Source organism: Bacillus sp. UNC437CL72CviS29, from assembly GCF_000482345.1.
Lineage (GTDB): Bacteria > Bacillota > Bacilli > Bacillales > Bacillaceae_G > Bacillus_A > Bacillus_A arachidis.
On record NZ_AXVB01000010.1, the window covers coordinates 1 to 57,671 of the forward strand.

General features: G+C 34.8%; 42 protein-coding genes, 3 pseudogenes, 2 riboswitches and 1 other annotated feature (1 of these 48 running past the window's edge). Of the genes and pseudogenes, 11 read left to right on the top strand and 34 right to left on the bottom strand.

Features of this window, described 5'->3' with window-relative positions:
- A pseudogene (locus M014_RS29155) lies at positions 1 to 128 on the top strand (IS110 family transposase); the annotation flags it as partial.
- 134 nt (positions 129 to 262) lie between these two features.
- Here the strand turns inward: M014_RS29155 and M014_RS0110490 are convergent.
- Together M014_RS0110490 and M014_RS29160 are read right to left on the bottom strand one after the other, a co-directional pair.
- Positions 263 to 1,657, bottom strand: coding sequence for an IS4 family transposase (locus tag M014_RS0110490; RefSeq protein ID WP_155924327.1), 1,395 nt, complete (start codon positions 1,655 to 1,657; stop codon positions 263 to 265).
- Positions 1,658 to 1,713: 56 nt separating this feature from the next.
- Complete coding sequence (locus M014_RS29160; RefSeq protein ID WP_155924328.1) at positions 1,714 to 1,890, bottom strand: hypothetical protein; 177 nt, start codon at positions 1,888 to 1,890, stop codon at positions 1,714 to 1,716.
- Between the two features lie 130 nt (positions 1,891 to 2,020).
- On the opposite strand from M014_RS29160, the pseudogene M014_RS30455 reads away from it, so the two are divergent.
- Positions 2,021 to 2,137, top strand: a pseudogene (locus M014_RS30455) (protein kinase); the annotation flags it as partial.
- Positions 2,138 to 2,360: 223 nt separating this feature from the next.
- Here M014_RS30455 and M014_RS0110500 read toward each other — a convergent pair.
- The 7 genes from M014_RS0110500 to M014_RS0110530 all read right to left on the bottom strand — a co-directional run bounded on the left by M014_RS0110500 (position 2,361) and on the right by M014_RS0110530 (position 11,357).
- Complete coding sequence (locus tag M014_RS0110500) at positions 2,361 to 3,179, bottom strand: SDR family NAD(P)-dependent oxidoreductase (RefSeq protein ID WP_026591687.1); 819 nt, start codon at positions 3,177 to 3,179, stop codon at positions 2,361 to 2,363.
- 284 nt (positions 3,180 to 3,463) lie between these two features.
- Entirely contained in the window at positions 3,464 to 3,967 is a 504-nt protein-coding gene (locus tag M014_RS0110505; protein ID WP_026591688.1) for a GNAT family N-acetyltransferase, read from the bottom strand.
- 637 nt (positions 3,968 to 4,604) lie between these two features.
- On the bottom strand, positions 4,605 to 5,459 hold the full coding sequence (locus M014_RS0110510) for an alpha/beta fold hydrolase (protein ID WP_026591689.1): 855 nt from the start codon (positions 5,457 to 5,459) through the stop codon (positions 4,605 to 4,607).
- A 348-nt stretch (positions 5,460 to 5,807) separates the two neighbouring features.
- Positions 5,808 to 6,548: an alpha/beta fold hydrolase gene (locus tag M014_RS0110515; protein ID WP_026591690.1), complete on the bottom strand. Its 741-nt coding sequence runs from the start codon at positions 6,546 to 6,548 to the stop codon at positions 5,808 to 5,810.
- A gap of 571 nt (positions 6,549 to 7,119) precedes the next feature.
- Entirely contained in the window at positions 7,120 to 8,322 is a 1,203-nt protein-coding gene (locus tag M014_RS0110520; protein WP_026591691.1) for an ankyrin repeat domain-containing protein, read from the bottom strand.
- Positions 8,323 to 9,162: 840 nt separating this feature from the next.
- Positions 9,163 to 10,446: an MFS transporter gene (locus M014_RS0110525; protein ID WP_026591692.1), complete on the bottom strand. Its 1,284-nt coding sequence runs from the start codon at positions 10,444 to 10,446 to the stop codon at positions 9,163 to 9,165.
- Between the two features lie 344 nt (positions 10,447 to 10,790).
- Complete coding sequence (locus tag M014_RS0110530; protein ID WP_026591693.1) at positions 10,791 to 11,357, bottom strand: undecaprenyl-diphosphatase; 567 nt, start codon at positions 11,355 to 11,357, stop codon at positions 10,791 to 10,793.
- A 459-nt stretch (positions 11,358 to 11,816) separates the two neighbouring features.
- Between M014_RS0110530 and M014_RS26785 the strand changes: the two genes are divergently transcribed.
- Positions 11,817 to 12,197 carry a DUF3221 domain-containing protein gene (locus M014_RS26785; protein ID WP_051588571.1) on the top strand — a complete coding sequence of 127 codons (381 nt, stop codon included), beginning with the start codon at positions 11,817 to 11,819 and terminating at the stop codon, positions 12,195 to 12,197.
- Positions 12,198 to 12,343: 146 nt separating this feature from the next.
- Here M014_RS26785 and M014_RS0110540 read toward each other — a convergent pair whose 3' ends face one another.
- Positions 12,344 to 12,940 carry a DedA family protein gene (locus M014_RS0110540; protein WP_026591694.1) on the bottom strand — a complete coding sequence of 199 codons (597 nt, stop codon included), beginning with the start codon at positions 12,938 to 12,940 and terminating at the stop codon, positions 12,344 to 12,346.
- Positions 12,941 to 13,421: 481 nt separating this feature from the next.
- On the opposite strand from M014_RS0110540, the gene M014_RS0110545 reads away from it, so the two are divergent.
- Positions 13,422 to 13,823 (top strand): SMI1/KNR4 family protein, encoded by a 402-nt coding sequence (locus M014_RS0110545; protein ID WP_026591695.1) that lies wholly within the window; start codon positions 13,422 to 13,424, stop codon positions 13,821 to 13,823.
- Positions 13,824 to 14,204: 381 nt separating this feature from the next.
- Positions 14,205 to 14,666 carry a hypothetical protein gene (locus M014_RS0110550; protein WP_026591696.1) on the top strand — a complete coding sequence of 154 codons (462 nt, stop codon included), beginning with the start codon at positions 14,205 to 14,207 and terminating at the stop codon, positions 14,664 to 14,666.
- A gap of 44 nt (positions 14,667 to 14,710) precedes the next feature.
- Here the strand turns inward: M014_RS0110550 and M014_RS0110555 are convergent, their stop codons facing one another.
- Positions 14,711 to 15,973, bottom strand: a complete 1,263-nt coding sequence (locus M014_RS0110555; protein ID WP_026591697.1) for an MFS transporter — start codon at positions 15,971 to 15,973, stop codon at positions 14,711 to 14,713.
- A gap of 415 nt (positions 15,974 to 16,388) precedes the next feature.
- Positions 16,389 to 16,575: riboswitch (Lysine riboswitch) on the top strand.
- Between the two features lie 229 nt (positions 16,576 to 16,804).
- On the opposite strand from M014_RS0110555, the gene M014_RS0110565 reads away from it, so the two are divergent.
- The 3 genes from M014_RS0110565 (at position 16,805) to M014_RS0110575 (ending at position 19,988) form a co-directional block, all read left to right on the top strand.
- Positions 16,805 to 18,034 carry an aspartate kinase gene (locus M014_RS0110565; RefSeq protein WP_026591698.1) on the top strand — a complete coding sequence of 410 codons (1,230 nt, stop codon included), beginning with the start codon at positions 16,805 to 16,807 and terminating at the stop codon, positions 18,032 to 18,034.
- Between the two features lie 146 nt (positions 18,035 to 18,180).
- Positions 18,181 to 18,900, top strand: coding sequence for a response regulator transcription factor (locus M014_RS0110570; RefSeq protein WP_026591699.1), 720 nt, complete (start codon positions 18,181 to 18,183; stop codon positions 18,898 to 18,900).
- The gene (locus tag M014_RS0110575) at positions 18,897 to 19,988 is read left to right on the top strand and encodes a sensor histidine kinase (RefSeq protein WP_026591700.1); all 1,092 of its coding nucleotides are present in this window, start codon (positions 18,897 to 18,899) and stop codon (positions 19,986 to 19,988) included. The genes M014_RS0110570 and M014_RS0110575 overlap by 4 nt, the downstream gene beginning before the upstream one ends.
- Before the next feature lie 121 nt (positions 19,989 to 20,109).
- Here the strand turns inward: M014_RS0110575 and cyoE are convergent, their stop codons facing one another.
- The 5 genes and pseudogenes from cyoE to M014_RS0110600 form a co-directional block, all read right to left on the bottom strand.
- A complete protein-coding gene (gene cyoE, locus M014_RS0110580; protein WP_026591701.1) occupies positions 20,110 to 21,027 on the bottom strand; it encodes a heme o synthase in 918 nt (305 codons plus the stop codon).
- 273 nt (positions 21,028 to 21,300) lie between these two features.
- Positions 21,301 to 22,106 (bottom strand): annotated as a pseudogene (locus tag M014_RS30460) (DUF4097 family beta strand repeat-containing protein).
- A gap of 21 nt (positions 22,107 to 22,127) precedes the next feature.
- The gene (locus M014_RS0110590) at positions 22,128 to 23,648 is read right to left on the bottom strand and encodes a hypothetical protein (RefSeq protein WP_051588573.1); all 1,521 of its coding nucleotides are present in this window, start codon (positions 23,646 to 23,648) and stop codon (positions 22,128 to 22,130) included.
- A 37-nt stretch (positions 23,649 to 23,685) separates the two neighbouring features.
- Positions 23,686 to 24,576, bottom strand: coding sequence for an ABC transporter ATP-binding protein (locus M014_RS0110595; protein WP_026591703.1), 891 nt, complete (start codon positions 24,574 to 24,576; stop codon positions 23,686 to 23,688).
- A gap of 418 nt (positions 24,577 to 24,994) precedes the next feature.
- Complete coding sequence (locus M014_RS0110600; protein WP_026591704.1) at positions 24,995 to 27,010, bottom strand: class I SAM-dependent methyltransferase; 2,016 nt, start codon at positions 27,008 to 27,010, stop codon at positions 24,995 to 24,997.
- 525 nt (positions 27,011 to 27,535) lie between these two features.
- On the opposite strand from M014_RS0110600, the gene M014_RS0110605 reads away from it, so the two are divergent.
- Positions 27,536 to 28,669, top strand: a complete 1,134-nt coding sequence (locus M014_RS0110605; RefSeq protein WP_026591705.1) for an aminotransferase class V-fold PLP-dependent enzyme — start codon at positions 27,536 to 27,538, stop codon at positions 28,667 to 28,669.
- Positions 28,670 to 28,945: 276 nt separating this feature from the next.
- Here the strand turns inward: M014_RS0110605 and asnA are convergent, their stop codons facing one another.
- Positions 28,946 to 29,929, bottom strand: coding sequence for an aspartate--ammonia ligase (gene asnA / locus M014_RS0110610; RefSeq protein ID WP_026591706.1), 984 nt, complete (start codon positions 29,927 to 29,929; stop codon positions 28,946 to 28,948).
- A gap of 70 nt (positions 29,930 to 29,999) precedes the next feature.
- Positions 30,000 to 30,260: a binding site (T-box leader), on the bottom strand.
- A gap of 492 nt (positions 30,261 to 30,752) precedes the next feature.
- On the opposite strand from asnA, the gene M014_RS28220 reads away from it, so the two are divergent.
- Entirely contained in the window at positions 30,753 to 30,887 is a 135-nt protein-coding gene (locus M014_RS28220) for a DUF3934 family protein (protein ID WP_017152329.1), read from the top strand.
- Positions 30,888 to 31,187: 300 nt separating this feature from the next.
- On the opposite strand, the gene M014_RS0110620 is transcribed toward M014_RS28220, so the two are convergent.
- The 7 genes from M014_RS0110620 to M014_RS0110650 form a co-directional block, all read right to left on the bottom strand.
- Positions 31,188 to 34,403, bottom strand: coding sequence for a DEAD/DEAH box helicase (locus M014_RS0110620; RefSeq protein WP_026591707.1), 3,216 nt, complete (start codon positions 34,401 to 34,403; stop codon positions 31,188 to 31,190).
- Between the two features lie 159 nt (positions 34,404 to 34,562).
- Complete coding sequence (locus tag M014_RS0110625; RefSeq protein WP_026591708.1) at positions 34,563 to 36,236, bottom strand: ribonuclease J; 1,674 nt, start codon at positions 36,234 to 36,236, stop codon at positions 34,563 to 34,565.
- A 361-nt stretch (positions 36,237 to 36,597) separates the two neighbouring features.
- Positions 36,598 to 37,530, bottom strand: a complete 933-nt coding sequence (locus M014_RS0110630; RefSeq protein ID WP_026591709.1) for a response regulator — start codon at positions 37,528 to 37,530, stop codon at positions 36,598 to 36,600.
- Between the two features lie 4 nt (positions 37,531 to 37,534).
- The gene (locus M014_RS0110635) at positions 37,535 to 38,845 is read right to left on the bottom strand and encodes an ATP-binding protein (protein WP_090692201.1); all 1,311 of its coding nucleotides are present in this window, start codon (positions 38,843 to 38,845) and stop codon (positions 37,535 to 37,537) included.
- A 74-nt stretch (positions 38,846 to 38,919) separates the two neighbouring features.
- Positions 38,920 to 40,632 (bottom strand): oxaloacetate-decarboxylating malate dehydrogenase, encoded by a 1,713-nt coding sequence (malS, locus tag M014_RS0110640; protein WP_026591711.1) that lies wholly within the window; start codon positions 40,630 to 40,632, stop codon positions 38,920 to 38,922.
- A gap of 117 nt (positions 40,633 to 40,749) precedes the next feature.
- Positions 40,750 to 42,192, bottom strand: a complete 1,443-nt coding sequence (gene aspA, locus M014_RS0110645) for an aspartate ammonia-lyase (protein WP_098301724.1) — start codon at positions 42,190 to 42,192, stop codon at positions 40,750 to 40,752.
- A gap of 21 nt (positions 42,193 to 42,213) precedes the next feature.
- Positions 42,214 to 43,485: a cation:dicarboxylate symporter family transporter gene (locus M014_RS0110650; RefSeq protein ID WP_026591713.1), complete on the bottom strand. Its 1,272-nt coding sequence runs from the start codon at positions 43,483 to 43,485 to the stop codon at positions 42,214 to 42,216.
- A gap of 510 nt (positions 43,486 to 43,995) precedes the next feature.
- Here M014_RS0110650 and pyrH point away from each other — a divergent pair.
- Complete coding sequence (gene pyrH / locus M014_RS0110655; protein WP_026591714.1) at positions 43,996 to 44,739, top strand: UMP kinase; 744 nt, start codon at positions 43,996 to 43,998, stop codon at positions 44,737 to 44,739.
- Positions 44,740 to 44,998: 259 nt separating this feature from the next.
- On the opposite strand, the gene M014_RS0110660 is transcribed toward pyrH, so the two are convergent.
- The 10 genes from M014_RS0110660 to M014_RS0110705 all read right to left on the bottom strand — a co-directional run.
- Positions 44,999 to 46,210: a phospholipase D-like domain-containing protein gene (locus tag M014_RS0110660; protein ID WP_026591715.1), complete on the bottom strand. Its 1,212-nt coding sequence runs from the start codon at positions 46,208 to 46,210 to the stop codon at positions 44,999 to 45,001.
- A 110-nt stretch (positions 46,211 to 46,320) separates the two neighbouring features.
- Positions 46,321 to 47,466 carry an ABC transporter permease gene (locus tag M014_RS0110665; RefSeq protein WP_026591716.1) on the bottom strand — a complete coding sequence of 382 codons (1,146 nt, stop codon included), beginning with the start codon at positions 47,464 to 47,466 and terminating at the stop codon, positions 46,321 to 46,323.
- Position 47,467: 1 nt separating this feature from the next.
- Complete coding sequence (locus tag M014_RS0110670; RefSeq protein ID WP_026591717.1) at positions 47,468 to 48,577, bottom strand: ABC transporter permease; 1,110 nt, start codon at positions 48,575 to 48,577, stop codon at positions 47,468 to 47,470.
- Between the two features lie 32 nt (positions 48,578 to 48,609).
- Positions 48,610 to 49,548 (bottom strand): ABC transporter ATP-binding protein, encoded by a 939-nt coding sequence (locus tag M014_RS0110675; protein ID WP_026591718.1) that lies wholly within the window; start codon positions 49,546 to 49,548, stop codon positions 48,610 to 48,612.
- A 134-nt stretch (positions 49,549 to 49,682) separates the two neighbouring features.
- Complete coding sequence (locus M014_RS0110680; protein WP_026591719.1) at positions 49,683 to 50,786, bottom strand: sensor histidine kinase; 1,104 nt, start codon at positions 50,784 to 50,786, stop codon at positions 49,683 to 49,685.
- Between the two features lie 4 nt (positions 50,787 to 50,790).
- Positions 50,791 to 51,429, bottom strand: a complete 639-nt coding sequence (locus tag M014_RS0110685) for a response regulator transcription factor (protein ID WP_026591720.1) — start codon at positions 51,427 to 51,429, stop codon at positions 50,791 to 50,793.
- A 181-nt stretch (positions 51,430 to 51,610) separates the two neighbouring features.
- Positions 51,611 to 52,858, bottom strand: coding sequence for a DUF445 domain-containing protein (locus M014_RS0110690; protein ID WP_026591721.1), 1,248 nt, complete (start codon positions 52,856 to 52,858; stop codon positions 51,611 to 51,613).
- Positions 52,859 to 53,036: 178 nt separating this feature from the next.
- Complete coding sequence (locus M014_RS0110695) at positions 53,037 to 54,392, bottom strand: D-serine ammonia-lyase (RefSeq protein WP_026591722.1); 1,356 nt, start codon at positions 54,390 to 54,392, stop codon at positions 53,037 to 53,039.
- Positions 54,393 to 54,965: 573 nt separating this feature from the next.
- The gene (kdpA, locus tag M014_RS0110700) at positions 54,966 to 56,633 is read right to left on the bottom strand and encodes a potassium-transporting ATPase subunit KdpA (protein WP_026591723.1); all 1,668 of its coding nucleotides are present in this window, start codon (positions 56,631 to 56,633) and stop codon (positions 54,966 to 54,968) included.
- Positions 56,634 to 56,741: 108 nt separating this feature from the next.
- Positions 56,742 to 56,884: riboswitch (cyclic di-AMP (ydaO/yuaA leader) on the bottom strand.
- 146 nt (positions 56,885 to 57,030) lie between these two features.
- Positions 57,031 to 57,671 carry the 3' portion of a prolipoprotein diacylglyceryl transferase family protein gene (locus tag M014_RS0110705; RefSeq protein ID WP_026591724.1) on the bottom strand. 43 nt of this gene lie beyond the right edge of the window, so 641 of the gene's 684 nt are visible here — the last part of the coding sequence; its start codon lies beyond the right edge, outside the window; its stop codon occupies positions 57,031 to 57,033.

Sequence of the window (57,671 nt, forward strand, 5' to 3'; positions counted from 1 at the left end):
AATTAAAAACGCAACCTTATAACAAATGTCATAAAGTTGCGTCAATCGCATGTGTAAATAAGTTATTGAAGCTTCTCTTCTACCTTATTACACATAATATACACTATGATTATCGGTTAACCGCCTGAAATCATAGTCTCATTCATCATACTATATTTATTCCCCCTAGTAAAAAAATGAATACATATTAGGGGTATTTAGTTTGCATTAAATTTAATATATGCGATATTCAATTGATTAAAAATCTAAAAATAATGATTGACTAATCGTAAGAAATATCAAAGACTGTCTTTTTCTCATAACGATGAGATTTTCGTCCGTTACGCTGTAGGAGGTTAAACAGACGAAGGAGAACCTTTGATAACTCTTGGGTGTTTTTGTGTAATGCTTGATAAAAAAGTAAAAAATAATCCTTAATTATGTACATCGCTTTATATTCACTTAGCTCTTTCTGTTTCTTACGTAACAGGAGTTCTCGCATTTTAAACATAGTAGAAGAACATAATAGAATACTAATGAGTTGCCCATAAAGGTGACATTCTAATCGCTCTTGTTTAATAGATTTACAACGATGAATTTGAAACCAAGATTTCCATATTTTAAATAACAGCTCAATTTGCCAACGTAGTGAATATAAATCATAGATTTTCTCTTTTGGTACCCATTCCGTAGGAATGTTTGTCATATATACCGTAATACCTTGTAAAAGCTTCGTACGCTCTGTATATGTAATTCCTTTTTTCTTTTCGCGAATAGCTCGGTCACGTAGGCGTTTCTGTTTTTGCTCCTCGGTACACCTATAAACTACAATACGAGTAGGCAGTTTGTCTTTACTCCCTACATATACATCATGTAATTCATACACTTGGCCAGGTTGTAATTGTTTCATGATGTCTTCCAAATGAATCTGTATATATACCGGTCTCAATTGAGCGGGTTTTGTTTTAAATACCACTGTTTCGAATTCTTTTCTATATATTTTAGTTGGTAACTTAAGACGTGATAAATAATATCCTTGCTTATCCTGAATAGACTTAAAGTCTTGTAAACGAAAATATCCTAAATCACGAATATATAGTTCATTCTTTTGTGCCATGTCTGTTCGAGTCGCACTATATGCCTGATCACTTCGTTTTCCTGGTTCAATTTCCACATCAGAAAATTTTCCACTCAACAAATCATACTCTAGTTGAATTTTCACACCAGCTTTATGACTACATCCTCCGGCACCAGGATAAGTAGTTGCAAATCGATCTGGAACTTGGAAGGTTGTAGAATCAAGAACGAGAATCCGCTCAAAATAAGCAGAAAGAGAATGAGAAATCTTAGATACTCCTCCAATTTTAGCTTGTAGAAGTGTAGTAAATACAGTTCGAAAGAAGGCTACAGAAGCCGAATTAAATCGTCGATTAAGTCCCTCCGGACTTAATAAAATTCCTGTTGAAGTTTCTAATTGACTACAAAGTTGAGTAAGAGAGGTAGTAGCGATTTGTTGATTTAACCATACACACAAAGATAAGAAATGGTGCCCGTGGCACTTACGTTTTCGTTTCATCCCGCCTGCTTCTATAGCTAGTTGATTAAGTGTAGCGGGAGACATATATCGATATAACTCTTCAGCAAATAAAGATAACTCTTGTTTTTGGTACATATTCATAAAAAGCACGTCACCCTTTCTCATTAACATAAGGGAATAGTAACGTGCTTTTAGCTTCAAAAATAGTCTAAATCCTTAAGTTGATGGATGTGTGGTGCTACCCCTAGTAATTCTAATTCTTTAATTGTTTCACACCAAACACTTATAAGGCTAACCGCTAAAATATCTTTTTTACATGACTTTTGAGAAGTATATTCTTGCACAAAAAAAGCATAAACCTGCATTTTATGCAAAGTTATGCTTCCTGTTATATTAAAAGGGAAGCTTGCTTTTTTCTTATTCCCCCTTTTCGAGGGGATGGGCAAAAACATCCATTTTGATTAAAATATTGTATTTATAAGAAAATGAAAAGTTAAAAAAACGTACTGGAATAAAGAGGAATTAACCGAAGAACAAGTACGAATAATGAACCTTTATAGAATAAGGATTGAAAATAATCATTCCTTTCTTAACATACAATCACAGTTGTTATTGAAATAAGATATTTTGGTTCATCTTTTTCAAATTGATATGACTTTTTATATACTGTGCAGCTTAATTTCAAATCAACACATGCAAGGATGAAAATAAAGAAAGCGAGTGTAGGGCATGTTTTACTTTGCATAACAGCTACTTATATGTTGAAAAATCAAAATAGATATACATATAAAAAACACGCCTTTCCTCCCTGTATTTCTACAAAAAAGAATAGCGTGTTTTTTTATTAATTCATGCGAGCTTTTCTACTTACTTGACAAACAAATCTCATCAATTTTCTATGAACTGATGGAAACAAAGTAAAAATAATATCCATTGTTCTTCGCATTGACATTGGACAAATAATCGGCTTATTTTTATGAATACCATTGATGGTAATTTTCGCAAGTTGCTGTGGAGACATCATTTTTTGTTTTTTCAATTGTTCTGTCATCACAGATTTATCAATATGAACTGCTTTTGCGGTATCAAAAATAGGAGTATCAACGAATGTCGGACATAATGCACTTACTTTAATCCCATATTCTTCTGCTTCATAATGTAAAGATGTCGTTAAACCTACAACCGCATGTTTCGTTGTAGAATAAGCTGAGGATATAGGAGAGGGACCAAGTCCTGCTGCTGATGCTGTATTCACAATATGGCCAAATCCTTCATCTTTCATAAGATTATACCCAACTTGAGTTCCGTAAATGACTCCCCACAAATTAATATTCATGATTTCTTTCCAGTCTTCAATCGACATATCATAAAATTCGCCATACATAGCAATACCAGCATTATTAAAGAGATAATCTAATCTACCAAACTCTTTATATATATCCGTAATTGTTCGCTCCACACTTTCAAAATGTGTAACATCTAAGTACACATACCTAGAATTGATTCCAGTTTCGTTTAGCTCAGTCTCTACAATTTTTCCTTCTACTTTATTAATATCTGCGATAATGACAAAGACATTACGGGATACTAATTCGCTACAAAGCGCCTGGCCTATCCCCGATGCACCACCCGTTACTATAGAAACTTTCCTACCTTCCCCCATCATAATTCCTCCTTCATGCACCCTACCTTATACAAAATTAATTGCTACTACCTAATGCCTGTTATATAAGAGTCGATCTATAGTCGACGCATATTCGGCTGCAACAATTCTAGCACCTGTGCTATTAAAGTGCACGCCATCCTTTCCTATGAGTCTACAGAAAGAATAGCGTATTTTTTGATTTTAGGGAGTATTTTTTTTTATTAGGTTGATAGCGATGTGGATTCTCCCCTAAACTAATGACCCTTTCTCCTTTTCCATAGTTTCGAATTAGGTCGGGATCTCTAAAAATCGCGTACGTTCCAAACAATCTCACCGCGCTCGTCCCACGTACTGTGATGTCGATTAAATCCTATTTTTTCCAGAACTCGAAGGGACGCAACATTCCAAGCGCCCACAGTCGACCAAAGTCTGTGACGCCTGGTAGCAATCGCAGCGTCCAGCACAACGGATGCTGCCTCGGTCGCATATCCTTTACCATGAACACTGCGGAACAACTCGTATGCGATCTCAGGCTCTTCAAGGGTGGAACGGCCGATAATCAAGCCACAGTACCCGATGAAATCGCCTTCGTCTCGCCTACGGATAGTGAGAAGAGAAATGCCATTTTCAGCCGCTTTCTTGCGCATCTCAATAAGATAGCTACGAACGGAGTCAAGGGTTGGCATGTCCACACCACGTTCGCCAATTAATTTTCTCAACCAGGCTGAATCTGATTCCTCCCACATACTCAGGTCAAGTCGTTCAGTTTTCAGATGGAACGCCATAGGTTTAAATAAAGCTGTCATAGTGGAAACCTCCTAATTATGTCACTGCACTCATAATAGCTTCGCAGCTCATCACCACATCAGGTTGGAAACCTGGTTGATTCGCGAATCTATTTTCCAAATCTCGAGAGAGTTTATAGCTACTGTATACAAAAAATTAGCTTTATTTTATGCATAAGCAATTTCCCTACAAAATAGACCTTTTTATCAAACTCTTTTACTAATTATCAATCTTTATTATAAATTATCAAACTTTATTTTAAATCTACATTGCCGTCAGATTAAGCTCATGCAACATCGATTATAGGAAAGGGTATTTCTTTTTTATAACGCCCCCTAACAAAAAAAATTATACAGTTCACCTCGGGAGGTCAATTCTCTCGTTTTGGGGTATTTGCTTTTCTTAGCTTGATGGTGATGGGGTACCGCCAGCATTTTGGAAAAAAACCACGCTAAGCGAAAAATTAAATAAGGCCATCCATTTGGACAGCCCGTTTACATAATTATCGTTATTGGAAGGAAATATCAATTACTAGGCATTAATATTCTTTAACTGAGTAACAGTTCCAAAACTGATTTTTATATAGAAAAAAGGGGTACAAATTCAATTGTAACCCTTTTTCCAAGTGTTTTTTGTTTTATATGATTCCTATAATGATTACAGGGCTGAAGTATGGTTCGAAATAGCGTTAATTATATCATTCCAATCGTCAAAGTGAATCTCGTGACCCGATCCTTCTAGGGTTAGTAAGAAAGCGTTTGGAATTTCATTAACAAGGGCAAGGCCATGCTCGTATGGAAGCACTGTATCTTCTGTACCATGGATAACCAAAGCAGGTATATTGATTCCTTTTAACTTTCCCTCATAAGAATCATCGCCTTTAAGAAGAGCGTGATTAAACATACTGAGTAGATTATTTGCTCGTTTTATTTCTTTTTCTACTTGCTTATAAGCTCTCTTTTCATCGAATTTATGCTTTGAACCACAGAGTAAAGCTGATCCTGTAACCAAGTAATTTGCAACAGATTCTTCATCCGACCAATTTAGTGTGGCTCCATTAGCGTGATAAGCGAGTATCGTCTCATCCATCGGAGGCAAATTCCGATTGTTGTCATCAGAACCAAAAATACTTGATGCAATCAAAGTTATACTTAGCACTCTCTGAGGATGCTTTAAGGCTACAATTTGAGCGATCATTCCACCCAATGACATTCCAACAATATGTGCCTCGTCAATATGATATGCATCAAGTATCCCAACGGCATCATCAGCCATATCTACCACAGTATAATGGGAACTCCCTGGCTCATAAGTAGTTGACCGTCCGACATCCCTATTATCATAACGAATAACATATCGGCCTGTATCAGCTAATTGTTGACAAAATTCTTCATCCCAATAAACCATTGAACACATGGCTCCCATAATCAGTAGGACTGCTGGATTTGCTGGATTGCCAAAGCTCTCTGTACATATATCAATTCCATTAACTTTATTAATCTTTTTATTCATGATTAACTCCTCATTTCATTCGTATTTAGTTAATAAAAAAAGACACGCTCAAATAAACCTGCACGTTTTGAAAAAAAAGCCAGGCATAATGAATTGTGTTTAAAATTAACGTAAACGAATGAACTTGATAATCATGTTAAACACTCTCCTATAAAAAATGGATAAGGGTTTTACCCTCCTTGTGATTATAACATACTTGAAGAAAAGACGATGTATATGATATTCAAACCTAGTTAACATAACGTCTCATTATCGGGATTCAATGTATTTAGAAGACTATTAAAAATCCTCCAGATTGTTTAACTGGAGGACTTTTGTGTTCACATAATTATTGTTAGTGGAAGTTAATTATATAATCTGAAGGACCTTTTTGACTGCATTTATTACATATTGTGGCTCATCCTTTTGGATATAGTGTCCACTGTTAGGTGCTATAACTAAGGAACTATTTGTTGATAAATTCAATAATTCCTCTTGCATATGCAACCATAAGTTTTGTGCATCAGTAGAATAAAAAGCTTTTTTTCCTGCAGAAAGAATAATAACGTTTGTATCTATAAGTGTTTTTCTGTGTAATCGTACTTCTTCCAGACTCTTCATAAACTGATCGTATGTACCTTCATAAATAAATTGTTTATTATAAGCTTCTTGGAAATCTGAAGGCATGATGGGAAGAAATCGTTCTCTGTAGTCCTCTGGGGTTGAATCTACAAGTATTAGCCCTGCTACCTCGCTTGGATATAAAGATGCGTATAATCGAACATTTACTCCACCAAAGGAATGTCCCACAAAAATATAAGGAGGCGTTAATTGTAATTTTTTTAGTAATGTTCTTAGCTCTTTTACCATTTCAGAACTAATTCTATTGTTGGGACTAGAATCACTCTTTCCTAAACCAGCTCTATCATAGACCAGAACTTTTGTAAGTTCCGCAATTTGTGATACTATTTCATTCCAAGTTTTAGAGTAATCACCATAACCCGCATCCATTACTACGGTTGGAGTTTCTTTATCACTTCCAAATATTTTTGTATATAATTGAAAACCACCTATATCAACAAACTCCTCACGTTCTAAAACCTTTTTCATTCAGATTTAACTCCTTCCATATTCCAAGGTACAACAAGTGAATTATTTAATAAATTGTATCATGGATGGAAAAGGAAAATCAGAAATCTATTTTGAATACCGTATACATGTAAGGTTAACATAGCGTCTCATTATCAGCAGTAACCAAATCCTAGAAAGCCATTCATACCAAGAGTTTGTCAGCCTTCCGTCCCTCCCGCTGTATGCAGAATTTCATACATCCCTTTCACAACAGCATTTAGCAGTTCAAACCGTTTTCGTAGCCTGCATGAAATCCTGCATATCCTTAGCGTATAAAATCCACGTTTTGTTGGCGAAACCTCAAAAAGAAGCGCGAAACGCACTTCTTTTCTTTGTAATCACTACACATCACATTGTCCACATGATTGCGGACAAGATTTCTTATTAAATAATTTATCTCCAATCCTTTTATCTATTCCATTCATTCTCCACTATCTTAAAATACAATCTTTGACATTCACTAAAATCCTTAATGTAAGCACCTAGAATTTCAATATATACATTAACAACTTCACTTAACTCAAAATGTTATTGTCTCTTTCATTCTTTCTTACACATTCAAACTCAACAAGTTGGTTATTTCTTCATGTCCAAGCCGTTTAGCCGTTTCAATAGGTGTTTCTTTTAATTCCTCATTATTTGGCATACTATATAATGTTGCTTTCGCATGCAAGTTAGGCTTATATTTTAGTAATACTCGAACAACTTCAATAAACCCTTGTTTACATGCAATATGTAATGGTGTAATGTGGCTTTGTCCTAAACTATTAATATTCGCTCCATTTTCTAATAACAACGCAACCATCTCTGGCTTATTACGATTACAAGCAAGGCTTAGTGCACTCCTTTTGTATTTATCAACTATCTCCAGGTCAAGTCCTTTATCAATTAAAACCTTTGCTCCTGCCACATTGTCCCCTTCAATTGCGTAGTGCAATGCTGAATATTTCCAACTTGTAACGGCATTTATATTGTTAACACGTTCTAGTATATATTCCATAATCTCTTTATTACCAGAACCGCTAATCAAATGAAGTGGCATTTCCTTTCTGACCATTACTTCATTTACATCTTCACCTTTATGAATAAAATATTTTACTGTTTCCATGTCACCTTTCATACATGCAAGTGCAAAAGGTGTTTGACCATGATATTTAACTTTTACATCTGCACCAGCTTCAACTAATAATTTCACAATTTCCATGTTACCATTTAAACAAGCAATGTGAAGTGGTGTCTTTTTATCAGGTCCTTTCTTATTTAAGATTGTTTGTTTACAATCCTTTAGTTTTTCTTTTACCGCGTTTATGTCATTCCTCATGCAAGCATAGTTTAATGTTTTCTTAAACTTCTCAGCCTTTATAGCCTGTTCTAGTTGGGATTTGCAAAAATCAGAGCTTGGCTCGATATTATAATGGATATATTCAAGCCACAGTAGGGCAGAACTACATTCTAAAATTGGATTTAAATCCTCAAAGTAATCAACTAAATAGGTACTATCTGTGTGAGCAGCTAAAACAAACGCCGTCCATGTTACTTCATCATTATCACGAACTTGTTGAATATAATCCATCACTTCATCAGATGGGAGATCATCTGGATCATGGCGTATTACACCATCAGCTTCATAATGATAATAGTGATACGTTGTGACAATACCATCATAAAATGCAAATAACATCGATTTCTCGGCTACATTTGGCATTTGCTTTAACATAATTTCAACAAGTTTTTCTATATATTTGTTTTTCAATTATTTCTCCTCCAAGAATATCAGCTGATTTATAACTTTTTCCTTGCTTGTATTTCCGAATATGAAATCAAACCGAGCAACTTCTAATTCCTTTGTTGTTTATGGTAAAGTTTATTCTCTAAATCACTTAGATTCCCAATCAAACTGCCATACATCTTGATGCGTATTCATTTTTCTCTATCGTTATTCTATGTCTCTAAAATTCAATCAACTAAATCACACTCTAATGTTATTCCATCATAAAATTTTTTTGTAAGTTGTTTTAGTTCTCTACTCCAAACATTTGGATACTACTTTAATTTAAACTATAACTTTACTTCTGTTGCTCCGCATACTTACAGGAAGATTATAACACAACCCTAAATATTAATTTCTAAATTTACTTACTTTTCAAAGTAAATCACCCCTTATAAAAGTACAACGTATGCACAAAACGAACAAACTGATACAAATAAAAAACAGAAATTGTAATTCTACAAAAAATAGAATTACAATTTCTGTTTATATCAAAATCTTTATTACAAAAGAAACTTTTAAAACAACTCCATACTCCCTATACAGCAATCAACTATATTCATTCCTGAATTCTCATTATGTGCTTAAATCTTTGCAAACACTAAACATTACATTACTAATATGATTGCAGACAAGCCCTCCAATAAAATACAACTTTAATCAGAAGAGGGCTTCATCCCCTACTAAGCTATAAAAAGTAGACTTACTTCTTACAATTTTTTAAGATTCATGTTGTGTAATAACCTCTTTATGTTCTTTTAGTAAATATCTATCCACCTCTTTTTTACCGTCATCACAAACAAATAAACAACACTTTCAAGACTTCTATTTCATTTCATGTTCTCTATTTTTTCGAGACCACATCACAACAGGAATAAGCAACAAGGCTAAAGCTCCTCCAGCTAATGATAATGCTGCATAACTTGAATTTGCTACCACCATGCCTGACATCGCTCCCCCAGAGGCACCTGCCAGCGCAATAAAAACATCTACTTTCCCTTGTGTCTTTGCACGCGTTAAAGGTTCTGTTGCATCAACAATTTGAGCAGTCCCACTTATTAATCCAAGGTTCCATCCTAATCCAAGTAAAGACAAAGCAATAATCAGGAGTATTAAAGAATCGCTCGGTGCAATGGCAGCTACCACACCCGCACTAAGTAGTATAACTCCGGCAGCAATACTCATTGCCATTCGACCAATCTTATCAACAAGGATTCCTGTAACAAGTGACGGAAGGTACATCGCTCCTACGTGAAATCCAATAACAAGACCCACTTCACTTAATCCATGCCCATGGTGCTCCATATGTACAGGAGTCATCGTCATAATGGCAACCATAACAATTTGAGTAAGTATCATAACGAGGGCCCCAACTGTAACACCCCTTTTATTTGCTATCGGTTTGTTAACTCTCGTATGCCCTTTATTTGTATGTTCCTGTTTATATGTTTCTATCATGTTCGCTATTATTAATGGATCTGGACGAAGCATAACGAAAAGTACGAGACCTGCTAATAAAAATGCAGCTGCTGATAATATGAACGGACCAGCAAGTTCAGGAATACCAAGAGAAAGAGCGAAACTCCCCATTGTGCCTACTAAATTTGGTCCCGCAACTGCACCAAATGTCGTCATAACCATTGTAATACTAATAGCCGTTGCCCTTTGCTTCGTATTGGCTAAATCCGTACCAGCATAACGAGCTTGTAAATTTGTTGCTGTACCTGCACCATATATGAGCAGAGAAGCAAGTAAGAGAATAATACTATTTGTTAAAGCGGCAATCACGACACCAATAGCCCCAAGCCCACCTATCATAAATCCTGTCGCAAGCCCGATCCGGCGCCCATAACGTTGAGATAGCCTTCCTACTATTAACGCTGCTCCTGCAGATCCCATTGTAAACATGGCTGCTGGCAATCCTGCGAATGCATCGGTTCCAAGCATTTGCTGCGCAAGAAGTGCACCTACAGTAATGCCAGCAGCTAATCCTGCGCCACCAAACATTTGTGAAATACTTACGATTACCAATGTTCTTTTATATAGCTTTTGTTGTTCTTCTACTGTATACATTTGATTCCTTATTGAATTCTCAGCTGTATCAAGCATCTTCTCACCCTCTTTATGAAAAATTCTCTCTTTTTTAAATGTACTATGATTAATGTTTCATATTCAATAACATTTCTATCTGTTCGCTTAGTTCTAAAAGGGAAAAAGGTGTCCCAACGCCTTGAGTGAGGGCTATTTTTTTGATGCACAAATATTTTTTATTTATAAAAGTTTAGCTTTTTATAGTTTTCATCCATACCTAAAAGCCCCCTATTTAATTAGAGGGCTATCAGTCTTTTAATCTTATAAAACACACTTTGTAAAAAAAATCGTGTAACTATGCTTCTGTTTTTATCTATTCTCTTATGCACATGTTAGCAATCATCCAACCGATTCGACTCTTTTCAGCTAGTTTTCCCTTGAAAAATAGGTTTCGCAATTAATGTAGCGATAGGACGTATTTTAAATACAACATACTGTGTAAATAATGCTATCAATACCCCATGTACAATTCCTGCAATTACATCAAGTGGATAATGTACTCCTACCCATACTCTCGAAAAAGCTACACCAAGCGCTAAGAAAAAACAAGTATATTTAAATCGATAAGCAGATAGCAATAGTGTAGCTGCAATTACAACAGCTGATGTTGCATGATCACTTGGAAAAGAAGAATTGGCAGCATGCTCTACGAGTTGTGTGATGTTATGTGAAACAAAAGGACGATCTCTATAAATAAATAACTCAATAAATCTATTTATGGAATACGCTAAAGTAAACGCAACAATCGATTGAAAAGCCATTATTCGAAAGTTAGGTTTATTCTTTATCCATAACAAGATGAGTAATAACACGAAAGCATATTGTACATATTCTGCAAATATAATCATTACATTATCTATTAATGGATATTCCTGTACTTTACTATTTATAAAGTTGAACCATTCGTAATCTAAATCTTTAAAATTCATTACATAATCTCCTTTAATACTTTAGTTCAGGCTACATTTTAACAAACTCTACCTTATTAAATGATTTCTCATAGGGTTCTAATAAATTCTTATTATATTCTTTATTGTTTTCCACCTACAAATCATAATCTATTCAATTTTAATAAGACTACTAACAATGTACTATCTTATTTTGTGACATTAACATTACATTTTTGTAAGGTTCTTTTTTTCATTTTAATAGTCTAACTTATGTAAAGTGTTTATAGGAAAAGATTTAATGTAAACAATTACGCTTAAATTCACATCAGTTTTAATAAGTTATCATTTAGTTTTTTCTACCAATAGTATCTGTTATAATTTTCTTTATTATCAAAAATCTTTATTTTACATCCTTTATAGTATGTGAAATTATCTTTGCTTTTAATAAATTCTTAATTTTATTGGGGATTGATACTTAAATGTATGGAGGTAGACATTTTGAGGAAATTTCTTTTCTTGTTAATACTTGTATTTTTAGTTGTCATAGTTTTAAAAGAGAGGAATGGTGATCCATTGATGAGTGTTAACAAAGATATCAATACTCATCAAGATTCTTATCAAGCGCAAGGATATGTTGTCTTTAAAGATAAAAAAGTTTATTTTATTGACGAAAAGGAGATAAAGGACTCAAATATTATAGGATATTTAGAGCAATCATCGAGGGAAGAACATCCTTCTGCTTCTATCCTAAGTTTTAATGATTCAGATGCTGTTAAGTTTTTAAAAACAGGAGATAAAATTCAAATATGGGTTAGTGAACTTTTGGAATCCTATCCAGGTCGTTATACTGTAACGAAATATGAAAAAATAGGGGGATAAAAACCAGGGGATTATTACCTTTTACAAAAATACACTATAATAGCTATTGTTGAAAATAAAGGGAATGAAAAAGTGAGTTTTCTTCATCCCTACTGATTATTAGCCCTCACCTATCAAGCTTTGACTACCCGCGAATAGCGGATAACTTACTTTCTATCTTTTTTGAAGCGAAAATATACAAAAATCAAACCCGCAAGAATAACTAGCACAATTAAAAGAATAAGTCCATAACGGTGGACATAATGCTCTACCAGACGCCATTTTTCTCCTAACTCAAATCCTAGCTTGATAAAGGTAAAACTCCATAATAATGCTCCCGAATACGCATAAAGGCAAAATGTCGAAAATCGATAACGAGAAATCCCAGCTAAATAAGCAGTAACATGGCGAACTCCAGGAATAAAATAACCTATAAATAATAAGGCAGGACCTATTTTTTGAAACAAAATCTGTGTCCGATTTATTTTATTTTCTGTAATATGTATTTTCGGACCAAATTTCTTTAAGAATGGAATCCCAAGTTTTATTCCTAACCAATAGCTAATAGTAATACCGATTGACGAACCGATACATGCACTTAATAATGCAAGCAGAAATTTCATTTCTCCTTTATGTACATAGTATCCTACAAATGTTAATATCGTTTCATCTGGTATTGGTAATCCGATAATTCCACCAACTAAAGCAATAATAATCCCGAAATATCCAAAATGCGAAATGAGATAATGTAATTGTTGTTCTATTTGTAATCACCATCCATACCAATTGCGAACTGGTGTCTCAATCATCGAGACACTTTTAACCAAAAAACATTATATACCTCCTAATATTATTCCAATAAACCCCATTAAAATTCTAATCGTATAACTTACTTCCGTAAAATAAAGTGAGGCTTCCATCAGTGGAAGTCTTCACTTCTTCACTAATGGTTAGCCAAACGAATCGAGCCTTTACGGGATAAAATGTGGTACTAGACTTTTTCTATATTTTCAAAATGAAATTGTATTGATTTTTCTTTTTTATCCAATATAGTTAATTTACATAGAAATTTTGTATTGTGCTAATGATAGCCTCAACTCCATTGTGTTTATCTCTAGAACTAGTAATATAACAGATAAATAAGCGAGTCACATAAGATTTTTGGTTTATAAGAAAGATCAAGGTTAACAATACAGATAAATTTATAATATTTAGCTACACAAAATACGTTTGGAGTGTGTACATATGGTATACAAAGATATTATTAAAAAGATTCATGATGCACCAACTGAATATGATTTTAGTACATTAACTGATTCCATTATTGAGGAAGAATCCATGCTTAACGGTGTACCCCAAGATTATATTTCCTTCTTACAGGAAGTGGGCTATGGATCTGTTTCTAATTCCTATTTTATGTTCTACGGAGGACTTATTGAAGCAGATGAAATATATGATGTAGATGACAATCCAGAACTGAAAAATGTTTTACTATTTGGTGATAACTTTGCCGGTGATGCTATAGGCTTTCATATAACCAATAACTGGGGAATTATTGAGGTTTGGCATGAAGACTTATCAATTGTACCAAGAGAGGAAAAGAACTTTACAGAATTGGTTCAAAACATATTTTCGAAAGAACTTTAAGCTAGTATTTACTTGATATAAAAACAGAAAAACATTCCACTAGTGCAGCTGCGGAATGTTTTTCTCTAATTAAACTTACTTTCTAACCTTTATTCATTAAAACCTTTCTTCTTTTACTAACCCATGAATCCCCTTCAAATTTGTAAAATGTAACCAATTCATTTCATATTCTTTAAAATATTTAAATACTAAAAGACTGTGCAGAAAAATTCTACACAATCTTTTGGGCGCTGATATATCCATTTCCATCCACAAACGAAAAAAGAATGCAATACCACTTTTCTATAATTGTTCAATCAAATATGCGTGCATAACTCCTTTCCAAGTAGCAAATGCTAACAAAATCAAAACAATCAGCTATAGCAAATTGGAGAATGATACATGAAAAGAAAAATATTATTCTTACTTACTTTCATATGTTTTGCAGTTCCACTTCAAACTAGCGCCTTCACTTTTGCAGAACTACCTGTTACATCAAAATCTAAGCAGTGGTATATTAAAGTTGATAAGGCTAAGAATCCTCAAGCACTTCAGTCAAAAGAAGATACGTTTCATACATACAGCTTACTTGTAAAGAATGTCGGAAAAGACGTATCTAATGTATCAGTTGAAATACGTCACAATAACCCAAAATCAAAAGCTGCTTTCAAGCCTTTCAACAAATCTGATATGAGCGTGTCATATAGCCAAACTAGTTTTACAAAAATGAAATTCCCATTATATGAAGACGCTAACTCATTTGACGTAGTGATTAGCTGGGAGGAAAATCAATTTAGTTATAACGGTCACCCAGAAAAAGCAGAAAAGCAATTTACACAAACATTTGTATTTCATGAAGAATAAGCTCTGCCGCTTAGCAGAGCTTACTTATTTTTTGTAAACGTAAATTAATCAAATTGACGAATACTCGGAACAAGTAGTGCGATTACCACTACGACAATTGCTGCGATAGCTAAAATCGTAATCGTCACCGTACCACCAATTATATTCGCCACCCAACCGACAACTACATACCCTAACGGTAATAATGCAAAAGACCCTAACATATCCAGACTTGCTACCCTTCCGAATGCTTCTTCTGGTACAAGTTCTTGCAAACTCGTTTCCCATATTAAACCGAAAATCATAATCCCAAACCCCTCTAATGCCATTAACCCTACTAATCCTGGCGCCCATGAAACGAAAGACATTAGTAAAAGTGACATCCCGCTAATGAGGACACCCCCATAGGCAAGCAATCCTCGTTTATGCCACCTCTGTCTCCCGCCAAAAATAAGAGCTGCCACAACAGCACCCGCTCCAGAACATGCCATTCCAATCCCATAGACAAATGGTTCAAACTGATGATGTACATTAAATAGCCAAGGGATTAATACAACGATAATTCCTGCGTGGCAAATATTAATAAATGAAAATGCTAAAATTGTAATCCAAAGCCATGGATGGCTTTTTAATACAACAATCCCTTCTGTAAAATCTTTTTTGAAATTCATTTTTTGATTTGTTTGTTCCTGTACTTTTTTAGCTGTTACATCTTTTAAAAACAATAAACAAATAAAAGACAACAAATAAGTCAATGCATCTAAACCAAACCCAATTCCCGCTGAGGCAACCGAAACAATAAGACCACCAAGCGCTGGACCTATTAAACGAACACCTTGATTACTCATTTGTGTTAATGCGTTAGCCGCATTCCGAATTTCCGGTACAAAGACCCTTGCTCTCACTGCTGCATATGCCGGTTGAAATAACCCATCCATTAGTCCATATGTTGCCACTAGAACATATAAAATCGTGATTGTTAAAGTATCTGTAAACATAAGCACCGCAAGGGTTATCATCAATATGCATCGAACAATATCGGTAAATAACATTAGCTTAACTCGATTTATACGATCAACGATTAACCCCGAAAACGGTAAGACAAGAATATTCGGTAGCATATACATAGCCATCGTCGTTCCCATAACAACTGTTGATCCAGTCAATGTATATACGACTACTGGAAGAATTACCATTGTAATAGAACTTCCTAGAACGGAAAGAAGTTGCCCGATCCATAAGAAAGTAAAATGGCGTGATTTTGTAACAGGCAACAATAAATTACTTACATAACTCCCCTTATTTTCTGTTTGCACCTCTCCTTGCATATGTATCCCCTTCCCTTAAACATCTTCCTTCTTTTTCCTTTTATTATACATTTAATTTTCCCTTTTTTCTAATAATTAAGTCTTTAGATATGTAAACTACTAATATTTCGATTTATACTAAATTCAATTCATAAAATATACTATACAGAACTACACTGTATAATTGATATAGGGGCAATAAAACAACTATATAGAACCACTATCACCCCTTGCCCCCCAATAGTTTCCAACATATTTCTAATCATCTACTTACACCGAACAATTCAATTATGCCAGTATACATAAACCATATAACCGAAAATAAATATACTTAATTTTCAAAATATTATTAAAGCACTTGATTTCCTAAAATATTTTAATTATTATAAAACAAATGTTACCAAATAACTTCATAAACCAAACACTCTCGCCCAAAACGTGAGATAGAGGTTGCAGTGCTTATAAGTATTCTAGAGGAGACACAGAGATGTCAATGAGTTTAGAAGAAAGGAAGTATTGCCGAAATTGATAAATTTCTCTGCATTTATCAATTGGGGCTGTTTTCGAATAGAAACAGAACTGTCATATATACAGACGTGTATATATGAAGAGCTATCTACAAAAAAGAGATATCATGCTTTATATGATATTCTTTTTTGGCGGTTTTTTTATTAGCTCCTTTTTCTGTTTCCCTTTTCCTGTAACAGCACCATCCTCACTTATTTGAGATGGTGTTTTTTTGTTTTTCTTTCCGGTAACTACAGGAATATTTAGGGACTTATACATCTCTTTTATATGTTTTTACACCTTTCCTGATCAATTAATAAAAATGGATGAAAGAAGGAATCTGTAATGGAAACGATTGTTCAAAAATTCGGTGGTACTTCTGTTGGAAGTATTCAGCGCATTCAACATGTAGCAAATTTAATTATTGAAGAATATGAACGAGGACACGGTGTTGTTACAGTTGTCTCTGCAATGGGAAAAAGTACAGATGAACTCGTTGCACTTGCTACCGCTATTACCGAAAATCCGAGTAAACGTGAAATGGATATGCTTTTAACAACTGGTGAACAAGTTACCATTTCTTTATTAACAATTGCACTGCAAGCAAAAGGGTACGACGCTATTTCACTAACTGGTTGGCAAGCTGGTATTACTACAGAATCTGTGCATAGTAGCGCACGGATTACTGATATTAATACAGAACGTATTCAATCACATCTACAAGAAGGAACAATTGTAATTGTCGCTGGTTTTCAAGGACGAAGCGAAGAAAACGAAATTACAACACTTGGCCGCGGTGGTTCTGATACAACTGCTGTTGCATTAGCAGCTGCGCTGAAAGCGAAAAAATGCGATATTTACACAGACGTAACAGGTGTATACACGTCTGATCCACGAGTTGTAAAAGACGCATATAAATTAGATGAAATTTCTTATGATGAAATGTTAGAACTCGCAAATCTCGGAGCTGGTGTACTCCATCCACGTGCTGTTGAATTCGCAAAAAATCATAATGTAATTTTAGAAGTTCGTTCAAGTATGGAACAAGAAAACGGAACAATTGTAAGGGGAGAATGTAACATGGAACAACAATCGATCGTTAAGGGTATTGCATTTGAAGATAATATTACACGCGTAACAATTAAAGGATTAGAACAAGGATCGCTTTCAACTGTTTTCTCTACATTAGCTAAAGCCCATATTAATGTTGATATTATTATTCAAAGTATTACAAATGAAGGTACTGTTCATTTGTCTTTCTCAATTCACTCAAATGACTTACGAGAAACATTAGAAGTATTAGAACAAAATCAAGAAGCACTTCACTATGAGTCTGTAGAATATGAAAATCATCTAGCTAAAGTATCAATTGTTGGATCTGGTATGGTATCTAATCCAGGTGTTGCTGCTAGTATGTTCTCTACATTAAAGAATGAAAATATTCATATTAAAATGGTAAGTACATCTGAAATTAAAGTATCTGTTGTCATTGATCGCCTTAATTTAGTAGATAGTGTAGAAGCACTTCATCAATCATTTATGGCAAAAATTGAACCTATGGTACAAATGAATTAATTTGATTATCAAAATAACAACAAGGAATATTTCTTTGTTGTTATTTTTTCATCTAGCAAAATAATATTATGTTACACTATTACATGTGAAATATTTTCCAAATATCTTTCTAACAGATTCGAAAAACATGTAAAGGTGGATCCATAATGAGAACAGAAAAAATCCTTTTAGTTGATGATGAACAAGGCATATTAGATATGTTAGTACTTACACTAAAGAAAGAAAACTTCACGCATATAACAACAGCTATAAATGGAGCCGAAACGTTGAACCTCATTAAAGGCCGTCCATTTGATATCATCTTACTCGATGTGATGCTACCCGATATAGACGGATTTGAACTATGTAGACAAATCCGCAATTACACAAATACTCCTATTTTATTTGTAACAGCCCGCTCTAGCGATTTAGATAAATTAACAGGACTAGGAATTGGCGGGGATGATTACATAACGAAACCATTTAATCCTTTAGAAGTTGCTGCCCGAATCAATGTCCAATTACGTAGACAAAATATGATACAAGAACATCGCCATGAAGAAAATTTGAAGCTACATTTTGAATCCTTTTCTCTATATCCAAGCGAGGGACTGATAACAGTAAACGGTGAACCTGTCCATTGCACTGCTAAAGAACTAGAATTACTTACATTCTTATGCACACATCCAAATCGAATTTTTACTGCTGAACAATTGTACGAACAAGTATGGGGACTGACTTCCATAGGTGATGATAAAACAGTAGTAATGCATATTTCCAAATTACGTAAAAAAATAGAAGCAGATCCTAAATCCCCTATATACATTGTAAATTTGAGAGGAATTGGCTATAAATTTATCCCGCATACTAAGGAGCAACAAAAATGAAAATTGGTTTCAGGCTAGGCTTTCATTTTATTCGTAGTTTATGTATCGGTACTTTTTTTATGGGTATTTTTATGGCTATTTTTATGGAAGGCATACTACCTCTTATCGGAATAAACAAAGATAACAAAGACACAGAAGCTCTTATTGTTTTTTGCCTCTTTGTATGTACTCTTATTTTGGGCGCTATTTTGTATGGATGGCATATCGGCAAACCTTTATTTCGAATGATTTCTTGGATTAACCAACTAGCAGAAGGTTCTTACGTGATACCAGAAAGTACAAAACAAATGTACAAGAAAAAAACAGGGAAGTTAAAAGGACCTTATCGCTTATATAAAGACGTCTTTCTAAATATAGAACATTTAACAAATAGATTACGAGAAATAGAGAATGAACGGGAACAGCTTGAGAAAATGAAACGGGAATGGATGGCAGGAATCTCTCATGATCTCAAAACGCCACTTACCTATATTACAGGATACAGCGCACTTATGCTATCGCCAGATCATACTTGGAGCCAAGAAGAAAAAGAGAAGTTCTTGCAAGAAATTCAGCAAAAAGGAAATCATATGAAAGAATTAATTGAAGACTTAAATCTCTCTTTCCGTCTTCAAGATTCACAGATTCCTTTAAAAAAAGAGGAAGTAAATATTGTTGAATTTACCAGAAGATTAATAGCTGACATAACAAATGACCCACGCTCTCAGCACTATCATTTTAGTTTTCAAGCAGATGAAACAAACATAATAATTCCGATTGATACAAAATTATTCCACCGTTCTTTACAAAACTTGTTTATGAACGCCATTTTACACAATCCTGCGGAAACAAAAATCCATACCTCTATTCTATTACAAGAAGATATACATATTACAATAGAAGATACAGGTGCCGGTATGGATGAACTAACCGTTCAAAACTTATTTAAACAATATTATCGTGGAACAACCACAAATGTTTCAAGCGAGGGCACAGGTCTCGGAATGACAATTGCTCATAAAATTATAACAGCACATAGTGGAACGATTCATGTAACGAGTGAAATCGGTAAAGGCTCAAAAATTCATATTATACTCTCAAACCGATAGTCTTATTGTAAGGGCATTATTAAAGTGAAATGTTTTCAATCCTATATAAACATAACAAAAAACAATTTCCCCTTTTATACAGGAGAAATTGTTTTTTTACACTTTGCAGATTAACCTATTCTCAACTTCCGAAAAAGACGCCTATTAGAGAATAAATAATAATGGTTGAAAATAAAATCGTCATATGGAACAACGAAAAAATAAACAATGATTTTGCCCACTTCTCTGAATCCATTTTTTTATAGCCGTAAATACTTAATGCAAGCCATACAATACTTAAAAGAAGTGACACTAACATTAGACCAATGCTTAACGAACCTAAAAGAACACTGATAATAATTAAAATCATTAAATACACATTCGTTTGTATATATGTTCTTTTAATCCCTTTTACTACTGGAAGCATTGGAACATTTGCAGCTTTATACTCCTCATGTTTACGAATTGCTATCGCATAAAAATGAGGCATTTGCCAAATAATCATAATGATAAAAAGACCAATAATAGCTGGATGTGTGATATCCGGATACATAGCGGCCCAGCCGATGAGTGGCGGCATTGCTCCCGAAACACTTCCGATTTCCGTGTTATAAATTGTTCTTCTTTTGCTCCACATTGTATACGGTACGACGTACAAAAACAACCCTAAAAATCCTAATAACGCTGCTAAATATGTAGTTAGCGCAAGAAATACTAAACCAGAAATCGTCATTAATATCCCAAGCCATAACACAGCTTTAGGACTAATTTCTCCCGTTACAGTCGGTCTACTTTTAGTTCGCTCCATAATCGAATCGATATCACGATCATACAAATTGTTAAAAGCTCCTGCTGCTCCTATTATTAAAATCGAGCCAATCATAGCAAATATAATTTCCGGAATTTTTTCAAGCGGGCTCATTTTATATTTATATAAAGCCAACGTTAACCCAGCAAACATCGGGACCAAATTTGATTTAATAATCCCGGTTTTAACCGTTTGGGCTAAAATATCCGATAACTGTCGTTTCGAATTTGTTAATTCTTTTTTCCTTCCCATGACACCCTGTACTCCTTTTCATTAGACGTTTCTACAATGTATATAGTATTAATATACTCCCCGGTATATTAATACTATATGATATACATGTCAAGAAAAAGAGAATATACCGCACACTGGTGACGGTTAATCTATGAGAATGCGAAAACCCTGAAATAAACACAACTAAAAAGAGATTTATACAGTAAAAACATATTCTAAAGCAGAGTGAAAGACCTCATTCAGAATATATTTTTTATAATCAAACTTTTTAAAAGCTGTTTCATACTCTCGCTACTTATCACGCTTTAACTCAATCGTTCCTGTCATAGACTGCACTATTAACTTTGTATCATTCTCTTTTCCAGTTCCTATACGACCTTTTACTTTATGATTGTCTCCTTTTTCAGCAGTTGAGAGTGAAAATTCATTTTTTATTTGACCCGCACGCGTCGACAGGTCAATCTCTAGATTTTCCGGCTCTTTCTTAAAGTCAATATTTATATTAGATGATTCGGTTTTTATTTTACTTTCATTTTTTAAATTTGAAGCACCGGATACATTCACCACTCCCGTATCGTTTTGAATATCAAACTTTCTCCTTCTACTCCCCTTAACGTAATCCCCCCTGATTTAGAAACGCCTTTTATATTGCCACCTTTATAATTTTTTATTGTTATATCACTTGAATCACTATACAAATCCAATTGTTTCGATGCTATATTCTCTCCTACTACTTCTCCTGATTCTGTTTTAACATTTATTTTTTTATATGTTTTTTCAGGAAGATATACATGTACAGTAGCTGTTTTCAAGTTCAAAATAGCCGATGAATTCTCTGTGATAATCTCTAATCTCTCTCCTTCTTCTTTTACCTTTGTATCTTTCACCTCTCCTATATTAACTTTAATATTTTTGTCTGTTGTAGAATGAAGTTTAATATTTTCTCCTACTGTTTTTATATAAATTTCATTCATATTTTTCGCAGTAAATTTTTTGGATACAGACGCTTCATTCGCTTTTGTATCACAGGCTACTAAACATAGAATCATTACACTTATAAAGGAAAACATATAGATTTTCCCTTTGATCATCCTCATTCCCTCACTCCCCTTGCATACTTATTTGAATATTAACCGTAACCTTCCCACTTGCTGTAACTGTCCGGTCAGTGCGATACATAGTAATAAAACAGATAACGTACTATACAAAAACACATATGATGTTGATATTCCTAAGAAATCTACATAGGGGAGATGATTTACTGGTCCTACATACCATAAAATTACATACAATACTTCAAACAGTTTACGTGTCCTAGCCCATATCCCAAGTGCCAATGCTACTGTTGGAATGAATACTATACCGATAAGCCAAGAAAGCAAAAATGAAATATCTTCAATTAATATTAACTGAATGATAATACCACTAGAGATGATAAACCCTACTATAACCCCTGAAATCCACGTCGCAAAAAACTTATACAAAGGAGAACAACTTGAATAAATAATTTGATTTGTCCTATAAAACCATTCTCTAGTTGCCATTTGTGACCAAATTGCAATTGGCCAAATTATAATAATAGGTAGCCATCCTTTTGATATATCTACCGGACATATCAATCCAAACGCTATAAGCCCAATCGCAATTACATACCACCAAATCGAAAAGCCTTTTAACATAATCGATAGCTCCGCTTTAATTAAACGAAACATACTAATGTTCTTTGTTTTCATTATAGAAGTGAATGTAAAAGAATTATGATTTTGTTCATTCATAGCGATCGTTTCCTTATTCTCCTCAAACTCGCTTACCTTTCCCTTCACTTCAGTAAATGTACAGAATCTATTAAACACAAAGGACGTTAGCCAAATTAATAACATCGCTATTCCAATCCAAACTAAACTTGTTACAAGTATTTCTACATCCCAAGTCAATCCATCCCAGTGAAATATTTTAATCTTTCCCTCTACTGGGTTATACCCAAATCCTCCACCATTTGTTCCTCTTAAAAATTCATATTCTCTCATTGCATCATGTATCATATCAGAACGAATGATTCCTAAACCAAATACATCTAAATAACGATTCGGCATTTCAAACGACATAATCGCTAATAACACCCACAAGAAAAAGAACACAATATTACCTACTACGCCTTTTAAACCAGGAAACACATCAAAAAAGGTTGTGAATGCCGCTAGAAGCAATAACGAAGGAAATACAATATAAAAGAGTGGATATAAATAACCACCTAATTGAAACAAAAGATCTTCCCCACGTATAAATTGCATTACCATAAAAGCAATGATAAATACCATCTCAATGGCCACTAAAACAATAAAATTAGAAATCGTTTTTCTAAAAATATATTGGAATTTGCTTATAGGTGAAGCTGCAATCAATTGCCCTACTCCTAACTGTTGATCGTCTGAAATTTGGCTTCTTAACATATAAAAACCAAGCAGCCAAATAAATAAAGTAGAAGTCATTGCTCCCATACCGCCAAGCCAATTTGAATTATATATCCCCCTCACTCCACCAAGATAAAATATTTCATAGCCTGCTGAAGCTGCCGGCACACAAGTATACCCAAAAAAAATCGTTAATCCAATTACAATTAAAAATGGATAACTTCTCATTTGTCTAATTAAATTGTTTTTAATGAAATAAAATAGATTATATACATTGTTCAATTTTATGCCCTCCTTTCGAAGAAACATAATATAAGTAAGCATCTTCAAGAGAGGATGCGATTATATGTGCTTTAGCACTAGGGGCATTGCTGGAAACGATGCGCGCATGAATTCCATCACTCCGGTGAATTGCGCTGCTTACTATATATTTCTTTTGAACATTATGTAACTCGGAAGCTGGTATAACCCATTCCCATACTTTCCCCTCCACATGCTTTAATAGCTGTTCAGGACGCATATGGGCTAATATATTCCCTTTTGATAATAAAGCTATATCACTCGCAATCGATTCAATATCCGTTACAATATGCGTCGATAAAATAACGATTCTATCCGTAGAAAGAGTAGATAATAAATTTCTAAACCGAATTCGTTCTTCAGGATCCAATCCAACTGTCGGCTCATCTACAATCAATAATTTCGGATCATTTAATAACGCCTGTGCAATTCCAACCCTTTGCCGCATTCCACCTGAATAGCCGCCTAATAGTCGTTTCCGGTCATTCATTAAGTTCAGCGCTTCAAGCAGTTCATTGATACGCTTTTTTGAAGAGCTCATTGATAAACCTTTCATCGCTGCTATATACTCTAAAAACTCGATTGCGTTCATATTTGGATATACACCAAATTCTTGTGGTAAATATCCGAGTTGTGAACGTAACAATTTCGGTTTCTTTTGAATATTTTCCCCATCCCATATCACACTGCCATTCGTCGGTTGTTCAATTGTTGCTAAAATCCGCATAAGTGTAGACTTCCCCGCACCGTTTGGTCCTAAAAGTCCTAATACCCCAGGCTTTAAATGTAAACTACAATCATTCAACGCTACTTCCCCACCGTATTTCTTTGTTACGTGATCAATTATTAACTCCATCACATTCCCTCCTCATCTTATAAAGTGAAACTTTAATAAGTGATTTTTTCTTCATCCCTCACTTATTATCAACTCCCACCAATCGGGCTTTTACAGGTAGTAGATCTCCTCCTTGCGATAGGAGTATTACTGCCCGCGAATAGCAAAATAAATCAAGTGCAATTTTTCATCACTTGCGTTTTCTTTTTTATTGTAGGTAGTGAATGTAAAATCTAAGTAAAATCCAGAGAAAATTAGTTTAAAATATAAACTAGTAAATATAATTTCTAAAGCTCAATTTATACATGCTCATAAAAAAAGATTCCGAAACAGATTATATGTAAATCCGTTTCAGAATCTTTTCTGAAAAGAGGCGGTGAAATCGAATTTTGCTAGCCTCATCTTCTATCCTTTAGTAAAAAACATAATTTCTTCTCTTTTATCTTTTCTCAAACACAATCAAACATGTACTATTTGGCAATGCTGTTTGTTCACCGTGTTCATCATACAATGTAACTTTTTGCGATAGGTGTTCTATATAACCTTCTAAAAGATACTGCTTGGCCTCAATTACTTTTACATTCTCTGAACCTACAACGCTCTCTACAAAATCAATATATTCTTGAAGTGTAAATACACCAAATTGTTCTTGTACCTCATGTGGATATGCTTCTTCTCCCCACGTATACGTATATAAAAATTCCATTGCATCATTAACTGGCATCCTTACTCGATCCACACCTAATATATTGGCCTTAATTTCTCGTCCTTTAAAATCACGTTGATAGTTTTTTAAAAAAGGCATAGCCGTTTCATCATGAAATTGCAATTCACACCATTCTTCACTTTCTGTTTTTACTCCATCACGAATAATCCAACGTCCACCAGGGGTCAATATTTGAAATACACTCTTCACTAAACGTTCCATTGTTGCAACATTAAACTTCTTACCTTCTGTTTCTCCATAAGAAAAGATCTCGTGATTCACTGAGCCACAATGAACTGTAGAAATGCTTTCTGGATGAAATGTATCAGTAAGGTGTAAAGCATCGCCTAGTGTAACTTCCCAGTCGTAGCCTTTTTCGTATTTATCATTTGTTAACTTTTCAATTACATTTCGTGACAAATCTACACCAATAACCGATTTATTCGGATAAACTTCTTTAAATTTATTCATCATTGCGCCCCCACCGGGACCAATTTCTACTATTATATCTCCTACTACATATGGAAGAACCGTGACTTTATCATCTACACTCCCATTCATATGTGAAAGATATTCGTCCTCATTTTCCAACCGATCAAACGCATCACGGCGTAAACCAAATATTTCACATAACATCATAACAGCTTGCTCATAATGAACATTATTTTCTTTTTTACAAGCTAAACAAAATTCGATGAGCGTTTTTCCAACTTCACTTGTTCCAAAACCAATTGTCAATACATTTTCTATTTCCTTTAATTCAGGATACATTTCGGATTGAGGAATTTGACCCATATCTAGCAATTCTACTACGGATACGCTTCGCAATACTTTTTCGATTGCTCGTTTCGTATAAATATTTAAGTATTTTTCTCCCTCTCTCTCGTAATACAATGCATCCATAAGTGGCTGAAAACTGATATGATCTACATTGTTTTGAATGATATTTTGATAGGCTAATACAAATACTTTTACGAATTCTTCAAAGCTAAAATGAGTTAATGCTGCTTCTACATACCAAAGGTCATAATCAAATAGTACTGTGAACATTTCTTCTAACCTATCATTCATAATTGACTCATACTCTTGGATAAAATATGTATCATTAGGTGAAGCATTTGTACGTAACCGCCGAATTCGATCTTTTACACTATATTCAATCAGTTCTCCGCAAAGTATTTGTTCAATACGTTCATATACCTCTCCTTGTACTCTTTTCCATAACTTATCAGATACCCCAGTGATAATACACTCATTTAAAACGCGAAGCACTTCACGCAGTTCATCTTTTGGAATCGCTCCTTGCTGCCATAACCTTACCAATTCTTCGTGAGAAGTCATGGATACTTCACCTCGTAAAACTTGCCCTATTAATCCATGTGTACGAATAAGTGCACATGTTACATCATCATATGGAAAATATCGTCTATAAATATCCGCTGAATCTTCGTTATGTACTAAAAATGATACCCCTAACTCCTTCCACTTCTTGCGCTGCGTTACAGAACCACACTTCGATACTTCACTCCAGCACAATACAGTTTCTACACGCGCACGAATACCATATGAAACATTCATTTTTTCTAAATGCCTTAGCGTCCGTTCCACATACTCTAATACACTCCGGTAATTTCTTTCTATACTTACCGCCCCAAATTCTTCTAATAAAAACCCTAACCATATATTTGCTTCTCTCGTATATATGTTTCCATTTCGTGCTTCTTCTATTGCATATAAACTATGTAACATACTTTTCTCTCCTTTTACATTCTGTCAGAAACATCTACAAAACAAATACATATGTATCCTAATAGAATAATTAGCACATACATGTTATTTCAAATTCCAGTCTATCATACAATTAGCTGTTATTTTTTGATTATATACAGTATTCCAATTTACGAAACATAAAAAAACATCCAAAGTAAAACTCTGGGACCTAAGAGAAGATATAAGCTACATTGATTCGGTAGATATTAGGATATTAGATTTTGTGTGAATGAATCCCAAACCTTTTCAACTAATGGGTCTTTTCTTGAATAAGCAACGAACATGATTTATTCCCCCTAAGTCTATTAAAAACGAATAAATTCTTACTCTTCATGTAGAAAGAAGGCATTATTTTTCGTAAAAGATTTGTCTTTTTTCTCAATGCACTACACTACATTAAAAAAAGACGGGTCATTCTATTCAACAATCGGGCCGTATAGCGAAAGAAGGATTTTAAAATTCACATATAGAATTATTTGTTGTGAAGAAAAGGGGGGAAAGGAATTGAACCATGATTTTTATCGCACATTATTTCCTATATTAGCTACTCATACACATCTAGCTAGTTGTTCCCAAGGAGCATTGGCAAAGCCTGTTTCAAGAGCTATTGAGGAATATCAGAATAGCCTACTACTGTCAGGTAGTAATTGGAATGAAGCGATAAGTAAAGTGGCGGAGACTAGGGTGAAATTTGCTGAACTTATTGGAGCTGAAACAGATGAGGTTGCTGTATTATGTTCTGTTTCTGATGCTATTTCTGCAATTGCAACTTCCCTCCCTTATCAGCAAGAGAAAAATAAAATCGTGTTTACGGATATAGATTTTCCAACTGTCAGTCATATATGGTTTGCACAAGAACCATTTAAGGATAATATTTCGGTAATTCGTTCATCCAATGGGGAAATACCTCTGGAACAATATGAAAAAGAAATAACAACTGATACGCTTATTACATGTATTCCACATGTGAACTATTACAACGGTTATAAGCAAAACGTTAGAGAGATTGCTGATATTGTGCATAGAAAAGGCTCGCTTTTATTCGTTGATGCTTACCAATCAGCAGGACATATTCCGATTGATGTGAAAGAGATGAAGATTGATATATTAGCAACGGGAACTCGTAAATACATGTTAGGAATTCCCGGCGTAGCTTTTTTGTATATAAAAAAAGAACTGGCAGAGCAATTAAAACCAAGAGTTACTGGATGGTTTGGACAAGAACAAGCATCTTCATTTGACATTTATAACCCTGTTTCTGCAATGGGGGCTCGTCGTTTTGAAACGGGGACGCCTTCTTTTATAAGTATCTATGCAGCTTATGAGGCATTAAGATTGCTACTTGAGGTTGGGATAGGCAATATTGAAACATATTTAAAAGAGTTAACCCAATTTATCATATTTTATGGACAAGAAAAAGGATTGCATCTCATTGGACCATTATCTACTGATAATAGAACGAGTCTAATGTCTTTTCATGTTGAAAATGCATCAAAAGTAGAGGGGATGTTAAGAGACAAAAAAATTATTGTTTCTGTAAGAAAGGATGTAATAAGAATTGCCCCTCATTTCTATAACATTAAAGATGAAATAAAATACGTAATAGATGAGCTTGCAATCTTGACAAACGGGGATTAAGCAAATATTTACTCAAACAACCCTGAATTAGGGATTGTTTTGTTATTCTGCTAAAGGGTGCTATTATTGAAGAAAACTTAGATTTTCAAACGCCTTTATTGTTATATTTTTTCGTGTAGTGAAGTATCTTACATCAAGATTAAACAACTATATTTTTAACCCCGTCCTAAATTTAGAACGGGGTTATGCTTGTTTGAGCTTTTAAAATTAACTAACTGTATTGTCATTTTACATTATAAATCGTCATGTTTAAAAAATAATTCAATTCATTCCTGATTAAAATAAATGAATGTTTTCCTTCTTACACGCTTCACGCATGTCATCAGGCCATACAGAAGTTTGAACTTCACCAATATGCGCTTTACGTAAGAAGTACATGCACATTCTTGATTGTCCAATGCCACCACCAATTGTAAGCGGTAGTACGTCTTCTAAAATTCCTTTATGGAAATCGTACTCACGTTTGAAATCTTCACCTGTCTTCGTTAACTGTTCATCAAGTGATTTACTATCAACGCGGATTCCCATTGATGATAATTCAAATGAAGATTGCAGTACCGGATGCCAGAATAAGATGTCTCCGTTTAATTTCCAATCATCATAATCAGCTGCGCGTCCATCATGTTTTTCACCAGATCGAAGTGCATCACCAATTCCAATGATGAAGACTGCACCGTGTTCTTTCGCAATCGCATGCTCACGATCTTTCGGTGTTAACTCTGGATATTTATCTTCTAATTCTTGAGACGTAACAAATACGATATCTTCTGGTAAATACTTCCCAAGGAACGGGTATTTTTCAAATAAATAATCTTCTAAATCTTTGAATATTCCATAAATTGTTTGTACTGTTTCTTGTAAGTAATCTACTGTACGCCATTCTTTTTGAATGATTTTTTCCCAATCCCATTGGTCAACGTAAATCGAATGTGTTGCATCAAGTTCCTCATCACGGCGAATCGCGTTCATATTTGTATATAAACCTTCACCAGCTTCATAACCATATTCATGCAGTGCAGATCGTTTCCATTTCGCTAGTGAATGAACAATTTCTAATTCTTCTCCTGAGTGAAGCATGTCAAATTCAATTGGACGTTCTACACCGTTTAGGTGATCGTTTAAACCTGATTTTTTCGTTACAAATAATGGTGCAGATACGCGGAATAGTCCAAGACGTTTTGCTAATTGATCCTCAAAAAATGTTTTAACTTCCTTGATTGCGATTTGTGTCTCTCTTACTGTCATTAATGATTGATACATGCCCTTTTCCTCCTAAAATGTTTGGATGTAGTGAAAAGAAGCCAACAAAAAAAGCCCTTCTTTCCCAAAAAACTGGGACGAAAGGCTTTGGTTCCGCGGTACCACCCAAATTAGCAACAGAGGTTGCTCACTTATTCAGTACGGAGATTAGAGAAATCTCGATACTGTTCTTCTTGTAACGGCGAAGTTCCCGGCTAAGTCTAATTTCCTCTAAAGGATTTCGGTTAGCGACTCCAGGAGGTTCTTCATAACAGGCTTCGTATCAGGCTCACACCACCCCTGACTCGCTTTGACTACGTCCTACTACTACTCGTCCTTTCACAGTCATTTTGTTGTCACATCTCTGAAACATTTTATTAATGATTATTCTATACAAAAAAACGAGAAAGTCAACAAAAATTTTAAAATATTTTTCAATTCTTTATTTTATTTCTTTATCGATTCTTTAAAACTTTATGAGAGTTATCGCTTCTTTTGTGGCTTCAATCTAAAAAATGATTTACTTAATGTAACCATCATGTATATAACTAGAAGTGTGATCGTCCGAAAAACAGAATCCATTGTATTTCTCATCATTTTCTTTTCCTTTGTAATTCTTTTCATATGTATAACGTTCTACAATACAAAGAAATCTATGCAAATTTCGATAATGATTTCATAATACATCAAATTACCGCCGATTTTATGATATACTATATCATTCAGTTGTTTGTTCTGATCTATAACGAATAGGAACAAACATAGTCATAGATCGAGATTATATTTCAAAGACATTGACTGCTATCAAAGTAGATTTTTTATAGAATAGTAACGGAGTGATAATATGAGTAAAACGAAAGCAAAAGCTAAGAAAGGTACCGGTCAAGGAACAGGAAGTAAGGGCTGGAACCGTTGGCAATCTAGCGCTAAGAAAAAGAAAAATGCGAAACCTTATAAAAGTAAAGGTACAAAAAAATAAAGTGAAACTTTAATCAATGAGGTTTTTCTTCATTCCCCACTGATTATTAGCCCTCACCAATCGGGCCTTTACGGGCAGTTATCCCCCACCTATCTTCCTCGATGCTCTCTCAATCTTGAGGTGGGGGTCTTACTGCCCGCTAATGCGAGATAACTAAAAAAAACCTGAAACAAGAAGTAACCCAAAGCATTATAATTAGCATTCATGTCCACTTATTTTAAACGAAAAAAATGTAATTATTACGTTCATAATGAAAAAAGCTATTCTTTCGTATCTATGGAAGAATAGCTTTTTATTCTGTCAAATCATAAGAATTTCTCTAATCTCTTCCTCTGTAATGGAGGAAAATTTTTCTTGCCCTGATTCAATCACTTCTGCAATTAAATGCTTCTTACTCTCTTGTAACTCATTCATTTTTTCTTCAATCGTGCCATGCGCTACTAATTTGATTACTTGTACAGTATTCTTTTGTCCCATTCGATAAGCACGATCTGCCGCTTGCTGTTCGACCGCAGGATTCCACCATAAATCGTATAGTATAACCGTATCAGCCCCAGTTAAATTAAGCCCCGTACCGCCCGCCTTTAAAGAGATGAGGAATAAATCGCCTTCCCCCTCGTTAAATCGATTGCATAGTTCTACACGCTCAGCTGATGGTGTATTCCCATCTAAATAGAAATAAGATATAGCTTGACGATTCAATTCACGCCCAATAATGGAGAGCATCTTCGTAAATTGCGAAAAGATAAGAATTCTTTTCCCGGTACTTCTGCACTCCTCTACAATTTCGAGTAGCTGTTCAAACTTAGCTGAACTTCCCTTGTAATCGTCTACAAACAAACCTGGGTGGCAACAAACTTGCCGAAGCCTCGTCAAGCCGGCTAAAATTCTAATTTTATTTTTACGCAATGTATCTTTATCTAAATGTTTTAGCGTTTCTTCTCTCAATTTTGCCAAATAAGCTGCATATATTTTTTTTTGCTCTGGAAGCAGTTCTGAAGACTGTAAATGCTCAATTTTCTCTGGCAATTCTTTTAGCACATCTTCTTTTAAACGACGTAATACGAACGGTTTCACCCGCTTTGCAATATTTTCACGCTTCAAGTCCCCAAATTCTTTTTTTCCTGGTAACAATTCCGGGAATACTACATTGAAAATAGACCAAAGTTCCTCTAAAGAATTTTCTACAGGCGTTCCGGTCAATCCAAAACGATACTCTGCTTGAATCGTTTTCACTGCCTTTGCGGTTTGCGTCGTATGATTTTTAAACGCTTGCGCCTCATCAAGAAACAACGTATGGAACGGCTGTGCATATAGCCTTATATCTCTTCGTAATAAAGGATATGACGTAATAATGACGTCATACTTTGTGATATCTTTTAAAATCTTTCTACGTTCAGTTTGATTTCCATCCACAATAACAGCTCGTATATCGGGAGTGAATTTTTCCAGCTCACTCAGCCAGTTATAAACTAAAGAAGAAGGCGATACAACTAATACAGGTAGTTTCTTCTCTCGAATTTCAGGTAAAATAGAAGTTATAAAAGTAATACTTTGCAACGTTTTTCCAAGACCCATATCATCTGCTAAAATACCGCCAAATCGATAATGTGCCAGTGTTTTCATCCACTCGAATCCATCTTTTTGATACTCTCTAAGCACTAGAATTAAACTGTCTGGCACAGTAAATTTCATATTTTTAGGATTTCGAATATTTTCCATTAATTCTCGAACGGACTGATCTAAACTTAGAACATTCCCTTCCCGAAGTGAACTCATCCATTTCACACTGCGCACGAGAGGTACATTCACTTCTTCTCCCTGTAGAATTTCCTTTCGAATACCCGATTCCTTTATAAACTGGTTAACTTCATTAAATTCCTTGCTCTCGAGCGATAGTAAGGAACCATTTGCCAATCGATAATATTTACGTTTCTCCTCAAGTGCTGCCAATACACCTTTAATCTCAGCTTCAGGAATTCCTTTTATATCAAAACGAAATGATAACCAATCAATTCGTTCTTTCCGCCTTACTCTTATAAGGGGTCCACTGTTTCCTCGATGAATACGCAATTTAATAGCCGTAGTTGCATAAACTTCAAGTAAACTGTTTAACTTTGGAACTACATGGTATAAGAAATTATATTCCGCTTCCTCATTATGCATAAAATAGCCGCCTTCCGTTTTAGCAAAGGCACTCGCATTCATGATTTCTAAAATTTCTCGTTCTTTTTTCTCATCCCGATTGAAGACGGACGGTTGTCCATCCTCTTCTAACGGATTGATAACCACATTTCCATATTGGAATTCTAGTCCTGCTAATAATCGATTTTTAACTCGGTCTAAAAATAGTTTCGCTTTCAAAGGAGGTGTTTCAACACGCTCCGATATAACCTCGTCAATTCGAACATTTCCTAGCTTCATTAAACCTGGTACTACTTTCGCTACAAAATGCCCCATTTTCTCAGCTGAAATATGAAATTGATTACTGCCAGAGCGATTCATCATTCTTTTTAATTCAATGAGTCGATTGCACTCTTCCATGTTTAAATGATATAATTTCCCTTCAAAAAGAGCATAACCATATGTATCCATTACTTGAACTTGTTGTAATCCATCAATCTGAAGTGTATATCCTCCGTTTACACCTTTGTTGAACTCAAAAGCTAAAGGCAGTAACCCTTTCGAGACCTGTACACCATGAAATGATTCCCCATCATGTTGTAGTCTTACAAATGAAGTATTAGAAAGTAGAGAAAGCAACTCCTTGCAAGAAGCTGGTGGAATTAAAATCATACTTTCATTTTGTTCACAGTCCATTTGCAACGATTCTACATACATTTTTTCATTCCGGTACATTTGAATCAGCAGCTGAATAACAGCATCTGTTTCTTGTTGAAAGCTGTATAACTCTGGCGTATAAGTAAAATCATTGGAACATATGAAAGGCTCTCTTTGTTCCACTCTATTCAGAAACTCTCTAAGGTTATAAACAGTGTATAACTTCTCTAACTTTACTTGAATACCAAACAGCGCCCCCCCATTTTCAGAAGACACTGGAATACAAATGAATTCCACATCAAGTACTTTTCGTGTATCAAATCGATGCTGCTTACTTTTCGGACGCAGGGGCTTTTCATCAAATAAATCCAACATACCATTCGCTAGTTGAGCATCTCTAGCGTTTATGGCATCCTTTTTTGAATTGGCTGTCAATGATTGGCCACTTCGCTGAAAATTATTTATATATAGTAATGCAGCTGCAATATGTTGACAGTATGTATGAAAAGAAGCAAGTGAAGGACAACTGCATTCCCCAACAACATCACCATTATGAGCGGTTTCTATCTTGACATAGAAATCTCCGTTCCCCTTTACTGTTACCTCACAAATATTTCTCTGCGTATCGTAATTAGTAACATCAATCTTGTCTGTCTTATAATAGGCCTCACCCTTTTTATATGAGGTTTCTCCACATATTCGTTTAATTATTGTTTTATTTAATGTAAAGCTCATTATTTTGACCCTTCCCTAAAAATAAAAGTTTATCTTTCTTAACGTTATATAAAAAAAACATTAGAATACAAACATTTCTAATGTTTTTTATTTACTCTTATTCAACATTTTACATGTATACACAGTAATATCAAACAACAATTACTTAAAACATTCAGTTTAAACTTCAATTATTATAGGAAGAATCATTGGTTTTCTTTTTGTATGTGAGTATACAAACTGTCCAAGTACTTCTTTTATTTCTTTTTTAAGAACATTCCATTGACTAACATTTTCTTTTTGTAAATTGTTAATAGTTGCTACAACCAATTGGTTAATCCTCTGCAAAAAGTCTTCCGAATCACGAACATATACAAATCCACGAGAAATCGTATCCGGACCAGAAATAATCTTCCTTTCTGTTTTACTAAGAGTAATAACTATAACAAGCATACCATCTTCTGAAAGCTGCTTACGATCGCGTAAGATAGCATTTCCAACATCTCCAATACCCAAACCATCTACATATATATTCCCTGCAGGTATTCGTCTGGATTTCCAAGCGACTTGGTTCTTTATATCAACTACATCACCATTACTAATAACATAAACATTCTCTTTCTTAACACCAACGGACTCTGCTAATAGACTATGATGATGTAACATTCTAAATTCACCATGAATAGGAATGAAATATTTAGGTTTCATTAAAGTAAGCATTAACTTTAATTCTTCTTGATAAGCATGTCCAGAAACATGCATTCCCGTTGAACTTCCCGATCCATAAATAACATTGGCTCCCAATAAAAATAAATTATCTATAATACGTGAAACATTACGTTCATTTCCTGGGATAGGAGTTGCAGCTAAAATGACAGTATCTTCGGGTAGGATATCTACCTGCCGATAGTTTCCACTGGCTAAACGAGATAAAGCAGCCATCGGTTCACCTTGACTTCCAGTACAAAGAATAGCTACCCTTTCTGGCTCCATTTGATTGATCTCATTCGCTTCTATTAGCATTCCCTCAGGTATATTCAAATAACCTTGTTCTAGAGCAACGGACACTACATTAACCATACTCCTCCCAAGCAAAGCAAGCTTTCTATTCGTTTTTGCAGCTGCATCTACCACTTGCTGTACACGATTAACATTCGAAGCAAATGTAGAAATAATGACTTTTCTATGAGCTTTAATGAACGCTTCTTCAATGCGCTCACCTACAGATCGTTCTGATGGAGTAAATCCAGGGCGTTCTGCATTCGTACTTTCAGAGAGCAAGGCTAAGACACCGCCGCTTCCGATTTTAGCCATTTTATGAATATCTGGGTATTGATTATTTACAGGAGTCAAATCAAATTTGAAGTCGCCTGTATGTACGACCGTACCCTCTGGTGTATGAAAAGCAATACCAAGGCAGTCAGGGATACTGTGATTCGTTTTAAAAAATGTTAGGCTTATTGAACCAAATTCAATCACCGATTCAGAATCAATAACAAATAATTGCGTTGAATTTTGAAGCCCATGTTCTTTTAATTTAATTCCAATTAAACCAATTGTTAATTTTGTTGCATAAATTGGTACATTCAATTGTTTTAATAGATACGGGATACCTCCAATATGATCTTCGTGTCCATGTGTAACAACTAAACCGCGAATTTTATCCTTATTTTCTTGCAAGTATGTAGTATCTGGGATAATCAGATCAATACCTAATAAACTTTCATCTGGAAACTTAGAACCGCAATCAATTACCACAATATCATTTGCATATTGTATGGCGTACATATTTTTTCCTATTTCATTTACTCCACCTAAAGCAAAAATGGATAGTGTATTTTCTGCTGTGCTCAAAATTAATCCCCCTTTGGGAAAACATTCGAATATATTCGAAGTAATATGGAATTCTATTTTTATGATTAACCCATCTAACTAAAGATTATTCTGATTTATAGCCGAATAAATATTTTTTATATTTACATGAAGACGAAGATTTACGTTCTTCATCTAACATACATCATCGTGATAAATATGCTATGGAGTTTTCAAATGAATATGTCGATCACTCTAAAATACAAAAAGTGCATTCACCTAGAATAGCGGAAGATACAAATGATAAAGTGAACGACGCAACACTTAACGCCCTTTTATTTCCATAAAATAAAAAATTCAGAATTTCAACCACAAAAAGAAGATGCTCATTTAGAAGCATCCTCTATTCTATCTCCATAAATCTTTTCGCCTCAAAATACAATACTTGAATAAACTTCTTCGTATTAATTCTCGTGTGCCCAGATGTTGTTAGTTCTTCCTTTGTCATTTCTGTCATACGCTTACGAACAATTGTAAAATCAAAAAACTTCGGCGCATAACTTTCAAATTTCGGATTCGAAAAATCTGTTAAACCAAGGGAAGCTAGATGATTCAGAGATTGATAAATCGCTCGGCGCACCCTTTGTTCCGAAGCTTTTCTTTCTTTATCAATTTCCGCTTCTGAGGCCGTCCCCCCTAATTTTTTAACCGTAATATAGTGAAAAATATCTTTCAGTGCTGGAAATCCATGTTCAAATGTTTTTTCTTTTTCTTGACCAAATAAATATTCGAGCATACTAAGTAAATCTTTACTTCCATTCTCACCAGCGATTCCGAGCTCCGATAATAAATAACGACCTGAGTCCGCCATTTTTTTCTCTTCTTGCACTGATTCATTTCGAACTTGTGGTTGTTCCCATTGAAATACATTATTTAATGATTTTTGAATATCTTGTATAGATCGTTCTAATCGAATACGTTCCATCACTTTTCGCACAACAGATACAACCTCAATTTTATTCAATGGTTTTGTAATATAATATTCAACCCCAAGAGAATACGCTTCTCCAATTAATTGTTTCGACTCAACCTGAGAAATCATAATTACTTTCCCTGTAAATGATGGTGCAATATGACGAACGGTTTCAATGCCATCTCGAATTGGCATTAATAAATCAATAAATAAAATATCTACCTTTTTAAAATTCAACTGGTCCACTTCAACAAAAGCACCATCTTCCACTTCCCCTACTACTTCCCCAAGATCCTCATCTTCGATAATTTGTGATAGCATAGAGCGAAATACTTCATCATCGTCTATGATGTAATAAAACATCCAATCACCCTTCCCTGGTTAAACTAGACTCAGGTAACCATACGACAAACTTACATCCTCTTTCATCTTCTCCATCCTGAAGAGTCACTTCTCCGCCTAGTTCTGTAACCATCTCTTTTATGTATGACAAACCTATTCCCGTTGATGGTGTACCTGTCTGATCATACTTCGAAGTAAATCCCGGTTTAAATACTAACTCTTTATATTTTTGTGCAATACCAGGACCATTATCTATTACTTCAAACATTACATTTTCTTCTTGTTTATAGCTGTTTATTACAATCGCACCAACACCCTCTATTGCTTCAACAGCATTGGCAACTAAATTATTTAAAATCGACAATACAGTATAAACATGATATTCCCCATGCTCACCTTCTATATTTTTAGAAAATGTTATCTCTTTCCCTAATAACTGAGCGTATTTCTCATTTATCCTAACAATCATTTCTGTCAACTCATGACCTTCTATGTATTCAGAAAGATTTTTATCTAATAAAAGCTTTGATAATCCCGCAAAAATTCTTTGGTTATCTTTTTTTATTTCATGTACTTCCCCAGCAATTTTCAATGCTTTTTTACTTTGCACTTCTATACCACTAGAACCATTACTAGCTTGTAAATTTCGATATAATTGATATGCTTCTTGTGTAATTAATTCTGCATTTTGAAGTGTCTTTTTTAAATGAACAGATTCCACATATAAATTAGAAAGATGCATCAACATCTTTTCATTTTCTTTCCGAACTTGCGCTTCTTTTAATTTCGTTTCATATAAACTCATCATATTTAAGAAACCAAGGGCAAAGAAACTTCGAAAAACTGCGATAATAATCAATTTATTTATTTCGGAAATCATGATCGTTGTACCAAGTACTAAAACATGATAAAAAGCTAGTTCTGACATACTTGCTACAATCTCAATTGTAATCCCAAGACATCCAATTACAATTGGTCTTTGATGGAATTTATTTACCCTACATAACGAAAAAAGACTTCCATAAACAAAATAATAAAAAAAGACTGGATAACGCAAATAAAAAGAATCCATTACCTGAAAAGAACCTTGTAACATCCAATCAATACAAACCCGAAATCCTACTACAGATACTCCAACAAGTAGACCGACTACAGCAGCCGGTATTTTACGTAAAAACAATAGTAAAAAGAAAAAAATTGGTGTTCCAAAACTCACGCGAAATGTATCATTAAACGGGTGAAAATTCAGCTCACCAGCAATAGGAACAACGACCATTAAAATAATTAAAAGGGACATATCTTTTTTCCATAATTGATTCCAATTCAAAGATGTCACTTCCCATTTATGAAATATGTTTATTCAAAAATTAAAACAGGAAAGCCCGCTTATGATATAAACGGGCTTTATTTCTATATTGTTACCTTTTCTACTGCTTTTACTTGGCGATATTCAGGTTGCCACATTGCTTCTTTCACAGCTTTTCTGATATCGTTATCACTGAGTTCCTCACGAGCAACCCCTTCAGCAACCGCTGCTTTGGCTACTTCAACCGCTACTATCTCTGAGATGTTACGCAACTCTTCTACTTCTGGAAGAATTGGTGCTCCTGGCTGACTTGTATCTACCATGCTTGCTACTGCTTCTGCAGCTGCTGCAAACATACCATCTGTCATTACACTTGCGCGAACAACAATTGTTCCAAGACCAAGACCTGGGAAGATAAGCGCATTATTTGATTGTCCGATTACATACGTTACACCGTCATATGTCACTGGCTCAAATGGACTACCTGTTGCTACAAGTGCTCGTCCTTCTGTCCAACTTATCAAATCGACCGGCTTTGCTTCTGCAAGTGGTGTTGGATTCGACATTGGTAAAATGATCGGTCTTTCTACATGAGAAGCCATTTCTTTTACAATTTCCTCTGTAAATGCACCCGCAACAGTTGATGTACCAATTAAAATTGTTGGTTTTACATGTTTAACAACTTCTGCAAGTCCAACTACTTCACTTTGTTCCCACTCGTTCACTTCAGATTCCTTACGCGCATATGGACGCTGGAAATCAAGAAGATCTCCCATATTATCTGTAATTAAGCCGTTACGGTCAATACACCAGAAACGCTCATTTGCTTCCTGCTCTGATAAACCAGCACGAATCATTGCATCTCGTACTTGATCTGCAATTCCAATTCCAGCTGTTCCAGCACCAAATACTACAACGCGATGTTCACATAAAGGGACACTAGAAGCTTTCACTGCTGATAATACAGCTGCAAGTGAAACAGCACCAGTTCCTTGAATATCATCATTAAATGTACATACATGATTACGATATTTATCTAAAATTCGACGTGCATTACGTGAGCTAAAGTCTTCCCAATGTAGTAACGCTTTCGGAAACTTATTACATACGGCCTTTACAAATGTATCGATAAATGCGTCATAAGCTTCACCAGTTACACGAGGGTGACGATTTCCGATATAAAACGGATTATTTAATAGATCCTCACGGTTCGTTCCAACATCTAAAATAACAGGTAATACCCGACTAGGATCGATTCCAACTGCTGCTGTATAAACTGCTAACTTCCCAATAGCAATATTAATACCACCAACGCCCCAGTCACCAATTCCTAATATTCCTTCACCATCAGTTACAACGACTAAGTCGATATTTTCAGCTGTTGCACCAATATTAGAAAACGCTTCTTCTATACCAGAAGGATCATTAATGGATAAATACACTCCACGTGGTTTACGATACTCATGACTATATCTTTGAATTGCTACACCAACAGTTGGCGTATACACAATTGGAAGCATCTCACGTAAATGATCTGTTAGTAAGCGATAAAATAACACTTCATTACGATCATGTAATGCTGTTAAATATACGTTTTTTAATAAATCGTCTGGCTGTGAACAAAACTGCTTATACGCACGGCGTGCTTGTTCATCCAATGTTAATACCGCAGGTGGTAATAACCCTTTTAATCCTAGTTCTTCTCTTTCTTCTTTCGTGAAAGCGACACCTTTATTTAAAATTGGCGTTGCTAATACTTCTACTCCTCTTAATGTTGTTTCTAATGTCCCATTAGAGGAAACTGTAAATTTACTCATACAATCCCTACCTTTTATCCCACTATTCACTGGCAAATAAAACCTCTATTGATTAAAGTTTCACCATATACCATTTCTATATTGTAAACAAAAAAGAGGGGAATGTCCCCTCTTCTTTTAATTTTTCTTTAGAAGAGTTGCTCCCGCAATCCCCGGATGTGTCATTTCAAACGGATCTAAAATTAAATCTAGTTCTTCTTGCGATAGTACACCATTTTTCACACAAAGTTCTCTGACAGACTGTCCAGTTGCAATTGCTTCTTTCGCAACACGAGCCGCTGCCTCATATCCAATATGCGGATTAACAGCTGTAATCACTCCAACACTTTTCTCAACATATTCTTTCAGGCGTTCTTCATTTGCTTCAATACCTTTTAGACAATTATCTGTGAAGGCACGGAAACCGTTATTCATTATGCTAATCGATTGAAGTAAGTTAAAAACAAGTACTGGCTCCATAACATTTAGTTCTAATTGACCCGCTTCTGAAGCAAGGCAAATTGTATGATCATTACCGATTACTTGGAACGCGATTTGGTTAATCACTTCTGGCATAACAGGGTTTACTTTTCCTGGCATAATAGATGAACCTGGTTGACGAGCTGGAAGCATAATTTCTGCAAGCCCAACACGTGGCCCAGATGCCATTAGACGAAGGTCATTCGCAATTTTAGACATATTCATCATACATACTTTTAGGGCTGCTGACACTTCTGTATATGCATCTGTATTTTGCGTTGCATCTACTAAATCTTCCGCTCCAACAAGAGGTAATCCACTGATTGATGCTAAATGTTTCACTACTGATTCAATGTATTCAGGATCTGCATTTAATCCTGTACCAACTGCTGTCGCTCCCATATTTACTTCATATAAATGTTGACGTGATTGCTGAATTCGCTTTATATCACGTTCGATTACACGAGCGTATGCTTTAAACTCCTGTCCAAGACGAATTGGTACAGCGTCTTGTAAATGCGTACGTCCCATTTTAATCACATGATCAAATTGCTCCGCTTTTAATTCAAATACATCATGCATATAACCGATTGTTTGTAATAACTCTTCTAGTGCATTTAGTGTCGCAATATGAATTGCTGTTGGGAATGCATCATTCGTTGACTGCGCCATATTCACGTGACTATTTGGACTAACATAATGATAGTCTCCCTTTTCCATCTCTAATAATTCAAGGGCACGATTAGCAATGACTTCATTTGCATTCATATTCATAGAAGTTCCTGCTCCGCCTTGGATTGGGTCAACAATAAAATGCTCATGCCATTTTCCGTCCAAAATTTCTTGTGCGGCTTCTGCAATAGCACCGCCTTTGTCTAATTCCAATCGTCCTACATCTGTGTTCGCAAGTGCCGCTGCTTTTTTAACAATCGCAAAGGCTTTAATTAAACCTTCATGAATTTTATAACCTGTAATTGGAAAGTTCTCTACAGCACGCATTGTTTGAACTCCATAATAAGCATGCATTGGTACTTCTTTTTCACCTAAAAAATCTTTTTCAATTCGAACATCTTTTGTAGTTTCAGTTAATGTTGCCACCATAACTCACTCCTCATCCATTTCTTATGCTGCTTCTGTTTGTTTGACAGTTTCTACATATTGTTTTGCTTTCTCATGATCAAATTCGCCTTCCCATTTTGACAATACAATAGCTGCTAATGCATTCCCTAACACATTGACGGATGAGCGAATCATATCTAAAATACGGTCGATACCAGCAATTAAAGCGATACCTTCAAGCGGTAGTCCCATAGATCCTAATGTTGCAAGTACAACAACAAATGAAGCACCTGGTACCCCTGCCATACCTTTTGATGTTAACATTAAAACAAATAACAATGTAATTTGTTCCGTTATCGACATGTGTACACCATACATTTGTGCGACGAATAATGCCGCCAACGCTTGATAAATTGCTGATCCTGTTAAGTTAAATGTATAACCTGTTGGAATAACGAAAGAAGCAACTGCCTTCGGACAACCGAACTCTTCCATTTTTCTCATTATATTAGGTAAAACAGCTTCTGAACTTGCTGTCGTAAACGAAAGAATAAGTTCTTCTTTTAAAACTTTCATTAATGTGAAAATGTTTACTCCTACCATACGTGCATTAATACCTAATACAATAATAACAAATAGTATAACAGTTACATACACAGCTAGCACTAATTTTCCTAAAGGAAGTAGTGTTGCCACACCGAATTTTGCAACCGTAACAGCAATTAATGCAAATACACCGAATGGTGCAAACTTCATAACCTGATTTGTAACCCAAAACATCGCTTCGAGCACACCTTCAAAGAAATTAAACACCGGTTTTCCTTTTTCTCCAATTGCTGCAACTCCTAAACCAAACAACACAGAGAAGAAAATAATTGGTAATAAATCTCCTTGTGCAATTGATTCAAATACATTCTTTGGTACAATGTGAACAATCGTTTCTGCAAAACCTTTTTTCTCTGTTGCATCAGCCGTCTGCTTGTATGATGAAATATCAGTTTGCTGTAAGTTATTCATATCAACGCCCGTTCCTGGATGGAACAGGTTCGCTGCAATTAATCCCATTAAGATTGCAATTGTTGTGATAATTTCAAAATAGAGAATTGTCTTTCCGCCTAATTTCCCAAGCTTTTTCATATCCCCTACACCAGCTACTGCAACAATCAGTGCAGAAATAACGATTGGTACTACAATCATTTTAATTAAATGAATAAATATATCTCCAATTGGTGTGATATAAGAAATTGCTGTTTTATTGCCATAAAAGATTGCCCCTACTACAATCCCTAAAACAAGCGCAACAAAAATCTGTGTTGCTAATCCGAATTTTTTCATATATTTTCATCCCTTCATGCGAACGCTTTCAATTTGTATTTATAAAAGCTTAATCACATGATATAAGTAAACCTACAAAATCAGACAAAAACCTACAGGTTCGTCACAAAAAATTCGAATTTTTTTCTTCATTTTTTCATTGACATCCCTTGAAGATAAAAATGAAAATAACATTACTGAATTGTCTGGTTTCTTTATATAATCTAAAAGATAAGTTTATTTAACATAACTAATGTGAAAAGGAGTGGATGTTATGAAGAACCATACGAAAGGTTTCCTTATAACTCTTCCTTTTCTATTTCATTTTCTCGCAAAGGAGCAAAGGCATTCGCCTCTGCTCTTTTTTTATTACAACTTCATACACTTCTAACATACAGAATAGTGCCACATGAGCAAAACAATTAGGTTAGGAATAAACTACCTATAAGAACCCCATATGATGAGGATGAATTCTCAGTGATGGTTCCGGACTCACTGAAAAAACTTTGCTTTAAATAAGGAGTGACGATAATGAAACCATACAATCGCGTTTTAATTAAACTCAGCGGCGGCGCTCTAGCTGATCCAGATGGAAATAGTTTTGGTTCCAAACGTCTAGAACATATCGCAAGTGAGATTTTATCAATTGTCGATTTAGGTATTGAAGTTTCTCTTGTCGTTGGCGGTGGTAACATTTTCAGAGGCAACTTAGCTGAGGAATGGGGGATTGACCGCGTGGAAGCGGATAATATAGGGACATTAGGGACAATTATGAATAGTTTAATGTTACGCGGCGTGCTCACAAGTAAAACAGGTAAAGAAGTGCGTGTTATGACATCTATCCCGTTTACAGCGGTGGCAGAGCCCTATATTCGTTTACGGGCCGTTCACCATTTAGAAAAAGGATATATCGTCATCTTTGGCGGCGGAAACGGGCAACCGTTCGTTACAACAGATTACCCAAGCGTCCAGCGCGCAATTGAAATGAATAGCGATGCGATTTTAGTTGCAAAACAAGGTGTAGATGGCGTTTTCACAAGTGACCCAAAACGAAATAAGTCAGCAAAAATGTATCGCTATTTAAATTATAATGATGTCGTTCGGAATAATATAAAAGTGATGGACCAATCAGCCTTATTACTTGCACGTGACTACCACTTACCTGCTCATGTTTTTAATTTCGATGAACCAGGAGTTATGAGGAAAATATGTTTAGGTGAGCATATTGGCACGTTAATTAATCATGAATTAACAGAACTCGTAGACGAAAAATGACTTTTTCTAGAATAAACAAAACTTTGACTTTAAAAATAGGTGCGGTCTTTGCCGCACCTTACTCTTTCTAAAAAGTATTACCTTAACAACATAATAAACAGCATCCTATTATCCACTATTCATGAAACGCCCTTCTAATAACCGCTATCAATACCATCGCTACAATCACAAACTTTGAAATACAATATTATTTCATTTACTATTTAAATTCCGCACCCAACAATAGAACTATTTTACACACATCCCACATTCATCTTTATTATAAATAGTAATTAAACAGCCATGCTATTCTTTCTTTACACTTCTCTAAAAATGATAAATGATTAAAAAATGATGAAGTCATTTCTTTTGAATCTTGAAAATCCCGCTCTAACACACGATTCATTTGTTGAATCACCGGACCATCATATATATAGAAATCCACCTCATCATTTATATGAAAACTGCGTGAAGTAAAGTTTGTTGTTCCAATCACCATCGTTTCATTATCAATAAGTATTAATTTCCCATGGAACATCCCCTTTTTATAACCATATACAATAATTCCGTTCTCTATCGATTTACGAATATACGGATATGCCGCTTCTTTTATAAGTGGAACATCCGGTTTGTAAGACCATAGTACCTTTACAGAGACACCATGATTTCGCGCCTGGATTAAAGCGTTCATGATTTCTTTATCTCGAGGGATAAAATACGGGGTGGCAATTACAATAGAATGTTTGGCCCTCTTTATTAATTCGATGTACTTTGCAACAACTCCATGTCCATTATAACTAGACATAGTATGTAATGTTTTCCCTGTAACAACCGGCTGAATCGTTCGCTTAATTTCTATCGGAGTATCTCGTTTCCAATCTAACACAAACTGTTCCTCTAAATCTGTTACTCCTTCTCCTTGTAATCGTATATGGTAATCTCTCCAATATCCAAAGCGCTTTTCCTCTCCTAAATATTCATTACCTATGTTAAAGCCGCCTGTATACCCTATCTTTCCATCTATCGTTGTAATACGGCGATGATTGCGGTGATGAAGTGAATAAAAAAAGAATGGGAACTCCGGTTTCCTACTGTATGTAAAATGTACGCCACTTGCTTGTAATTCCTTCTTCAGCTTTCTTTGGAACGATAAATCATTAATCCAATCGACCGATAAGTATACTTGTACTCCTTCTTCAGCTTTTTCTTTTAATAAATTTAAGAAAGTATGGCTACTTTTATCATCCGAAATAATATAAAAATAAGTAAAAATAGAATGCTTTGCTTCTTTTATATCGGAAAATAACTGATGATATAGCGATCTCCCCTCTACATATAATTGAAAATCACTATAATGAGGAGCATAGTCTTTCCGTTGGTTTTTATCAGCTTCCATTTTCCTTCCCAGTGTTACATCAATATGCATCCAAACAATTAGAAAAATTACTATGCTAATGATAATAGAAATAATACGTAATATCTTTTTCACCATTTTGTTTTCCTTCCGCACAAAATAATTGTCTTCAGATAGTATTTCAATAGAGATTATATTTTATGAACAATTACAAAAAAGGATGTGGCATCATGCCACATCCCCATTTATTACATAAAATTTCTCGCATCATTATTTCGGCCAAACTTATAAATGGCAATTAAGAAGAACGCAATTGCAAAGGCGAACAAAATTAAAATGTTTAAATACAAATCAGAAAACGGTGTCCCTTGCTGTAATTCTCCTATTGTATCTAATAACCAGCGCTGAGGAAGAAAATCAGCTATTTTTTGCACAGATGCCGGCATAATTTCAAATGGAAAGAAGCATCCCGCTAACAAACATGTTGGTGTAATAATGATATTCTGCATTGCATTAGCAGAAGCTGAATTCTTAGCAAATGACACAACAGCTAACGATAAACCAATTGCAATTAAACCAAATATCATCAGTACTCCAATCATAACAAGTAAAGGCATATTTGTATCAATATGAAATACATTAGTCATAAACAGTACCGTTACAATGATTTGTACCATCATGATAACCATATTAACAGCAATGTTAGATAATATATATTTCTTCCCATCTATCGGTGTTGATAATAATCGGAAATACGTTCTATTCTCTTTTTCTTTCAAAATCCGTTCTGAAAAACCCACTGCCGAAACCAACATAAACATAATGAGATAACCAACTGTTTGATTCGTCATATCTTTATTTTTTGAAGTATCTTGAAGTGTCTCAGCTTTTACCTTAAATGAACTTTTTTGATAACCCGCATACATCTTATCAAACGTACTTTGATCCCTTTGTGCTACTTTACTAATTGCAGTTATATTATCAATATAATTATACAAATACGATTTTATAAACTCTGTTACTTGAGCACCTTTAATCGAGAAAATTTGAATATGACTCGGCCTACCATCTCGAACACTTTGCGAAAAACCTGAATTTAACGTAATCACTCCATCAAGTTTTTTGGAAGTAAGCTTTTCTTTTACTTCTGATTCCTTAATCTTACTTACTTTCACATGATTTAGCCCTTCTAGAAACTTTACGGTATCATTTGCTATATAATGATTTTCATTATTTACAACCCCAATACGCAGTGTACCTTGCCCTGCATTTCCGTATATTAAAAATGCCATTAACGCCCCTACTATTGGCAATCCAATAATAAGAAATAACCCTTTTTTATTCTTCAAAAGTACAGATATCGTTTTTTGTATGAGCCATAAAATATCTTTCATGTTATAGCCCCTCCCGTCTGCGTAATGCGATAATCGCAATCAATAAAAAGAGTGCAGAAATTCCAAGGTTTAAAAAGATTACCGGAAGTGCCGCTCCTACTTCATTCGCATAAATAATTTTCATAATCGCTGTATTCGCCCATGTTAATGGTGATAAATTTGTAATCATATTTTCTTCAACTACGAAATACGCCCCTCCAAAAATAGAAGCTAATTGTACAACAATCATAATAACCGCTTTAGATGCCTCACCTGTTTTCGTAATATATCCAATCCCTAATCCGAAGCTAATCGCAAGGAATACTTCTGTTAGTAAAATAAGAAAAACTACTCCAAGATGGTCACCCCAATTTGCACCATAAACAAATTTACTAAAGAAAACGACGAAAAGCAGACAGAGTGTATTTGCTACAAGACTACCAAGTATCTTTCCAATAAAAATTTCAGCTTTACTAACGGGTGCAGCAATTAAACGATCTCCCGTTTTTCGTAATCGCTCTCCGCGAATCAGGTAGCTTGCTCCCATCGCTCCATACAAGGCAATCATTGTCGTCATCGCAATTGCATAATAGTCCATAGAACTTGGCTTCTTAGCAGCTTGTAAAGATGTCTCTTTTATATAATCATCATGATTTCCACTTGAAATAACTGTACTAACTTTCCCTGGGTCTACTTGCGCAACTTCCACCGCTACGTTGTACTTATCGACGAATGTAGTAAGCATCCCTTCAACGATACTTCCGTCAATACTATTCCGATCACTCTCATATAATTTCACGCCGTTTTGATTCATTTCTACATAGCCAGCATATTTATTTTGTTTCACTTCTTCTATTCCATCTACATCCTTTGCTGCTTTTTTAAAGTGAATGCCCGATTTTCCTGTTTCCTTTATCAATGTTTCAAAGGCCTGAGAGAACTTACCACCTACTTCATCTTTGTATAAAATCTGGATATTTTTAACAGAAAGATTATCATTATTAAATGCATTGGTTAAAGCAGTACCCAAAATAAGCATAAGCATAACCGGGAATGCTAGCATAGACACTAACGTTTTTATATCTCGAAAGTCACTTTTGATTTCCTTTATGGCTATATTGAAGATGTTCAATCGATGAACCTCCCTTTTTTTGCTAATAACTCTTATTTATCCCGTAGATTTCTTCCTGTCAATGTCAAGAATACTGTTTCTAAGTTAGGTGCTTGCTCTTCAAGTGAACGTATTTCTATATCATTATTGATAAAATGCTGAACGATTTTGTTTAAGTTGTTGACCCCTGTATCCGAATTCACTTTAATTACGTTTTCTTCTATTTGAATAGCCTTAACACCACTAATTTCTTTTAATTGATTCACATCTATATTTTCAACTGACTTTACTTCAACCCAAACATCTTTTGTATCTGTAATAATAGCTTTCAATTGTTCTTTCGTACCTTCTGCAATAATTTTCCCGTGATCCACAATTGCAATTTTCGTACAAATCTCTTCTACTTCCTCCATGTAGTGACTCGTATAAATAATGGTGCTACCCATTTCATTTAATTTCCGTACAGACTGAAGAATATAGTTTCTTGACTGCGGATCAATTCCAACTGTCGGCTCATCCATAATAATTAACTTCGGATGATGCGCAATGGCACAAGCAATGTTAAGTCTTCGTTTCATCCCACCCGAAAAGTTCTTTGGATAACTTTTATGTTTATCACTTAGTCCTACAAACTGCAGTGCTTCTTCTACTCTCGCTTTTAATTCTGCCCCTCGTAACCCATACAAACCCGCAAAGAATTTCACATTTTCATAGGTGGTTAACTCCTCATAGATTGCTATATCTTGCGGTACAATTCCAATATTCATTTTTGCAAATCGATTATGTTTCTCTATACTTTTTCCTAGTATACTAATCTCACCTTCATTACTTCTTAACAATCCAGCAATCATATTAATTGTTGTACTTTTACCAGCACCGTTTGATCCTAAAAACCCAAATATCTCTCCTTCTTTAATAGCTAAAGACATATTATCTACTGCGATGAAATCACCAAATTTTTTCGTTAAATTTTTTATTTCTAATGCGTTCATCATTTCACCCCTATCTCAGTTTCTCTGCTGTTATTATAAACAAAAAGAATGAACCTGCTCAGTGCAGAAGTTCATTCTTTTCACATGAGAATATTCACTTTTTTCATATGAGATCCTTCATCTCAATCATGCCATTATTGAATCGGCAATAACATTGTTACCGAAAATCCGCTTGTACCATCTACAATAATCTTCCCGTTTATGGATGCTGTTCGTTCCTCCATCCCAATAATACCGAGGCCTTTCTTCACAAGATGCGCTCCTTTTCCATTGTCTTTCACTTGCACCTTTACCACCTTGTTAAGTACATGAATATCTATTGAAATAACCGTTGCCTCTGCATATTTCATTGCATTTGTTAATGCTTCCGTTACATTTTCTCCAATGACCTTCCATTGAATTGGAGAAATCGTATCTAAATTCCCTTTATACACAAATGGAATTTTTATTTCATGCTTACTCGCAAATTCATCTATGAATAATTTCATGCGATGAATTCCAATCTGCTCAGTTGGCGGTTTCATGTTCTTTAGTGTAATCCTAATACTTTCGATTCCACCCTTAGAAATATCAATAGCATTTTGAAGTAATTCGGTAGCTTTTTCTTTATCAATTTCCATTAATCTCTTTGCTGCTTCCGTTTGAATTAAAGCTCCTGTCATGGAGTGACCAATCTTATCATGAATTTCTTGTGATAATCGATTTCGTTCTTCTAACTTAAATGTGTATTCTGATTGCCTTATGTATTCTTTATTTTCATTTAAACTTTTTGTGAGCCGTTGCATATCTTTTCGCATCTTATCATTTTGCATCTCAAACTTTAATAAACGAGCTATGTAAAGATCTGCCATCGTTAAAACAAGAAAACAAAATGCAGTAATGAGTCCATATGTCATTCGAACACTTTCATCTGTAAAAACAATAGGGATGATCATAATGAAAAAGAGCGGCCATTTCTTTTCTATGTAATAAGATACAATTTCGTATAAGTTCAAGGGTAAAAACAAAATAAAATACGGATGAATCCTCCATGTAAACAAAATTATAATGCCAATTGATATTCCGATTAATATTTTCTTATAAGCATCTTTTTTAAAAATAGAAATTGTCACGTTTACACAAAAGTACGCAAGCAAAGTAAATATAACCCATGGTAAATTCGTAACATTTGAGTGAATATAACTGAACACTATATATAAGAAGACAATTAATTTACTTACAATTAACCAAAACTCCATAAAATCAGTCTACTTTCCCTGTTAAATAGTAAATCGCAATTTGTGTCCGGTGCTCAAGACCTGTTTTCCCTAAAATAGACGTAATATAATTTGCAATTGTTCCTTCTGATATGAAGAGTCGCTTTGAAATTTCTTTATTAGAGAACCCTTTTGCAATTAATGCAATAATGCTAAGTTCCCTCTCTGTGAAAAGAGTCTTATCTATTTTTGAAGCCTCTTCTTTATTTTCCAGTAAATTAGACTTAATTTTATCTAGTACTACGTCTTGCATAACAGTTTGCCCGTTATATACTCCCTTTATCGCATCACGAATGCGCTCTGGATCATTATTTTTTAACAAATAGCCTTTCGCCCCGTTCTTTACTGCCTCCAAAATATACTCATCATCATCAAATGTCGTTAAAATAAGCGGCTTCGTTTTTGTTTCCTCACAAATTAACTTTGTCGCCTCCACGCCATTCATATTTGGCATCCGAACATCTAAAAGCGCAATATCTACATCATGTTTTTTACAATAAGATAAAGCTTCTTGCCCATCATTTACCGTTTCTAACACTTCAAACTCTTCGTATGTACTTAAAATAATCTTCATGCCCTCTCTAATAAACGAGTTATCATCGGCTATTAATATTTTTATTTTCATGTTTGTTAGTAGATACCTTCCCCTCTACTAGCATTCACATCCTTTCATTTCCCATTCTGTACTTCCTTACAGATTGTATTATATATATGAAATAGCTCTACTTAAAAAGAATTATACAAAATAAGAAAAACACCTTCACGATAAACCGAAGATGTTCTCTTTTTCAATACTACATATACAACTATAAAACCGCCTTTATTCCTTCCAAAACCAATCCAATCATAAAACCACAAACAGCACCATTCACACGGATCCACTGCAAATCTTTCCCAACATTATTTTCAATCATTTCAATTAATGTTTTATCATCTAATTTATCAAGATTTTCTTGTACAAGCTTTCCAATCTTGGAATGATTGTTTTCAACAAGATTTACAATCTGCTTTTGCAACCAGTTTTCCATTTTTCGAACTGTTACTGGATCTTCTTTCACCTTGTTCATTTGTTTTGTTAAAAATGGAAGAAGATATTGATTTGCAAACTCTTCTTTTTTAATAAAAATGACTGCTCTTTCCTGCGCTTGTCCTAACAATTCTTTTATCTTGTCAGCCGCATCCCAATTTGTGATCCAACTTTCTTTCCAATTCTCTAACTCCTGTAATACCGCTTCATTTTCCTTAACACGAATAAGTTCTTGGCGAATTTTCATTAATATAAGTTGTCTCGTACTATTATCAGGATCCTGTAAACTACTAATATTGCTAATTACAAACTTCTGCAAAATGCTGCCGATTTTTTCTTCATCTACAATATTCATGAAGGATTTAAGTGTAAACTGCAAGAAGCCATCCACTTTTATATTTTCCATCGCTTTCATTCCTAAGCTTCCAAGCTGATATCGAGCCTCATCTTGAGCCGTCCACTCTTTCGCTTTGACTAACATATAATCAAGTGTCTTTTCATCGTATTCTTGTACGACTAATTGATCAATAAGGACTTGCAATATATTTCCTGTATTAATCGTATATAAATATGTTTTTAATTCTTTCTCAATGACACTAGCTAACTTTTCAGTATCAATTTGAAGAATTGCTTTTTCAGCAATTGTAACAATCCCTTTTTTCACGCTATCAGATTGCAGCTCTCTTTCTGCAATCTGTAACACCATTTGTGCTAGCTGCATTTCTTTCACTTTACTTGTAATACTGTCCTTCGTCAGCCACTCATTTTCTAAAGTAGTGATGAGTCCTTTTGTTACTCGTTTCCGATTTTTAGGCAATAAAGCTGTGTGCGGAATTGGAATACCCATCGGATGGCGAAACAGGGCTGTAACGGCAAACCAGTCGGCAAGTCCCCCTACTAACCCCGCTTCAAATCCGCCCTGTGCAATTGCACCTATCATTGAGCCTTGGAATGGAATAGTTGCTGCAAAGCCAATTCCCATCACCCCAAGTGAAATACCCGCTAAATATTTTGATTGTAATGACATTGTATATACACATCCTCTTGTTATGTAAGCTAAATCTTACTATTTCGAAATAAGCTCCTATTGTTACATCCTGACTGCACAAAATCCTATATCTATACTATAATGAACTACACTAAAAATAACAAAAAAATTTCAAATAAAAAACACGAGGTGAAACTCTCCTCGTGTTAAATGACTTCTACTTTTCTTGCTCTAAATTCAATCCTTTTTGATAGTATTTTGACATCTCATCTTTAGGAACCATGCTTCCACCTGTTCCCCAAATAATATGTGTACCCTTATGCATTTTTTCTGTTAAATTATGCTTCAGTAAATAATCCGTTCCTTCTTTACATAATTTCATTGGTCCTATCATCCCTGCTAGTGCAGACGGTTCTAAATGAATCCCTACTGTATCGGCTAGTTTCTTTAACAGTTTATACAACTGTTCATCGCTAATCGTATAATTACCACTTAAAAATGGCTCCATAGTTTTACCAACAAATCCAGATGGTCTTCCTACAGCAAGTCCATCCGCGTCCGTTACATTATCAATACCAACATCTTGTACAGAGATTTTATCATGAAGTCCAGTCATTAAACCGAGTAGCATACAAGGAGAATGAGTAGGTTCTGCGAAGAAAATGTGTACATTATCTTGGTACAATAATTTCAAACCAAAAGCTACTCCCCCTGGGCCACCACCTACTCCGCACGGAAGATAAACAAACAAAGGTTGATTTTCATCTACTGTTATCTCTAACTCTTCCAATTGTTTTTTCAATCTGGACGCCGCTACTGCGTATCCTAAAAATAGGTCATGGGAATTTTCATCATCCACAAAATAACAAGTAGGATCCCCCTCTGCTTGAATTCGGCCTTCCTCTACTGCTTTGCTATAATCAGCTTCATACTCAATAACTTTGACATTTTTGCTTCTAAGCAAGTCTTTTTTCCATTGTTTTGCATCAGCTGACATATGAACAGACACATTAAAACCTAACTTTGCACTCATGATACCAATGCTAAGCCCTAAATTTCCTGTTGATCCTACTGCAATGGAGTAATTTGAAAAGAATTTACGAAATTTATCACTATCTAAAATGGAATAATCATCTTGTTGAGTTAATATGTTTTGTTTAATAGCTAGATCTTCGGCATGTTTAAGAATTTCATAAATCCCGCCCCTTGCTTTAATAGATCCTGATATAGGAAGGTGGCTATCACACTTTAGCAATAATTCCCCTGATATAGATTGTTGATAATCCTGCTCTAAAGCTTGTTTCATAGAAGGGATTTTCACTAAAGGTGATTCTATGATACCGTTCATTTCTTTTGTTTCAGGAAAAACTTTGGCGATATATGGAGCAAAACGTTTCAACCTTTCTTCTGCATCCTTTACATCTTCTTGCGTAAGTGTAGTTTTTTTAATTCCTGTTTGAAATTTTTCGATATTAGGATTGATCCAAAATACTTCCTCCATCGAAATAACCTTGTTTAGTAAAGGATCTTTCTCTTTCCATGTTTGTATGTCTTTGCTTTCAATCTTCTTCATCTGCCTGATCCTCCCAACATTCTTGTAGCAAGCTGAAAAATAAATTATAATTAAATTTATTTTAATACATTTTAACACGAAACCCCTTTTCAGTTAATTTAAATTTACTTTATTTAAATTAAATTTAACACTCTATAAAAGAGAAGCTAGACATCGGTAAAAAAATTGAGAAGTTCAGAAAAATTAAGTTGTATTTAGATGAAGAAGAATATTTATCAGATTTTACCGAAAGAGTACCCCTACTTCAAACGAAGTTAAGTAGGGGAGTATTCATTAGAAGCTGGTGATAGTGTAAAAATACCAGCATATTTACAACATAAATGGGAAAACACTTGTAGTCAAAATGCAGTTGTTTTATTTTCAGTTACTCAACAATCGAGTTCGTTTGTTGAATAAAAAGTACAAGGAGAATACATCCCTAATATATATTCTCCTTTATTTTAAATTAACAAGAGAAATATTCACCTATGTTTTTACTACGCTATCCCGCTATTCAAGAATGATGCTACTAAAAACCTCAACAAAAGCAAAGGTATTCTTTTGGAAACACCCCACACTAATTAAAATTTCACTTTATGGTATTGCAAGAAATTCAGCAATCGGCCCAAGTGCGAGTACTGGTAAAAATGTTAGAACACCTACTATTAATATAGTACCTAGTAAAATCCCGCCAAATAACCGATCATCCGTCTGAAAGGTTCCTATGGTCTCAGGTACAACCTTTTTCCTTTTGAGTCCCACCGCGACGGCAAGCATTGTAATTACACCTAAATATCTACCAATATACATAACAATTCCCGTTGAAAGATTCCAATAAGGTGTGTTATCTCTTAATCCTTCAAACCCAGATCCGTTGTTAACAGCAGACGACGTGTATTCATATATAATTTGTGTTAAACCATGAAAACCTGGATTAGAAATTGCATCTGTTCCTAGATTCGTAGAAAATGCAATTGCTGCAGCTCCAAGAATAAGTAACGGCTGAGACACAATCGTGATTGCTATTAACTTCATTTCTTTTCCTTCTATTTTTTTGTTAAGAAACTCCGGTGTACGCCCCACCATTAATCCGGCTAGAAACACAGCAATCATTGCATACATGACGACATTCATAAACCCAAGTCCAATTCCTCCAAACACGGTACCTAAAAGCATGTTTATAAGTGGAACCATTCCACCAATCGGTGTCAAAGTATCATGCGTTGTATTAACACCGCCTGTTCCAGAGGCGCTTGTAACGGTTGCATATAAAGCAGAAGATATGACGCCAAGACGAGTTTCTTTTCCTTCCATATTTCCTTGTGAACTTTCTATCCCTAATTGATTTAACAATGCATTCCCCTTCAATTCAAATATAGCAAGCGTACAGAATCCAATAATAAACAGAATGAACATCGATATAAAAAACATTCTACCTTGCTTTTGATTACCGACCATTCTTCCGTATACAAATGGAAAGGCCATTGGGATTAACATTTGTAACATCATTTGTAACACATTACTTATCATATTGGGATTTTCAAAAGGATGAGCAGAAACTGTTCCAAAAAACCCCCCTCCATTGTCACCAAGTTCTTTAATGGAAAGTAAAGATGCTACTGGTCCACGAGGAATCTCTTGTGTCGTTCCTTCAAACGTTTTCACAACAACTGTTGGATCCAATGTTTGCGGTGTTCCTAAAACCACAAATATTAACGATGTGACAAATGAAATTGGCAATAATATTCTCGTTATAGCTTGTACAAAATCAACAAAGAAATTTCCTATTCTTTTCCCCGCTAGTACACGAATAAACGTAATGCCGATTGCCAATGAAGTTGCAGGTGCTGCAAACATCATAAATGTCACACCTACCATTTGAGAGAAATAGGATAAACTACTTTCTCCCCCATAGTGTTGTAAATTCGCATTTGTCATAAATGTAATCGCTGTATGAAATGCTAATGTTGGTTCTAATCCTAAAAAATGATCAGGGTTCAACGGAAGAATTCCTTGTAATCGAAATATTGAATATACAACCAAAATAAAGAAAAAATTTGTTCCTATTAAACAAAACATATACCGTTTCCAAGTCTGACTATGCCCTTTAATCCCAGCAACTTTAAATAAGATTTTTTCCAGTGGACCAAATACCTTTTGAAATGCTTCCTTACGCTGAAAAGCATTGTATACGTAGTCTCCCATTGGTTTTGCAAAAATTACGAATAGGCCAATTGTAATTAGACTTGTAAGCCAGTTCATCCTCTTTCCCCTTTCTGTTCCCATTACACTATAATTAAATGTAATATTTTTCCACCAAGAGAATAAAAAGAAAACACCAGGTTGCACCTAGTGTTTTTTTACACACAAGTCCCCCCTCTCAAAACGCTGACGAGGTTAGCTGTCGGGTTCGGGCCTTGAGAGTAGCCCTACCTATAAAAGGATTCACCCCTAGTGACGAATGCACAAATTTGGTTCCCCCGCTCCTGAAGTGGATTAAGCGATTTATTATTTGGCTGTAAAATCTACATTGAGCTATTCTGATTGTTAATATACTCCTCTAAATGATGGTTGTAAAGAGAGAGAAAATAAAAAGAAATCGATTCATACAATCTATAAAAATAGCACTGTATGAACAACCGTTCGCACAGTGCTATTTTTATTTTTTCGGAAGCAATATAATACCTATACTAATTGCAATAAAAATAAGTAACTGCTGCACAGACAGACCAAATAATAATGGAACTTGCTCAATTATAAGTGAAATGAATATATGCGCAATCCCTTCTACAAGTAGAAAATAACTCATGTATTTTCTAGTTCCTAATTTCTCGTTTTTTAGCCACAGCCATCCCATTAGGCAGATTGCTATCATAATTTCATACATATATATTGGATGATAGAAAAATTTCGAATCATACACTTTCATTCCCCACGGCATTGTTGTGTTTATACCAACATACTGATGGAATAGAAAATAAGAAATAATCATACTTCCAATCCCAAAAGGAAGTGCATCTAGTAAAACCAAAAGTGAAAAATTAGCCTTTTTACTTCTCCATACAACATATCCACTAGCAATCAAGCAACCCATTATAATGTGTTGGGTACTTCCTACAGCGAGTAACGCTTGCCATGGTGACTGAAAAGCCCACCCTGGATTCAAAATTGTCGGCATAAATTTCCATGTTAGTACGATGATAAAAAATCCATTTGTTACTGTATCCATTATTCCCTCATATGGGATACCTTGACTTTTCATCTTTAATTTCATGAGCACAAGCCCAAATAAACTTCCCA

Bases quoted from the DNA above. Each gene is read 5' to 3' on its own strand.
- M014_RS0110490 (WP_155924327.1), bottom strand. From the start codon at position 1,657: ATGAATATGTACCAAAAACAAGAGTTATCTTTATTTGCTGAAGAGTTA.
- M014_RS0110500 (WP_026591687.1), bottom strand. From the start codon at position 3,179: ATGGGGGAAGGTAGGAAAGTTTCTATAGTAACGGGTGGTGCATCGGGG.
- M014_RS0110505 (WP_026591688.1), bottom strand. From the start codon at position 3,967: ATGACAGCTTTATTTAAACCTATGGCGTTCCATCTGAAAACTGAACGA.
- M014_RS0110510 (WP_026591689.1), bottom strand. From the start codon at position 5,459: ATGAATAAAAAGATTAATAAAGTTAATGGAATTGATATATGTACAGAG.
- M014_RS0110515 (WP_026591690.1), bottom strand. From the start codon at position 6,548: ATGAAAAAGGTTTTAGAACGTGAGGAGTTTGTTGATATAGGTGGTTTT.
- M014_RS0110525 (WP_026591692.1), bottom strand. From the start codon at position 10,446: ATGCTTGATACAGCTGAGAATTCAATAAGGAATCAAATGTATACAGTA.
- M014_RS0110530 (WP_026591693.1), bottom strand. From the start codon at position 11,357: ATGAATTTTAAAGATTTAGATTACGAATGGTTCAACTTTATAAATAGT.
- M014_RS0110545 (WP_026591695.1), top strand. From the start codon at position 13,422: ATGGTATACAAAGATATTATTAAAAAGATTCATGATGCACCAACTGAA.
- M014_RS0110550 (WP_026591696.1), top strand. From the start codon at position 14,205: ATGAAAAGAAAAATATTATTCTTACTTACTTTCATATGTTTTGCAGTT.
- M014_RS0110555 (WP_026591697.1), bottom strand. From the start codon at position 15,973: ATGCAAGGAGAGGTGCAAACAGAAAATAAGGGGAGTTATGTAAGTAAT.
- M014_RS0110565 (WP_026591698.1), top strand. From the start codon at position 16,805: ATGGAAACGATTGTTCAAAAATTCGGTGGTACTTCTGTTGGAAGTATT.
- M014_RS0110570 (WP_026591699.1), top strand. From the start codon at position 18,181: ATGAGAACAGAAAAAATCCTTTTAGTTGATGATGAACAAGGCATATTA.
- M014_RS0110575 (WP_026591700.1), top strand. From the start codon at position 18,897: ATGAAAATTGGTTTCAGGCTAGGCTTTCATTTTATTCGTAGTTTATGT.
- cyoE (WP_026591701.1), bottom strand. From the start codon at position 21,027: ATGGGAAGGAAAAAAGAATTAACAAATTCGAAACGACAGTTATCGGAT.
- M014_RS0110590 (WP_051588573.1), bottom strand. From the start codon at position 23,648: ATGAGAAGTTATCCATTTTTAATTGTAATTGGATTAACGATTTTTTTT.
- M014_RS0110595 (WP_026591703.1), bottom strand. From the start codon at position 24,576: ATGGAGTTAATAATTGATCACGTAACAAAGAAATACGGTGGGGAAGTA.
- M014_RS0110600 (WP_026591704.1), bottom strand. From the start codon at position 27,010: ATGTTACATAGTTTATATGCAATAGAAGAAGCACGAAATGGAAACATA.
- asnA (WP_026591706.1), bottom strand. From the start codon at position 29,929: ATGTATCAATCATTAATGACAGTAAGAGAGACACAAATCGCAATCAAG.
- M014_RS28220 (WP_017152329.1), top strand. From the start codon at position 30,753: ATGAGTAAAACGAAAGCAAAAGCTAAGAAAGGTACCGGTCAAGGAACA.
- M014_RS0110620 (WP_026591707.1), bottom strand. From the start codon at position 34,403: ATGAGCTTTACATTAAATAAAACAATAATTAAACGAATATGTGGAGAA.
- M014_RS0110630 (WP_026591709.1), bottom strand. From the start codon at position 37,530: ATGTTTTATTACATCATAGACGATGATGAAGTATTTCGCTCTATGCTA.
- malS (WP_026591711.1), bottom strand. From the start codon at position 40,632: ATGAGTAAATTTACAGTTTCCTCTAATGGGACATTAGAAACAACATTA.
- aspA (WP_098301724.1), bottom strand. From the start codon at position 42,192: ATGGTGGCAACATTAACTGAAACTACAAAAGATGTTCGAATTGAAAAA.
- M014_RS0110650 (WP_026591713.1), bottom strand. From the start codon at position 43,485: ATGAAAAAATTCGGATTAGCAACACAGATTTTTGTTGCGCTTGTTTTA.
- pyrH (WP_026591714.1), top strand. From the start codon at position 43,996: ATGAAACCATACAATCGCGTTTTAATTAAACTCAGCGGCGGCGCTCTA.
- M014_RS0110660 (WP_026591715.1), bottom strand. From the start codon at position 46,210: ATGGTGAAAAAGATATTACGTATTATTTCTATTATCATTAGCATAGTA.
- M014_RS0110665 (WP_026591716.1), bottom strand. From the start codon at position 47,466: ATGAAAGATATTTTATGGCTCATACAAAAAACGATATCTGTACTTTTG.
- M014_RS0110675 (WP_026591718.1), bottom strand. From the start codon at position 49,548: ATGAACGCATTAGAAATAAAAAATTTAACGAAAAAATTTGGTGATTTC.
- M014_RS0110680 (WP_026591719.1), bottom strand. From the start codon at position 50,786: ATGGAGTTTTGGTTAATTGTAAGTAAATTAATTGTCTTCTTATATATA.
- M014_RS0110685 (WP_026591720.1), bottom strand. From the start codon at position 51,429: ATGAAAATAAAAATATTAATAGCCGATGATAACTCGTTTATTAGAGAG.
- M014_RS0110690 (WP_026591721.1), bottom strand. From the start codon at position 52,858: ATGTCATTACAATCAAAATATTTAGCGGGTATTTCACTTGGGGTGATG.
- M014_RS0110695 (WP_026591722.1), bottom strand. From the start codon at position 54,392: ATGAAGAAGATTGAAAGCAAAGACATACAAACATGGAAAGAGAAAGAT.
- kdpA (WP_026591723.1), bottom strand. From the start codon at position 56,633: ATGAACTGGCTTACAAGTCTAATTACAATTGGCCTATTCGTAATTTTT.